Origin of the sequence: Klebsiella terrigena (assembly GCF_006539725.1) — a bacterium.
Taxonomy (GTDB): Bacteria; Pseudomonadota; Gammaproteobacteria; order Enterobacterales; family Enterobacteriaceae; genus Klebsiella; species Klebsiella terrigena.
This window is the reverse complement of the sequence record NZ_BJNO01000024.1, coordinates 1-57,671: the sequence shown is the minus strand read 5'-3', so window position 1 is coordinate 57,671 and position 57,671 is coordinate 1. Positions and strand designations below refer to the sequence as shown.

The 57,671-nt window shown below is 55.5% G+C and carries 52 protein-coding genes (1 of these 52 running past the window's edge); 20 read left to right on the top strand and 32 right to left on the bottom strand.

Annotation, left to right across the window (positions count from 1 at the left end):
- The 5 genes from yidA to dnaA all read right to left on the bottom strand — a co-directional run.
- Window positions 1–277: the 5' end (the start) of a sugar-phosphatase gene (gene yidA / locus RTE01_RS21740; RefSeq protein ID WP_041143331.1), read on the bottom strand. It extends 536 nt beyond the left edge of the window; 277 of the gene's 813 nt are visible here — the first part of the coding sequence; its start codon is at window positions 275–277; the stop codon falls past the left edge of the window.
- Between the two features lie 210 nt (window positions 278–487).
- On the bottom strand, window positions 488–2,902 hold the full coding sequence (gene gyrB, locus RTE01_RS21735; RefSeq protein ID WP_041143332.1) for a DNA topoisomerase (ATP-hydrolyzing) subunit B: 2,415 nt from the start codon (window positions 2,900–2,902) through the stop codon (window positions 488–490).
- A 28-nt stretch (window positions 2,903–2,930) separates the two neighbouring features.
- Entirely contained in the window at window positions 2,931–4,004 is a 1,074-nt protein-coding gene (gene recF, locus RTE01_RS21730) for a DNA replication/repair protein RecF (RefSeq protein WP_041143333.1), read from the bottom strand.
- A gap of 139 nt (window positions 4,005–4,143) precedes the next feature.
- The gene (gene dnaN, locus RTE01_RS21725) at window positions 4,144–5,244 is read right to left on the bottom strand and encodes a DNA polymerase III subunit beta (protein ID WP_076947911.1); all 1,101 of its coding nucleotides are present in this window, start codon (window positions 5,242–5,244) and stop codon (window positions 4,144–4,146) included.
- A 4-nt stretch (window positions 5,245–5,248) separates the two neighbouring features.
- On the bottom strand, window positions 5,249–6,652 hold the full coding sequence (gene dnaA / locus RTE01_RS21720; protein WP_141335353.1) for a chromosomal replication initiator protein DnaA: 1,404 nt from the start codon (window positions 6,650–6,652) through the stop codon (window positions 5,249–5,251).
- A gap of 322 nt (window positions 6,653–6,974) precedes the next feature.
- On the opposite strand from dnaA, the gene RTE01_RS26730 reads away from it, so the two are divergent.
- From RTE01_RS26730 to RTE01_RS21675, 10 genes are all read left to right on the top strand, one after another.
- A complete protein-coding gene (locus RTE01_RS26730; RefSeq protein ID WP_421673008.1) occupies window positions 6,975–7,055 on the top strand; it encodes a hypothetical protein in 81 nt (26 codons plus the stop codon).
- 218 nt (window positions 7,056–7,273) lie between these two features.
- On the top strand, window positions 7,274–7,414 hold the full coding sequence (rpmH, locus tag RTE01_RS21715) for a 50S ribosomal protein L34 (RefSeq protein ID WP_002220736.1): 141 nt from the start codon (window positions 7,274–7,276) through the stop codon (window positions 7,412–7,414).
- 15 nt (window positions 7,415–7,429) lie between these two features.
- Entirely contained in the window at window positions 7,430–7,789 is a 360-nt protein-coding gene (gene rnpA, locus RTE01_RS21710; RefSeq protein ID WP_071844868.1) for a ribonuclease P protein component, read from the top strand.
- Window positions 7,753–8,010, top strand: a complete 258-nt coding sequence (gene yidD / locus RTE01_RS21705; protein WP_071844869.1) for a membrane protein insertion efficiency factor YidD — start codon at window positions 7,753–7,755, stop codon at window positions 8,008–8,010. The genes rnpA and yidD overlap by 37 nt, the downstream gene beginning before the upstream one ends.
- A 2-nt stretch (window positions 8,011–8,012) precedes the next feature.
- Window positions 8,013–9,662: a membrane protein insertase YidC gene (gene yidC / locus RTE01_RS21700; RefSeq protein WP_041143337.1), complete on the top strand. Its 1,650-nt coding sequence runs from the start codon at window positions 8,013–8,015 to the stop codon at window positions 9,660–9,662.
- 194 nt (window positions 9,663–9,856) lie between these two features.
- Window positions 9,857–11,221 (top strand): tRNA uridine-5-carboxymethylaminomethyl(34) synthesis GTPase MnmE, encoded by a 1,365-nt coding sequence (gene mnmE, locus RTE01_RS21695; RefSeq protein ID WP_041143338.1) that lies wholly within the window; start codon window positions 9,857–9,859, stop codon window positions 11,219–11,221.
- Window positions 11,222–11,399: 178 nt separating this feature from the next.
- Window positions 11,400–12,584 (top strand): MFS transporter, encoded by a 1,185-nt coding sequence (locus tag RTE01_RS21690; RefSeq protein WP_115193868.1) that lies wholly within the window; start codon window positions 11,400–11,402, stop codon window positions 12,582–12,584.
- Window positions 12,553–13,512 carry an HTH-type transcriptional regulator YidZ gene (yidZ, locus tag RTE01_RS21685; protein ID WP_134528258.1) on the top strand — a complete coding sequence of 320 codons (960 nt, stop codon included), beginning with the start codon at window positions 12,553–12,555 and terminating at the stop codon, window positions 13,510–13,512. Before RTE01_RS21690 ends, yidZ begins: the two co-directional genes overlap by 32 nt.
- 158 nt (window positions 13,513–13,670) lie before the next feature.
- Window positions 13,671–14,408, top strand: coding sequence for a 4'-phosphopantetheinyl transferase family protein (locus tag RTE01_RS21680; protein ID WP_134528262.1), 738 nt, complete (start codon window positions 13,671–13,673; stop codon window positions 14,406–14,408).
- A 37-nt stretch (window positions 14,409–14,445) separates the two neighbouring features.
- Window positions 14,446–15,012, top strand: coding sequence for an NADPH-dependent FMN reductase (locus RTE01_RS21675; RefSeq protein ID WP_041143341.1), 567 nt, complete (start codon window positions 14,446–14,448; stop codon window positions 15,010–15,012).
- A 44-nt stretch (window positions 15,013–15,056) separates the two neighbouring features.
- On the opposite strand, the gene adeP is transcribed toward RTE01_RS21675, so the two are convergent.
- Window positions 15,057–16,394, bottom strand: coding sequence for an adenine permease AdeP (gene adeP / locus RTE01_RS21670; RefSeq protein WP_041143342.1), 1,338 nt, complete (start codon window positions 16,392–16,394; stop codon window positions 15,057–15,059).
- A gap of 169 nt (window positions 16,395–16,563) precedes the next feature.
- Between adeP and yieH the strand changes: the two genes are divergently transcribed.
- Window positions 16,564–17,229, top strand: coding sequence for a 6-phosphogluconate phosphatase (yieH, locus tag RTE01_RS21660; protein WP_134528265.1), 666 nt, complete (start codon window positions 16,564–16,566; stop codon window positions 17,227–17,229).
- Window positions 17,230–17,315: 86 nt separating this feature from the next.
- On the opposite strand, the gene phoU is transcribed toward yieH, so the two are convergent.
- The 9 genes from phoU to glmU all read right to left on the bottom strand — a co-directional run bounded on the left by phoU (window position 17,316) and on the right by glmU (window position 28,672).
- Entirely contained in the window at window positions 17,316–18,041 is a 726-nt protein-coding gene (phoU, locus tag RTE01_RS21655; RefSeq protein ID WP_004107251.1) for a phosphate signaling complex protein PhoU, read from the bottom strand.
- A gap of 137 nt (window positions 18,042–18,178) precedes the next feature.
- A complete protein-coding gene (gene pstB, locus RTE01_RS21650; protein ID WP_041143344.1) occupies window positions 18,179–18,952 on the bottom strand; it encodes a phosphate ABC transporter ATP-binding protein PstB in 774 nt (257 codons plus the stop codon).
- Between the two features lie 46 nt (window positions 18,953–18,998).
- Window positions 18,999–19,889 carry a phosphate ABC transporter permease PstA gene (gene pstA, locus RTE01_RS21645; protein ID WP_041143345.1) on the bottom strand — a complete coding sequence of 297 codons (891 nt, stop codon included), beginning with the start codon at window positions 19,887–19,889 and terminating at the stop codon, window positions 18,999–19,001.
- Window positions 19,889–20,848: a phosphate ABC transporter permease PstC gene (gene pstC, locus RTE01_RS21640; protein ID WP_041143346.1), complete on the bottom strand. Its 960-nt coding sequence runs from the start codon at window positions 20,846–20,848 to the stop codon at window positions 19,889–19,891. Before pstC ends, pstA begins: the two co-directional genes overlap by 1 nt.
- A gap of 125 nt (window positions 20,849–20,973) precedes the next feature.
- Entirely contained in the window at window positions 20,974–22,014 is a 1,041-nt protein-coding gene (pstS, locus tag RTE01_RS21635) for a phosphate ABC transporter substrate-binding protein PstS (RefSeq protein ID WP_141335351.1), read from the bottom strand.
- A gap of 343 nt (window positions 22,015–22,357) precedes the next feature.
- Entirely contained in the window at window positions 22,358–24,124 is a 1,767-nt protein-coding gene (locus RTE01_RS21630; RefSeq protein WP_134528268.1) for an amidohydrolase, read from the bottom strand.
- Between the two features lie 38 nt (window positions 24,125–24,162).
- Window positions 24,163–25,077, bottom strand: a complete 915-nt coding sequence (locus RTE01_RS21625) for an AraC family transcriptional regulator (protein WP_041143349.1) — start codon at window positions 25,075–25,077, stop codon at window positions 24,163–24,165.
- Between the two features lie 190 nt (window positions 25,078–25,267).
- Window positions 25,268–27,097 (bottom strand): glutamine--fructose-6-phosphate transaminase (isomerizing), encoded by a 1,830-nt coding sequence (gene glmS, locus RTE01_RS21620; protein ID WP_041143350.1) that lies wholly within the window; start codon window positions 27,095–27,097, stop codon window positions 25,268–25,270.
- 204 nt (window positions 27,098–27,301) lie between these two features.
- Entirely contained in the window at window positions 27,302–28,672 is a 1,371-nt protein-coding gene (gene glmU / locus RTE01_RS21615; RefSeq protein ID WP_041143351.1) for a bifunctional UDP-N-acetylglucosamine diphosphorylase/glucosamine-1-phosphate N-acetyltransferase GlmU, read from the bottom strand.
- A gap of 346 nt (window positions 28,673–29,018) precedes the next feature.
- Here glmU and RTE01_RS21610 point away from each other — a divergent pair, with 346 nt between their 5' ends.
- Window positions 29,019–31,202: a right-handed parallel beta-helix repeat-containing protein gene (locus tag RTE01_RS21610; RefSeq protein WP_141335349.1), complete on the top strand. Its 2,184-nt coding sequence runs from the start codon at window positions 29,019–29,021 to the stop codon at window positions 31,200–31,202.
- Window positions 31,203–31,610: 408 nt separating this feature from the next.
- On the opposite strand, the gene RTE01_RS21605 is transcribed toward RTE01_RS21610, so the two are convergent.
- From RTE01_RS21605 to asnC, 13 genes are all read right to left on the bottom strand, one after another.
- Complete coding sequence (locus RTE01_RS21605) at window positions 31,611–32,030, bottom strand: F0F1 ATP synthase subunit epsilon (RefSeq protein ID WP_041143353.1); 420 nt, start codon at window positions 32,028–32,030, stop codon at window positions 31,611–31,613.
- Window positions 32,031–32,050: 20 nt separating this feature from the next.
- Window positions 32,051–33,433 (bottom strand): F0F1 ATP synthase subunit beta, encoded by a 1,383-nt coding sequence (atpD, locus tag RTE01_RS21600; RefSeq protein WP_041143354.1) that lies wholly within the window; start codon window positions 33,431–33,433, stop codon window positions 32,051–32,053.
- Between the two features lie 26 nt (window positions 33,434–33,459).
- Complete coding sequence (gene atpG, locus RTE01_RS21595; RefSeq protein ID WP_041143355.1) at window positions 33,460–34,323, bottom strand: F0F1 ATP synthase subunit gamma; 864 nt, start codon at window positions 34,321–34,323, stop codon at window positions 33,460–33,462.
- A gap of 50 nt (window positions 34,324–34,373) precedes the next feature.
- The gene (atpA, locus tag RTE01_RS21590; protein ID WP_041143356.1) at window positions 34,374–35,915 is read right to left on the bottom strand and encodes a F0F1 ATP synthase subunit alpha; all 1,542 of its coding nucleotides are present in this window, start codon (window positions 35,913–35,915) and stop codon (window positions 34,374–34,376) included.
- Between the two features lie 12 nt (window positions 35,916–35,927).
- On the bottom strand, window positions 35,928–36,461 hold the full coding sequence (atpH, locus tag RTE01_RS21585; protein ID WP_041143357.1) for a F0F1 ATP synthase subunit delta: 534 nt from the start codon (window positions 36,459–36,461) through the stop codon (window positions 35,928–35,930).
- A gap of 14 nt (window positions 36,462–36,475) precedes the next feature.
- Entirely contained in the window at window positions 36,476–36,946 is a 471-nt protein-coding gene (gene atpF, locus RTE01_RS21580) for a F0F1 ATP synthase subunit B (RefSeq protein WP_041143358.1), read from the bottom strand.
- 54 nt (window positions 36,947–37,000) lie between these two features.
- On the bottom strand, window positions 37,001–37,240 hold the full coding sequence (atpE, locus tag RTE01_RS21575; protein ID WP_000429386.1) for a F0F1 ATP synthase subunit C: 240 nt from the start codon (window positions 37,238–37,240) through the stop codon (window positions 37,001–37,003).
- Between the two features lie 47 nt (window positions 37,241–37,287).
- Complete coding sequence (gene atpB / locus RTE01_RS21570; protein WP_041143359.1) at window positions 37,288–38,103, bottom strand: F0F1 ATP synthase subunit A; 816 nt, start codon at window positions 38,101–38,103, stop codon at window positions 37,288–37,290.
- An 8-nt stretch (window positions 38,104–38,111) separates the two neighbouring features.
- Window positions 38,112–38,492: a F0F1 ATP synthase subunit I gene (atpI, locus tag RTE01_RS21565; RefSeq protein WP_041143360.1), complete on the bottom strand. Its 381-nt coding sequence runs from the start codon at window positions 38,490–38,492 to the stop codon at window positions 38,112–38,114.
- 616 nt (window positions 38,493–39,108) lie between these two features.
- On the bottom strand, window positions 39,109–39,732 hold the full coding sequence (gene rsmG / locus RTE01_RS21560; RefSeq protein WP_041147492.1) for a 16S rRNA (guanine(527)-N(7))-methyltransferase RsmG: 624 nt from the start codon (window positions 39,730–39,732) through the stop codon (window positions 39,109–39,111).
- Between the two features lie 109 nt (window positions 39,733–39,841).
- Window positions 39,842–41,731, bottom strand: coding sequence for a tRNA uridine-5-carboxymethylaminomethyl(34) synthesis enzyme MnmG (gene mnmG / locus RTE01_RS21555; protein ID WP_115193862.1), 1,890 nt, complete (start codon window positions 41,729–41,731; stop codon window positions 39,842–39,844).
- Window positions 41,732–42,112: 381 nt separating this feature from the next.
- Window positions 42,113–42,553, bottom strand: coding sequence for an FMN-binding protein MioC (gene mioC, locus RTE01_RS21550; RefSeq protein ID WP_041143362.1), 441 nt, complete (start codon window positions 42,551–42,553; stop codon window positions 42,113–42,115).
- Window positions 42,554–42,644: 91 nt separating this feature from the next.
- Entirely contained in the window at window positions 42,645–43,103 is a 459-nt protein-coding gene (asnC, locus tag RTE01_RS21545; protein ID WP_134528271.1) for a transcriptional regulator AsnC, read from the bottom strand.
- A 151-nt stretch (window positions 43,104–43,254) separates the two neighbouring features.
- On the opposite strand from asnC, the gene asnA reads away from it, so the two are divergent.
- Window positions 43,255–44,247: an aspartate--ammonia ligase gene (gene asnA / locus RTE01_RS21540; RefSeq protein ID WP_041143364.1), complete on the top strand. Its 993-nt coding sequence runs from the start codon at window positions 43,255–43,257 to the stop codon at window positions 44,245–44,247.
- Between the two features lie 8 nt (window positions 44,248–44,255).
- On the opposite strand, the gene viaA is transcribed toward asnA, so the two are convergent.
- Complete coding sequence (gene viaA, locus RTE01_RS21535) at window positions 44,256–45,704, bottom strand: ATPase RavA stimulator ViaA (RefSeq protein ID WP_134528275.1); 1,449 nt, start codon at window positions 45,702–45,704, stop codon at window positions 44,256–44,258.
- On the bottom strand, window positions 45,701–47,200 hold the full coding sequence (ravA, locus tag RTE01_RS21530) for an ATPase RavA (protein WP_076947925.1): 1,500 nt from the start codon (window positions 47,198–47,200) through the stop codon (window positions 45,701–45,703). Before ravA ends, viaA begins: the two co-directional genes overlap by 4 nt.
- A gap of 338 nt (window positions 47,201–47,538) precedes the next feature.
- Here ravA and kup point away from each other — a divergent pair, with 338 nt between their 5' ends.
- The 7 genes from kup to rbsR all read left to right on the top strand — a co-directional run bounded on the left by kup (window position 47,539) and on the right by rbsR (window position 55,445).
- Window positions 47,539–49,407: a low affinity potassium transporter Kup gene (gene kup, locus RTE01_RS21525; RefSeq protein WP_041143367.1), complete on the top strand. Its 1,869-nt coding sequence runs from the start codon at window positions 47,539–47,541 to the stop codon at window positions 49,405–49,407.
- Window positions 49,408–49,592: 185 nt separating this feature from the next.
- The gene (gene rbsD / locus RTE01_RS21520; protein WP_041143368.1) at window positions 49,593–50,012 is read left to right on the top strand and encodes a D-ribose pyranase; all 420 of its coding nucleotides are present in this window, start codon (window positions 49,593–49,595) and stop codon (window positions 50,010–50,012) included.
- Window positions 50,013–50,022: 10 nt separating this feature from the next.
- Window positions 50,023–51,528 carry a ribose ABC transporter ATP-binding protein RbsA gene (rbsA, locus tag RTE01_RS21515; RefSeq protein ID WP_141335347.1) on the top strand — a complete coding sequence of 502 codons (1,506 nt, stop codon included), beginning with the start codon at window positions 50,023–50,025 and terminating at the stop codon, window positions 51,526–51,528.
- Window positions 51,529–51,533: 5 nt separating this feature from the next.
- Complete coding sequence (gene rbsC, locus RTE01_RS21510; protein WP_041143370.1) at window positions 51,534–52,499, top strand: ribose ABC transporter permease; 966 nt, start codon at window positions 51,534–51,536, stop codon at window positions 52,497–52,499.
- A 27-nt stretch (window positions 52,500–52,526) separates the two neighbouring features.
- Window positions 52,527–53,417, top strand: coding sequence for a ribose ABC transporter substrate-binding protein RbsB (gene rbsB / locus RTE01_RS21505; RefSeq protein WP_041143371.1), 891 nt, complete (start codon window positions 52,527–52,529; stop codon window positions 53,415–53,417).
- 99 nt (window positions 53,418–53,516) lie between these two features.
- Complete coding sequence (gene rbsK, locus RTE01_RS21500) at window positions 53,517–54,449, top strand: ribokinase (protein ID WP_166793762.1); 933 nt, start codon at window positions 53,517–53,519, stop codon at window positions 54,447–54,449.
- 3 nt (window positions 54,450–54,452) lie between these two features.
- Window positions 54,453–55,445, top strand: a complete 993-nt coding sequence (rbsR, locus tag RTE01_RS21495; RefSeq protein ID WP_134528278.1) for a ribose operon transcriptional repressor RbsR — start codon at window positions 54,453–54,455, stop codon at window positions 55,443–55,445.
- Here the strand turns inward: rbsR and mdtD are convergent.
- Both mdtD and RTE01_RS21485 read right to left on the bottom strand, forming a co-directional pair.
- Window positions 55,442–56,839: a multidrug transporter subunit MdtD gene (gene mdtD, locus RTE01_RS21490; RefSeq protein WP_041143373.1), complete on the bottom strand. Its 1,398-nt coding sequence runs from the start codon at window positions 56,837–56,839 to the stop codon at window positions 55,442–55,444. The two genes, rbsR and mdtD, sit on opposite strands and share 4 nt — an antisense overlap.
- A 10-nt stretch (window positions 56,840–56,849) precedes the next feature.
- Entirely contained in the window at window positions 56,850–57,551 is a 702-nt protein-coding gene (locus RTE01_RS21485; protein WP_045853717.1) for a FadR/GntR family transcriptional regulator, read from the bottom strand.
- Window positions 57,552–57,671 lie beyond the last annotated feature (120 nt).

Here is a 57,671-nt window from a genome sequence, read left to right as displayed (position 1 = left end):
AGTCATCATAGCTCAGCGCAGTTTGCGCGACGGTGCTGCCGTCGCTTGCCTTCTGCACTAACGCACCGTTGTAGGTGATGCAGTAGTCTCCCGGCTGCTCCATGTGCAGTTCTTTCAGGTAGCTGTGCACGCCGGCATACGGCCGACCGGTGGTCAGCACCACGTTGACGCCGCGTGCGCGGGCCGCGGCAATCGCGGTTTTAACGGCAGGAGAGATGGTATGGTCTGGCAGCAGAAGCGTGCCGTCCATATCAATTGCAATCAGTTTAATAGCCATGAGATCCCCAGGTAAGATGAGTCCTGACTCATGCTAACGCGATTCCGCTCAAAAAACAGCAACAGAAGCCAGGGAAAACGGGGATGGGTTGGCCAGGGGGATTCCCCTTTTCCGGCCAAAAAAAACCCGGATGACGCCGTTGAGCGTGCATTCCGGGTTTATCAAACGCTTACCCCGGTCAGCGAAGCGCTATACCGGGGAATTTGCGGCTTAGATATCGATATTCGCCGCTTTCAGGGCGTTTTCTTCGATAAATGCGCGGCGCGGTTCAACGGCGTCACCCATCAGGGTGGTGAACAGCTGGTCAGCGGCAATCGCATCCTTAACGGTTACGCGCAGCATACGGCGGCTATCCGGGTCCATGGTGGTTTCCCACAGCTGGTCCGGGTTCATTTCACCCAGGCCTTTATAGCGCTGGATAGAGAGCCCGCGGCGGGACTCTTTCACCAGCCACTCCAGCGCCTGCTCAAAGCTGGCAACCGGCTGACGGCGTTCGCCGCGTTCAATAAACGCGTCGTCTTCAATCAGGCCACGCAGCTTCTCGCCGAGGGTGCAGATACGACGATACTCGCCGCCGGTCACAAACTCATGATCCAGCGGATAGTCGGTATCGACGCCGTGGGTACGGACGCGAACAATCGGCTCGAACAGCTGCTGCTCCGTGTTTTCATGAACATCAAACTTCCACTGGCTGCCGTGCTGCTCGTTTTCGTTCAGATCGGTCACCAGCTTATTCACCCAGCGGGTTACGGCCTGTTCGTCCGACAGCTCAGCTTCGCTCAGCGTTGGCTGATAGATAAGCTCTTTCAGCATCGTTTTCGGGAAGCGACGCTCCATGCGGCCAATCATTTTCTGCGTTGCGTTGAACTCGGCAACCAGCTTCTCTAACGCTTCGCCAGCCAGAGCCGGGGCGCTGGCGTTGGTGTGCAGGGTGGCGCCATCCAGGGCGATGGAGATCTGGTACTGATCCATCGCTTCATCGTCTTTGATGTACTGTTCCTGCTTGCCTTTCTTCACTTTGTACAGCGGCGGCTGCGCAATGTAGACGTGGCCACGCTCAACGATTTCCGGCATCTGACGGTAGAAGAAGGTCAGCAGCAGGGTACGAATGTGTGAACCATCGACGTCCGCATCGGTCATGATGATGATGCTGTGGTAGCGCAGCTTATCCGGATTGTACTCGTCGCGGCCGATACCGCAGCCCAGCGCGGTGATAAGCGTAGCGACTTCCTGGGAAGAGAGCATCTTGTCAAAACGGGCCTTCTCGACGTTGAGGATTTTACCCTTCAGCGGCAGGATAGCCTGGTTTTTACGGTTACGGCCCTGCTTGGCAGAACCGCCCGCGGAGTCCCCTTCCACGAGGTACAGTTCGGAGAGCGCCGGGTCGCGTTCCTGACAGTCAGCCAGCTTGCCCGGCAGACCGGCCAGGTCCAGAGCGCCTTTACGACGGGTCATTTCACGGGCACGGCGTGCCGCTTCGCGCGCGCGCGCGGCATCGATAATTTTGCCTACCACGATCTTGGCGTCTGACGGGTTTTCCAGCAGATATTCGTTCAGCAGTTCGTTCATCTGCTGCTCTACCGCGGTTTTCACCTCGGAGGAGACCAGCTTGTCTTTGGTCTGCGAGGAGAACTTAGGATCCGGTACTTTCACGGAAACGACGGCAATCAGGCCTTCGCGGGCATCGTCGCCGGTGGCGCTGACTTTGGCCTTTTTGCTGTAGCCTTCTTTATCCATGTAGGCGTTCAGGGTACGGGTCATCGCCGCACGGAAGCCCGCAAGGTGCGTCCCGCCGTCGCGCTGCGGAATGTTGTTGGTAAAGCAGTAGATATTTTCCTGGAAGCCGTCGTTCCACTGCAGCGCAACTTCAACGCCGATACCGTCTTTTTCGGTGGAGAAATAGAAGATATTCGGGTGAATTGGCGTTTTGTTCTTGTTGAGATACTCAACGAACGCCTTGATGCCGCCTTCGTAGTGGAAGTGGTCTTCTTTACCGTCACGCTTATCGCGCAGGCGAATGGAGACGCCGGAGTTCAGGAACGACAGCTCGCGCAGGCGTTTGGCCAGAATCTCATATTCGAATTCGATCACGTTGGTGAAGGTTTCGTGGCTCGGCCAGAAACGCACCTGAGTACCGGTAGCATCAGTGTCGCCGGTAACCGCCAGCGGTGCCTGCGGCACGCCGTGCACGTAGGTTTGCTGGTGGACTTTGCCTTCACGGCGGATCAACAGTTCCAGCTTCTGCGACAGGGCGTTAACTACAGAAACGCCTACGCCGTGCAGACCGCCGGAGACTTTATAGGAGTTATCATCGAACTTACCGCCCGCGTGCAGGACGGTCATGATGACTTCGGCAGCGGACACGCCCTCTTCCGGGTGAATACCGGTCGGGATGCCACGGCCATCATCGGTAACGGAGACGGAGTTGTCGGCGTGGATCGTCACCACGATATCTTTACAGTGACCCGCGAGCGCTTCGTCGATAGCGTTATCCACAACCTCGAATACCATATGGTGCAGGCCGGTGCCGTCATCCGTATCGCCGATATACATACCCGGGCGCTTACGCACCGCATCCAGCCCTTTCAGGACTTTGATACTGGAGGAGTCATAAGAATTCGACATCAACGTTTCTCGCTCATTTAATCTTGGGTTAATCCGTTATTTTACCCTTTTCCACGGTGAACATCTTCGAATTTTTGTCCGACATGTCCATTACGTGCTCAGCGCTTATTGCGCTGACGAAAACCTGCGACTGCGTGGCTTTTAAGCGGCTGGCAAGCAGCCCGCGCCGCGCGTCATCAAGTTCCGAGGCAAAATCATCTATCAGATACAGACAGCGTCTCCCGCTTTCGCGGGTTAAAAACTCGCCCTGTGCCAGCCGTAGCGCGCACATCAGGAGCTTGAGCTGTCCGCGTGACAAGGTATCTTCGACCGGCGCACCATCGGCACGTATGCGGAAATCCGCTTTGTGCGGGCCGTGGGCGGTATAGGTCAGCATGCGGTCACGCTCGAAGTTTCTCTCCAGTACCTCAGCGTAATCCGTTTCTTTTTCCCAGCCGCGCTGGAAGGAAAAGGTCAGAGAGAATTCAGGTAAAAACTGCTTACAGGTATCCGCCATGTCTTCGACGATAGCGGCGCTGTAGTCGGCACGCCAGCGGCTAATCTGCTCCGCCAGCGGGATCAGCTCCAGATCCCAGGGCCGAATTTGCGCATAGCGGCTAACCTGACGCAGCGCGGCGTTGCGCTGCTTCAGCAGGCGCTTCAGGTTGCTCCAGGCGGTAAAAAACCCGGTTTCATTGTGAAAGCATCCCCAGTCAAGGAAGGCTCTTCTGTATTTGGGGCCGCCGTTGAGCAAAGTAAACCCTTCCGGCGTAATCAGCTGCATCGGCATTAAATGCGCCAGCTCGGCCACTTTGTGACCATCGGTGCCGTCGATCCGCACCTTACTGTCGCCGAGCTTGTCTTTAGTCAGCCCGATGGCGACTTCACGCTCGCCATCCTGTAAGCGCCCGTGCAGGATAAATGACTCCTGCTCATGGCGGATGACGCGACCAATTTGCAAACTGCGAAACGCCCGACCGTGACCAAGCGTATAAATGGCTTCGAGCACGCTGGTTTTGCCGCTGCCGTTGGCGCCAACCAGAAAGTTAAAGCCGGGAGATAAGGCAAGATCCGCATTTTCGATATTGCGGAAGTCTTTGATGAGTAATCGGGATAGCGACATATCAACTCATAGCCAGGGCGTTATCGTCGCAGCCAGTTTCAACGCGGACTGCGCACAGACCCTGGAGCGTACACGAAGTACGTGACAGGGGCGAGCACAGCCCAGGTTGAAAATGGCAAGTAAGATAGCCCGATATTCTTTACAAGCGCATAGGCATGACAACGTAGGCTGCCGATTGCGACGCCGCATCCTCAATCTGCACGCTCGACACCGAATCGGTCAGTAAAATACGCACGTTTTCGCACTTCAGCGCATTCAGCACGTCCAGTACGTAGCTGACGTTAAAGCCAATTTCCATCTCGCTGCCGGAATACGAAACGTCGAGGATCTCTTCCGCTTCTTCCTGTTCCGGGTTATTGGCGGTGATTTTCAGCTGATTTTCGCTCACGTAAAGGCGCACGCCGCGGAACTTCTCGTTTGAGAGAATTGCCGCCCGGGCAAACGCCTGCTTGAGGATATCGCAGCCGGCATCCAGATGCTTATCCGGATTCTTCGGCAGCACGCGGCGGTAGTCAGGGAAACGACCGTCAACCAGCTTCGATGTAAAGATGAAGTCACCGACGTGGGCGCGGATGTTGTTGCTGCCAATCTGCACGCGCAGCGGCGTATCGCCACCGTCGAGCATGCGCATCAGCTCAATCACCCCTTTACGCGGCACGATCACCGAATGGTTAGGCAGCGATTCACCCAGCGGCATAGAGCAGACCGCCAGGCGGTGCCCGTCGGTTGCGACGGTGCGCAGCTCGTCGCCTTCGGTCTCAAACAGCATACCGTTTAAGTAATAGCGGACGTCCTGGTGCGCCATTGAAAACTGGGTGGCTTCAATCAGGCGCTTCATCGTCGCCTGCGGCAGCGTGAATTCAACTTCGCTCTGCCAGTCGTCGAGATTAGGGAAATCAGCGGCAGGAAGCGTCGACAGCGAGAAGCGGCTGCGCCCGGAGCGCACCAGCATCCGATCGCCTTCCAGCTGAACGGCGATCTCCGCCCCTTCAGGGAGGCCACGGCAGATATCAAAGAATTTACGTGCCGGAACCGTCGTTGCGCCCGTTTCATGCGGTTGCATCAGCGCAACGCGCGCCACCATTTCCATTTCCAGGTCCGTACCGGTGAGCGACAGCGCGCCTTCCGAGACCTGAAGCAGCAGGTTACCGAGAATGGGCAGCGTCGGACGACCACCTAACGGGCCGCTTACCTGTTGCAGAGGTTTTAATAAATGTTCACGTTCTACGGTAAATTTCATAGCGTCACGAGGATAATGTTCTGATTAAATTGGAAAAATCTTCTTTGATATCGTGGCTTTCTTCACGCAGCTGCTCAATCTTACGGCAGGCGTGCAGCACGGTGGTATGGTCACGGCCGCCGAACGCGTCGCCAATTTCCGGCAAACTGTGGTTCGTCAGCTCTTTAGCCAGCGCCATCGCCATCTGACGAGGACGCGCCACCGAGCGGGAGCGGCGCTTGGAGAGCAGATCCGCCACCTTAATTTTATAGTACTCCGCCACCGTCTTCTGAATATTGTCGATGGTGACCAGCTTTTCCTGCAGCGCCAGCAGATCGCGCAGCGCTTCGCGCACGAAATCGATGGTGATCGCCCGGCCGGTAAAGTTGGCGTTAGCGATAACGCGGTTCAGCGCCCCTTCCAGCTCACGTACGTTGGAACGTAAACGCTTGGCAATAAAGAAGGCGACTTCACCCGGCAGACGAATGTCGTTTTCGTCCGCTTTTTTCATCAGGATCGCCACGCGGGTTTCCAGCTCAGGCGGCTCGATCGCCACCGTCAGCCCCCAGCCGAAGCGTGATTTCAGACGATCCTCAACGCCGTTGATCTCTTTCGGATAGCGATCCGAAGTGAGAATGATCTGCTGATTACCTTCCAGCAGGGCGTTGAAGGTGTGGAAAAACTCTTCCTGCGAGCGCTCTTTATTAGCAAAGAACTGAATATCATCGATCAGCAGGGCATCTACGGAGCGGTAGTAGCGCTTAAATTCTTCGATCGCGTTGTTCTGCAAGGCTTTAACCATGTCCTGAACAAAGCGCTCGGAGTGCATATAGACCACTTTGGCGTTCGGCTTGCGCGCAACGATGCCGTTACCGACCGCGTGCAAAAGGTGGGTTTTACCCAAACCGGTGCCGCCATAAAGGAATAACGGGTTGTAGGCACCGCCCGGGTTATCCGCAACCTGGCGCGCCGCCGCGCGGGCCAGCTGGTTAGACTTACCTTCGACAAAGTTATCAAAGGTATGCTTGACGTTGACGTTAGAGCGGTAGGTCGGTTCCGCCGGCGCCGGGACGTTATCCCAGCCTGGGCGGACGATCGTCGGCGCCACGCGCGCCATCTGAACCTGCGCGGCCGGTGCGGCTGTCGCGACGTTATTTACCGCGCCGCGCTGCGGCTGTACCGCCGGTTTAGTGCCGACTTCAAAGCGCAGCTGTGGGGCATCAGCACCGCAAAAATCATTGAGGAGTCCATTGATATTATTGAGGTATTTATCCCTTACCCAATCGAGCACAAAACGGTTTGGCGCATACAGTGCCAGCGTGTTATCGCTCAGTTCCGCCTGCAACGGGCGTATCCACATACTAAATTCTGTGGCTGGTAACTCATCCTGCAATCGGGCAAGACACTGCTGCCAAAGCGAAAGTGACACGGCGGACTCCACTCGAACATAAAATCGATATAAAGAAAAAAAGAAACAATCGTGATTGTTGGCACACGTCGACCAGACCCTGCATAAGCCGAAAAGCCCCTGCACAAAAGGGGTGACGTGCGAACCGCTATCTGCGGTTTTTGTCCGATGCGGATCCGGGGATCGCGATCGGGACCGGGGATCATAGCCTAAACTGAAAAAGATATCTTGTGTTTCTCAACAGATTCTTCCCGTTTTATCCACAGGAAGGATCGAAGCCGGGTAAGTGTAATCGATCCTGGGAAGGGTGGGACACGATTTCGCCCGCATATTGGAAAAATTAATGAGCTATGCCGGTTTTGGGCCTAAACGATCTAACAAAGATCCCCTGCGATCCTTGCGCTTTACCCGTCAGGCCGTATAATCCTCCACCCGGTGCGTAATGCCCGTTTTCCGCAGCCTGTCTCAGCTCATTTTTTGTGCGACAAGGTGTGAGAAATAAGGAAAGAGAATTGACTCCGGAGTGTACAATTATTACAATCCGGCCTCTTTAATCACCATCGCTGAGGCGTTAGTCGTTCGAAGTTCGTTCGGGTATACGCAAAAGTCAGTGAAATAATTCAAGTTTAGGTAGAAACCGCCATGAAACGCACTTTTCAACCGTCTGTACTGAAGCGCAACCGTTCTCACGGCTTCCGTGCACGTATGGCTACTAAAAATGGTCGTCAGGTTCTGGCACGTCGTCGTGCTAAAAGCCGTTCCCGTCTGACCGTTTCCAAGTAATAAAGCTAACCCTGCGTGGTTAAGCTAGCATTTCCCAGGGAGTTACGTTTGTTAACTCCCAGTCATTTCACTTTCGTCTTCCAGCAGCCACAACGGGCTGGCACGCCGCAAATCACCATCCTCGGCCGCCTGAATTCGCTGGGGCATCCCCGCATCGGTCTTACTGTCGCCAAGAAAAACGTTAAACGCGCGCATGAACGCAATCGGATTAAACGTCTGACGCGTGAAAGCTTCCGTTTACGTCAGCATGAACTCCCGCCAATGGATTTCGTGGTGGTGGCAAAGAAAGGGGTTGCCGAACTCGATAACCGTGCTCTCTCGGAAGCGTTGGAAAAATTATGGCGCCGCCATTGTCGCCTGGCTCCCGGGTCCTGATAGGCCTTATACGGGTCTATCAGCGCCTGATTAGTCCGCTACTCGGGCCGCATTGTCGTTTCACTCCAACCTGCTCAAGCTACGGAATTGAGGCATTGCGCAGGTTTGGGGTGGTAAAAGGCAGTTGGTTGACAGTGAAACGCGTATTAAAATGCCACCCTTTACACCCTGGTGGTGACGATCCCGTCCCGCCTGGACCATTTGATACCAGAGAACACTAACGATGGATTCGCAACGCAATCTTCTTATCATCGCTTTGTTGTTCGTGTCTTTCATGATCTGGCAAGCCTGGGAGCAGGATAACAATCCGCAAGCCCAGCAGCAGCAGACCACGCAGACAACGACCACAGCAGCGGGTAGCGCCGCCGACCAGGGCGTACCGGCCAGTGGCCAGGGGAAACTGATTACGGTTAAAACAGACGTGCTTGATCTGACCATCAACACCCGCGGTGGTGATGTTGAGCAGGCGCTGCTTCCGGCTTACCCGAAAGCACTTAAGTCTACCGAACCGTTCCAGCTACTGGAGACCACTCCGCAGTTTATCTATCAGGCTCAGAGCGGTTTAACCGGTCGTGATGGCCCGGATAACCCGGCGAATGGCTCTCGTCCGCTGTATAACGTCGATAAAGATGCGTTTGTGCTGGCCGATGGCCAGAACGAAATCGTCATTCCGCTGACGTACACCGACAAAGCCGGCAACGTATTCACCAAAACGTTCACCCTGAAACGTGGTGAGTATGCGGTGAACGTAGGCTACAACGTACAGAACGTCGGCGAAAAACCGTTGGAGATCTCCACCTTCGGTCAGTTGAAACAGTCTGCTAACCTGCCAACCGCACGCGATACGCAAACCGGTGGCCTGTCTACGATGCACACCTTCCGCGGTGCCGCGTATTCAACCGCAGATACGAAGTACGAAAAATACAAATTCGATACCATCGTCGATAACGAAAACCTGAACGTCAGCACCAAAGACGGTTGGGTTGCCATGCTGCAGCAGTACTTTACTACCGCATGGGTTCCGCAGAATAGCGGCACCAACAGCTTCTACACCGCTAACCTCGGTAACGGTATCGTCGCTATTGGCTACAAATCTCAGCCGGTTCTGGTACAGCCAGGTCAGGTTGATAAGCTGGAAAGCGTGCTGTGGGTCGGCCCGGCAATTCAGGACAAAATGGCTGCCGTTGCGCCGCACCTGGATCTGACCGTTGACTACGGCTGGCTGTGGTTTATTTCTCAGCCGCTGTTCAAGCTGCTGAAATGGATCCATAGCTTCCTCGGCAACTGGGGCTTCTCGATCATCGTTATTACCTTTATCGTTCGTGGCATCATGTACCCGCTGACCAAAGCGCAGTACACCTCCATGGCGAAGATGCGTATGCTGCAGCCGAAAATTCAGGCAATGCGTGAGCGTCTGGGCGATGATAAACAGCGTCAAAGCCAGGAAATGATGGCCCTGTATAAAGCGGAGAAGGTTAACCCGCTGGGCGGCTGCTTCCCGCTGATTATCCAGATGCCAATCTTCCTTGCGCTGTACTACATGCTGAGCGCCTCGGTTGAACTGCGTCATGCGCCGTTTATCCTGTGGATCCACGACCTGTCTGCACAAGACCCGTACTACATCCTGCCGATCATCATGGGCGCAACGATGTTCTTCATTCAGAAGATGTCGCCGACGACCGTGACCGACCCGATGCAGCAGAAGATCATGACCTTTATGCCGGTCATCTTCACGGTGTTCTTCCTGTGGTTCCCGTCTGGTCTGGTGGTTTACTACATCGTCAGCAACCTGGTCACCATTATCCAGCAGCAGCTGATTTACCGTGGTCTGGAGAAACGTGGCCTGCATAGCCGCGAGAAGAAAAAATCCTGATTATTTTCACTCTTCAAGCCGCAGATGCGTTGGCTTCGTTAGTTCGCCCCGGTCGCTGACATCAGTCAGCTTTCGGGGCCTCGCTAGCCAGCCGTCTTTCTGTAACTTGAATGAGTGAGAGTATCTACGGTAGAGTTAATGCCAGAGAAGGCGGTCAATAGACCGCCTTTTTTACATTTACATAGAGAGTCATCATGAGCCATAACGACACTATCGTCGCCCAGGCAACCCCACCGGGACGCGGTGGTGTGGGCATTCTGCGCATCTCTGGCCTGAAGGCGCGCGAGGTTGCAGAGGCGGTCCTCGGCAAGCTGCCAAAGCCGCGCTATGCCGACTACCTGCCGTTCAAGGACGTTAACGGAACGGCGCTGGATCAGGGCATCGCCCTGTGGTTCCCGGGGCCAAACTCCTTTACCGGCGAAGACGTCCTCGAGCTGCAGGGGCACGGCGGCCCGGTCATTCTCGATCTGCTGCTCAAACGCATTCTGACGCTTCCGGGCCTGCGCATTGCTAACCCGGGAGAGTTCTCCGAACGCGCGTTTCTCAACGATAAGCTCGACCTGGCTCAGGCCGAGGCGATTGCTGACCTGATTGACGCCAGCTCCGAGCAGGCGGCGCGTTCGGCGCTGAACTCGCTGCAGGGCGCCTTCTCCGCGCGCGTTAACCACCTGGTGGAAGCGCTGACGCACCTGCGTATCTACGTCGAAGCGGCCATCGACTTCCCGGATGAGGAAATTGATTTTCTCTCCGACGGCAAAATAGAGGCCCAGCTTAACGACGTGATGGCCGATCTCGACGCGGTTCGCGCCGAGGCCCGTCAGGGCAGCCTGCTGCGTGAAGGAATGAAGGTGGTGATTGCCGGGCGCCCTAACGCCGGGAAATCGAGCCTGCTGAACGCGCTGGCCGGGCGTGAAGCCGCTATTGTGACGGATATTGCCGGCACCACCCGCGACGTGCTCCGCGAGCATATCCACATCGACGGCATGCCGCTGCACATCATCGATACGGCCGGTCTGCGCGACGCCAACGATGAGGTTGAACGCATCGGTATCGAGCGCGCGTGGCAGGAAATCGCCCAGGCCGACCGGGTGCTGTTTATGGTGGATGGCACCACTACCGACGCCGTCGACCCCGCGGAGATCTGGCCGGACTTTATCGAACGCCTGCCGGCAAAGCTGCCGATTACCGTGGTGCGCAATAAAGCCGACGTCACCGGCGAAACGCTGGGCCTGAGTGAAGTAAATGGTCACTCGCTTATTCGCCTGTCGGCGCGTACCGGTGAGGGCGTTGAGGCGCTGCGCAATCATCTTAAGCAGAGCATGGGCTTCGAGACTAACATGGAGGGCGGCTTCCTCGCCCGCCGTCGCCACCTGCAGGCGCTGGAAGCAGCGGCTAACCATCTGCAGCAGGGTAAGGCCCAGCTGCTTGGCGCATGGGCCGGCGAGCTGCTGGCTGAAGAGCTGCGGCTCTCACAGCAGGCCTTAAGCGAAATTACCGGCGAATTTACCTCTGACGATCTGCTGGGGCGCATTTTCTCCAGCTTCTGTATTGGTAAGTAACCGCGACTCGCGTAGTCCGTAAACGTTCACTAACCCGCATTAACCGGCTGTTGATGCGGGTTTTTACTTTTTAAGCCCCCCGTTTTTCCTCCCAGGAAATCATTGTTGTCCAAATGGCAACTCGTACTGGCAGGCATTCACCATTACTCTGTACGGCACTATTATCGCGAGGGGTTCTATGGCACGCTTTCTGATCTGTGGTTTTGCGCTGGTTTTGCTCTATCCATCCGGCATTGATATGTATTTGGTTGGTCTGCCGAAAATTGCGCAGGATCTGGGGGCCAGCGAGGCGCAGCTGCATATTGCCTTCTCGGTCTACCTGGCGGGTATGGCCACCGCGATGCTCTTTGCCGGACGCATTGCCGACAGGTCCGGACGCAAGCCGGTCGCTATATTTGGCGCCTTTATCTTTATTCTGGCCTCCCTGCTGTGCTCGCTGGCGCATACCAGCACCCTTTTCCTGATCGGACGCTTTATTCAGGGCATCGGCGCCGGCAGCTGCTACGTGGTGGCTTTTGCGGTGCTGCGCGATACCCTCGACGACCGGCGGCGAGCCAAGGTGCTGTCGCTCCTCAACGGCATTACCTGCATTATCCCGGTGCTGGCACCGGTGCTGGGCCATCTGATTATGCTTAAGTATCCGTGGCAAAGCCTGTTTTACACCATGACCGGCATGGGCGTGATGGTCGGCCTGCTGTCGATCTTCGTGCTGCGGGAAACGCGTCCAACCGCGCTGCCAAACGAGGCGGATCGGCAACCCGCCGGCTCCGAATCGCTGCTGAACCGCTTTTTCCTCAGCCGGGTGATCATCACCACCCTTAGCGTCACCGCCATCCTCACCTATGTGAACGTTTCGCCGGTGCTGATGATGGAGGAGATGGGCTTCGACCGCGGAAAATACTCGATGGCGATGGCGCTGATGGCGCTGATCAGCATGGCCGTCTCGTTCTCCACGCCCTTTGCGCTCACCCTGTTTAAGCCGCGCACCCTGATGTTGACCTCGCAGGTGATGTTCTTTATTGCCGGGGTGCTGCTCAGCCTCGCCACCAGCCAAACGGTGACCATGCTGGGGCTGGCGCTGATTTGCGCGGGCTTCTCCGTTGGCTTCGGCGTGGCAATGAGCCAGGCGCTGGGGCCGTTTACCCTGCGCGCCGGCGTCGCCAGCTCCGCGCTGGGTATCGCTCAGGTCTGCGGCTCTTCGCTGTGGATTTGGCTGGCCGCCGTCGTAGGCTTAAGCGCAATGAATATGCTGATCGGGATCCTCATTGGCTGTAGCATAGTCAGCATTGTGCTGATTGTGGCCGCTGCCCCCGCACGGGCCGCGCAAAATTATGAAGAAACCCCTGTCGAGTCTCGATCTTAATTTATTACTCTGCCTGCAGCTCTTAACTCAGGAGCTCAGCGTCACCCGCACGGCGAAACGGATGAACGTTTCGCCGTCGGCGGTGAGCAAGTCGCTGGCCAAACTCCGCGCCTGGTTCGACGATCCGCTATTCGTTAAGACGCCTCTCGGCCTGACGCCAACTCCGCTGATGACCAGCATGGAGCAGGATCTGGCGGACTGGATGCAGATGGGCAACCAGATCCTCGATAAGCCGCATCACGCCACGCCCAGCGGCCTGAAGTTCGAGCTGGCGGCGGAAATGCCGCTGATGATGATCCTCTTTGATACCCTTGCCCGGCAGATCTACCAGCGCTATCCCCAGGCGCTGATCCGCCTACGCGGCTGGGACTATGACTCGCTGGACGCCATTATTCGCGGCGAGGTTGATATTGGATTTTGCGGGCGGGAAACGCACCCGCGCTCACGGGAGCAGCTGAGCCAGCTGCCGTGGTATATCGATTTCGAGGTGCTGTTTACCGACCTGCCGCAGGTGTGGCTGCGCGCGGATCATCCGGCCCTCAGCGAAGAGTGGAATCTGGAGACATTTTTACGCTATCCGCATATCAATATCAGCTGGGAGCAAATCGATACCTGGGCGCTGGACGACGTTTTGCAGGATTTGGGTCACAAGCGCACCGTCGCCCTGACCCTGCCGGGCTTTGAGCAATCGCTGTTTATGGCCGCCCAGCCGGATCACCACATGCTGGCGACGGCGCCGCGCTACTGCCACCACTATAACCGACAGCACCAGCTGCCGCTGGTGTCGCGCCCCCTCCCTCTGGAGCCCCAGCTGCTGGAAAAAATCCGGGTGCCGTTCGTCCTGCTGTGGCATAAGCGCAACAGCTACAACCCCAAAATCGTCTGGCTCAGGGAAGCCCTGAAACGACTCTATACGGACCCGCTATAGCGGCGTTAAACGTATCACCCTCTCTTTGTTACGCAAGAATTTGTAAAATTCACATAATCCCCCTTTTCAAGGGATGATTTCCGCATTAAAACCTATCAATTCCAGGCGATAATGTAATTCTCAATTTTTATCTCTGACCATTAATCACGGAGCGACGAATGGCAACGCATTTTGCAAGAGGGATACTGAGCGCAAGGGAGCCGCTATCAACGCGCCTGTCGGCGGCCTGTCATCAAACCGCACGACGTTTGCCGGAGTACCGACAAACCCGCTACTGCGCGTCGCGGTCGCTGCTCGCAGAGCTGCTGTTTATGCTGTACGGCATTAGCGAGCTTCCCGAAATCATCAGAGAAGCCGACGGCAGGCCGGTCTTTCGCGACCGCCACCTTCCCCGCTTTTCCATTTCATATGCCGGAAATATCGTTGGCGTCACGCTGACAACGGAAGGCGACTGCGGCCTGGACATGGAACTGCAGCACGCTTCTCGCGGCGTGCATCCGCTGCACGACGCCAATCGGTATGTTTTCAACAGCAACGAAAATCTCTGGATTAACAACCAGCACGATCCTGATGAAGCTCGCGCCCAGCTGGTCGCGCTGCGCCGCAGCGTCCTCAAGCTCACCGGCGAAGCGCCCGTGCGCCTGCAGCTGCTGCCAGGCGCAGGTCGGCTGCGTACCGCCAACATGCAGCCCATAGAGGCGCTCTGCGACGCCGAGTCGGTGCTGGTCTGGTCCATTGCCGCTACGCCGGGTATCGGCCAGCTTAAAGTCTGGGAATACGCGGGTAGCGACGGCTGGCGAACCCTGCCGGATGCCCAGACGCGCGCGAAAGAGCCCTCAGCCCGCCTGATGCGCTTCACCAGCCTGCCGGTGGAAAAAGCACTCTCCCTCAACTGACCGGTTTGGCCGGCCATCATGATGCAAAGGAGCAATCATGTCTGATACGTTGAAAGTTGTTACGTTACTCGGAAGTCTGCGCAAAGAGTCGTTTAATGGCATGGTTGCACGCACCCTGCCGGGCATCGCGCCTGCGGGGATGGCGATCTCCGCGCTGCCGTCGATTGGCGACATTCCGCTATACGATGCGGATGTTCAGCAGGAAGAGGGATTCCCGCAAAGCGTGCAGGAGATTGCGCGCCAGATTCGCGAAGCGGATGGGGTGGTCATCGTGACGCCGGAGTATAACTACTCGGTTCCCGGCGGCCTGAAAAATGCGATTGACTGGCTGTCTCGCCTGCCTGAACAGCCGCTCTCAGGGAAGCCGGTACTGATCCAAACCAGCTCGATGGGCGCTATCGGCGGCGCGCGCTGCCAGTATCACCTGCGGCAGATTCTGGTGTTCCTCGACGCGATGGTGATGAACAAGCCTGAGTTTATGGGTGGGGTTATTCAGAACAAGGTCGATCCGCAGTCGGGAGAAGTGGTCGATCAGAGCACGCTCGATCATCTCAGCGGACAGCTGAGCGCCTTTGGCGACTATATTCAGCGCGTTAAAGCCTAGGTGATAACCCTCTCCCTGTTGGGAGAGGGTTGAGTGCGGGCAAATCAGTGGGCGTCGATAAACACAATTTTCAGCACGAACAGCAGTGATACGATAATCACGCACGGGCTGAGGTCGCGCAGGCGGCCGGTGCCAATCTTCATCACGCAGTAGGAGATAAAGCCCAGGGCGATACCTTCGGTGATGGAGAAGCTAAACGGCATCATCACCGCGGTAATGAACGCCGGTACCGCTTCCGTCAGATCGTCCCACTTCACGCGCGACAGGCTGGAGGTCATCAGCACGCCAACGTAGATTAACGCACCGGCGGCAGCGTAGGCTGGCACCATTCCCGCCAGCGGCGACAGGAAAATCACCAGCAGGAACAGAATACCGACAACTACCGCCGTCAGGCCGGTACGTCCGCCGACGGAGACGCCGGAGGAGGATTCGATATAGGCCGTGACCGACGAGGTGCCGATAAAGGAGCCCGCTACGGAAGAGACGCTGTCCACGAACAGCGCCTGCTTCATGCGCGGGAATTTACCTTTCTCATCGGCAAGACCGGCTTTATCCGTCACCCCAATCAGGGTACCGGAGGAGTCAAACAGGTTGACCAGCATAAAGGAGAAGATAACGCCGGCCAGGCCAAGATTAAACGAACCGGCTAAATCAACATGACCGACAACCGTCATCACGCTCGGCGGCGCAGAAACAATGCCGGTGTAGTGAACATCGCCCAGCATCCAACCCAGCAGCGTTGTCACCACGATAGAAACCAGGACCGCCGCGTGGATGTTACGCGACGCCAGAATGGCGATGATGAAGAAGCCAAGGATCCCCAGCAGCACGCTGTGGGAGGTCAGGTTACCGATGCTGACCAGCGTGTCTTTGTTGGCAACGATCACTCCCGCATTTTTCAGCCCCATCATACCGATGAACAGGCCGATACCGCTGGTGATGCCCACCCGCAGACTCATCGGAATATTGGCGATCATCCAGTAGCGTACGCGGAAAATCGTCAGCAGCAGCAGGCCGACGGCGCCCCAGAAAATGGCCCCCATCCCCACCTGCCACGGCAGGCCCATTGCCTGAACCACCACAAAGGCAAAGAAGGCGTTAAGGCCCATTGCCGGCGCCAGGGCGACGGGCAGGTTAGCAAACAGCCCCATCATAATACTGCCGAATGCCGCGATCAGGCAGGTCGTCACAAACACAGCGCTGGTATCCATACCCGCCACGCCGAGAATCTGTGGGTTAACGAAAACAATGTAGACCATCGTCAGGAAGGTGGTGAAACCTGCGATCGCTTCGGTGCGTGCCGTCGTGCCATGTTCACGCAGCTTGAACACGCGCTCCAGCAGACCCTGGCCAGAAGACTGGCTGGTTTGTTGTTGACTCATTATCGGTTTCCGAACAAAGGAGGGAAAATTCGAGGCTATCCTATACCAAAATGCGACACCTGGTGCAGTTGTGTGTTAATTTTTTTTCATTGCTTTTGCTTATACGGCAACGATTGCGTCCCGCAAATCTGCATTACGAAAACGTTAAACTTGTTAAAATGGAAACAGCATGTCCCCAATAGAAGCCCTGTTTTTCGACTGTGACGGCACGCTGGTCGACAGCGAAGTGATCTGTTCCCGCGCCTATGTTCACATGTTCAAAGAGTTCGGCATTACGCTGGATTTAGAAGAGATCTTTAAGCGCTTCAAAGGCGTAAAGCTCTACGAAATCATCGATACCATCAACGAGGAGTACGGCGTTAGCCTGCAAAAGGCGACGCTTGAACCGGTCTATCGTGACGAGGTGGCGCGCCTGTTTGACTCAGAGCTGGAGGCTATCGCCGGCGCTGAAGCGCTGCTGGACGCGGTGACCGTTCCCCAGTGTGTGGTCTCGAACGGCCCGGTCAGCAAAATGCAGCACTCGCTCGGCAGAACCGGCATGCTGCACCATTTCCCCGACAGGCTGTACAGCGGCTACGATATTCAGCGCTGGAAGCCCGATCCGGCGCTAATGTTCCACGCGGCGAAGGCGATGAACGTTAACGTCGAAAACTGCATTCTGGTGGATGACTCCAGCGCCGGGGCCCGGTCGGGAATTGCTGCCGGAATGGAGGTGTTCTACTTCTGCGCCGATCCGCACAATCCGCCGATCGAGCATCCGAAAGTGACGATGTTTACCGATTTAGCGCAGCTTCCGGCGCTGTGGAAAGCGCGGGGCTGGGAAGTTACCCGTTAAGCTCCCGGCGTCGCTGCGCTCGGCCGGGCCAGGGTTTCGCGAGATCCCGTTACCCCGGCCAGCGTCGCGCGGCCGGGGAGCGGTGGTTACTCTTTCGGATCTTTACCCGCCAGCAGCTTATCCAGCTCATCGCCACCAACGTGGCGGAAGTCCTGGCCTTTGACGAAGTAGAAGATATATTCGCAGATGTTCTGGCAGCGGTCGCCGATGCGCTCAATCGAGCGGGCGCAGAACAGGGCGGTCAGCACGCTCGGAATCGTACGTGAATCTTCCATCATATAGGTCATCAGCTGACGCACGATGCCTTCATACTCCTGATCCACTTTCTTATCTTCACGATAGATACGCACGGCTTCGTCCAGATCCATTCGCGCAAAGGCGTCGAGCACATCGTGCAGCATCTGCACGGTGTGGCGGCCGAGCGACTCCAGGCTCACCAGCAGCGGCTGATGCTGCTGGGAGAACTTCTCCAGCGCCGTGCGGCAAATTTTATCCGCCACGTCGCCGATACGTTCCAGCTCGGCGATGGTTTTGATAATCGCCATGACTAGGCGCAGGTCGCTGGCGGTAGGCTGACGTTTGGCGATGATGCGCACGCAGGCTTCATCAATGGCCACTTCCATCATATTGACCTGCTTATCACCATCGATAACGCGCTTTGCCAGCTCGCTGTCCTGGTTATGCATCGCGGTGATCGCATCAGAAAGCTGCTGCTCCACCAGCCCGCCCATCGTCATGACCTGGGTGCGGATATACTCCAGTTCAGCGTTGAACTGGCCGGAAATATGTTTATTAAGATTTAGGTTATCCATCGTTCCTCCAGATGCCCAAAAGATTTCTGGCCATAGCGAGGCGGCAAGAGCGCAAATCCCCGGTCGCGTAGAGCGCTACGTAACCGGGATGAGCAAAGGCAGCCAGCGCGGGTACAGCCTGAAAGCTGAGGAGCATATCAACCGTAGCGGCCGGTAATGTAATCTTCAGTTTGCTTCTTAGCGGGCTTAGTAAACAGATCGTCCGTGTTGCTGAATTCAATCAGCTCGCCAAGATACATAAATGCCGTATGGTCAGAACAACGCGCAGCCTGCTGCATGTTGTGAGTAACGATAACGACGGTGTAATCCTGCTTCAGCTCGGTGATCAGCTCTTCAATGCGCCCGGTGGAAATCGGATCCAGCGCGGAGCACGGTTCGTCGAGCAACAGCACTTCCGGGCGAATAGCGATACCGCGCGCAATGCACAAACGCTGCTGCTGACCGCCGGAGAGAGAGTAGCCGCTCTGATGCAGCTTATCTTTGGTTTCGTTCCACAATGCGGCCTTGGTCAGCGCCCACTGCACGCGCTCGTCCATATCGGTGCGCGACAGCTTTTCAAACAGGCGAACGCCAAAGGCGATATTGTCATAAATCGACATCGGGAACGGCGTCGGTTTCTGGAAGACCATCCCGACCTTGGCACGCAGCAGGGCGATATCCTGAGTGTTGGTCAGAATATTATCGCCATCCAGCAAAATTTCGCCTTCCGCGCGCTGCTCCGGATAGAGTTCAAACATTTTGTTGAACGTCCGCAGCAGGGTCGACTTACCGCAGCCTGACGGACCGATAAACGCCGTAACCTGGTTTTTGGAAATATCCAGGTTGATGTTTTTCAGGGCATGGAATTTTCCGTAGTAGAAGTTCAGGTTACGAACTGAAAGCTTACCCGGGATAGTATTCACCATACTCATCAATCTCTTCCTCATTCAGCGCCGCGTTTCGCCGCGCTGCAAAAAATTAACCGTGTTTATTCTTCGCGAAAACCACGCGCGCCAGAACGTTCAGCAGCAGTACGCACAGGGTGATAATCAATACCCCGGCCCATGCCAGTTGCTGCCACTCCGCAAACGGACTCATGGCAAATTTGAAAATCGTTACCGGCAGGTTGGCGATCGGCTGCATCATGTCGGTACTCCAGAACTGGTTGGAGAGCGCGGTAAACAGCAGCGGCGCCGTTTCCCCGGCGATACGCGCGATAGCCAGCAGGATGCCCGTCATAATGCCGGAAACCGAGGCTTTCAGGGTGATCGCGGAAATCATTCGCCATTTCGGCGTACCCAGGGCGTAGGCCGCTTCACGCAGGCTGTCCGGCACCAGCTTCAGCATATTCTCGGTGGTACGAATCACGATAGGCACCTGCAGCAGCGCCAGCGCAATAACGCCCGCCCAGCCGGAGAAGTGCTGCATCTGTGCGACCACGATGGTGTAAACAAACAGACCCACCACGATAGACGGGGCGGAGAGCAGGATATCGTTAATAAAACGAATCACTTCCGCCAGCGCGGATTTACGACCATATTCCGCCAGATAAATCCCCGCCATGATGCCCAGCGGCGTGCCGAAGATCGTTGACCACAGGATCAGCAGGCCGCTGCCCGCGAGGGCGTTAGCCAGGCCGCCGCCAGCGGTGTTCGGTGGCGGGGTCATTTCGGTGAACAGCGCCAGGCTCATACCATCAATACCGCGGGTCACCGTGGCCATGAGGATCCAGATAAGCCAGAACAGACCGAATACCATCGTCCCCATTGAGAGAGCCAGCGCGATCCGGTTTTTCAGGCGCCGCTTAGCCTGCATTTTACGCCGGGACTCCGCCAGCTCGGCGGTGGTTTGTAGCTCAATCGTCGCCATTAGCGTGCTCCCTCATTCTTCGCCAGACGCATCACCATGAACTTAGATGCGGCCAGAACAATAAAGGTAATAACGAACAGAATCAGACCCAGCTCCATCAGCGCGGCAACGTGCAGGCCGGACTCGGCTTCGGCAAACTCATTCGCCAGCGCGGAGGTGATACTGTTGCCCGGCATATACAGCGAAACGCTATCCAGCTGGTAGGTGTTACCGATGATAAAGGTGACCGCCATGGTTTCCCCCAGCGCGCGCCCCAGACCGAGCATCACCCCGCCTATCACCCCGTTGCGGGTAAAGGGCAGCACAATGCGCCAGATAACCTCCCAGGTGGTGCAGCCGATACCGTAGGCCGACTCTTTCATCATCACCGGCGTCTGCTCGAACACATCACGCATAACGGCGGCGATATAGGGGATGATCATGATGGCCAGAATGACGCCGGCCGCCAGAATACCGATACCAAACGCCGGTCCCGCAAACAGGGCGCCGACGAAAGGAATAGTCGACATGATGTTGCCAACCGGCTCCTGGAAGTAGGTGGCAAACAGCGGAGCAAAGATAAACAGGCCCCACATGCCGTAAACGATACTCGGAATAGCCGCCAGCAGTTCGATCGCAATACCAAGAGGGCGCTTAAGCCAGGCGGGAGAGAGTTCGGTCAGGAACAGCGCAATGCCGAAGCTCACCGGAACGGCAATCAGCAGCGCGATAAATGAGGTAACCAGCGTACCGTAGATCGGAACCAGCGCCCCGAAGACTTCGTTCGGCGCATCCCACTCTTTAGTCCACAAAAAGGAAAAACCAAACTTTTGAATGCTTGGCCACGAAGAGATAATCAGGGAAACGATGATGCCGCCCAGCATCAATAGCACAATCAGCGCCGCCAGTTTGACCAGCACGCCGAAAATTATGTCACCCTTTTTCCCCGGAGGGTTGAATGCCGGCTTGGTTGCAGCCATAGGTTACTCTTTAAGTTCGGGTCCGAAAGGCCGCTATATTACTGACCTGTTAGACAAAGGTAATGCTATACCCAAAATAATTCGCGCCGCAGCAACGGAGCCTGCAGCGCGAAGTATAGCGAGTATTAGTACAGCGCTTTACCGCTGCTGTCCTTCACGTTGGTTTTCCATGCAGCGCGAACCTGCTCAACCACGTTTTCTGGCAGCGTTGCGTAATCCAGTGCGTTAGCTTCTTTACCGCCGTTTTTATACGCCCAGTCGAAGAACTTCAGCACTTCAGCCGTATGCTCAGGCTTGTTGGAAGCCTTGTGCACCAGAATAAAGGTGGTTGAGGTGATCGGCCATGCATTTTCACCTTTCTGGTTAGTCAGGTCCTGAGCAAAGGACTTGCTCCAGTCAATACCTTTCGCGGCGTTCGCGAAGTTATCTTCCGTTGGGCTAACCGGCTTGCCGTCGGCAGACACCAGCTTGGTGTAGGCGAGGTTGTTTTGTTTCGCATAGGCGTACTCAACGTAGCCAATAGAACCCGGCAGACGCTGAACGAAAGCGGCGATACCGTCGTTACCTTTACCGCCCAGACCGGTCGGCCAGTTAACGGTAGAGCCCGCGCCGATTTTAGATTTCCACTCTTCGTTCACTTTCGCCAGGTAGCTGGTGAAGACGAAGGAGGTACCGGAGCCATCAGCACGACGAACCACGGCAATATTCTGTGCCGGCAGCTTCTTGCCTGGGTTGAGTTTGGCAATCGCTTCGTCATCCCACTTCTTAATTTTGCCCAGGTAGATGTCACCCAGCGTTTTACCATCCAGCACCAGCTCGCCGGACTTCACGCCTGGCAGGTTAACGGCCAGCACCACGCCGCCGATAACGGTTGGGAACTGGAACAAACCTTCCTGAGCCAGCTTGTCGTCAGCCAGAGGAGCATCAGAAGCACCGAAATCAACGGTGTTGGCAATAATTTGTTTTACACCACCGGAAGAGCCGATGCCCTGGTAGTTCACTTTATTGCCGGTTTCTTTCTGATAAGTATCAGCCCATTTGGCATACACCGGCGCAGGGAAAGTTGCGCCTGCGCCCGTCAGACTTGCTGCTGCAAATGCAGAAAAAGCGCTCATAGATAAGGTCGCGGCGACAACTGTTGCGACGGTGGTACGCATAACGTTCATAATGTCTCCTGCTGGATTCGTAAATCGTTGTTTCGAGGCTATGGTGAGCAAAATAGGACAAAGAGGTGACAGTAAAATGTACGATTTATTACAGTTTTATGACAGACGGTTATACGCAGAATAATGGTAAATAAAATCATTTTTAATCAATCTGTTAAGCATAATAATGACGATAAGTTTACGGAAAAATTTTCTTTTTATGACAGCCTGATTTCGCGCTAAAGCGCGGCTGTTGTCATAAAAGAGTGCCGATGCGTTTTTTGATTTCGTGCGCAAAAAGCGGCCAGCGGAGCGACAAAAAAGGCCGCCATCCGGCAGCCCTTTGTGCTGATTTAACCGCCGCTCAAAGCGGGTCCGCGCGATACACCTGCCGGCCTTCGAACATCGTCCATAAAACGTTGGCATCCCGCAGTTCCTCAATGCTGACCTTCTCAAGGTTGCGGTCGAACAGCACCAGATCCGCGCTTTTTCCAACGCTAACAGACCCTATCTCCCGCTCGCGGCCAATCACTTTCGCCGCGTTTATGGTGTAGGCCTGCAGCATCGCCGCCCGGCTTATTTTTTCGCTGTCCGGTGGCAGCACGCCTGACTCAGCGGTGCGCGTAACCGCGGTGTAAATTGCCAGCAGCGGATTGGGGCTGGAGACCGGCCAGTCGCTGGCCCCGGCAATCAGCGCATGATGACGGTACAAATCTCCAGCCGGGTAAAGATGTTGCAATAACGACGGCGCCACTTTGCCCTCAAGCAGCGTGGTCGTTGCGCCATCGCTATCTTTCCCGGCCCACAGCAGCTGCATGGAGGCCGCGACGTTAAGCTGCTGAAAACGAGGAAGGCTTTGCGGGCTCACCACTTCAAGATGGGTGATGCTGTGCAGAACATTCATATTGCCATTCGCTTTGCGGGCGCAGGCCACCGCATCCAGCGACTCCTGCACCGCCCGGTCGCCTATAGCATGAAAATGCGCGATCAGGTTTTCAGCATCGGCTTTGCTAATAAGCTGGCAAAACTTCTCTTTATCCAGCGTTTCGCTGCCGCGATAGCCGGGACGATTAAGATACGGCTGGCTTAGCTTTGCACTCTGAGAGGGATACTCAATCACGCCATCCTGGAAGATTTTAATTCCCACCAGCTTAATGTCCGCAGCCTGCGAGAACTGCTCTCTGAGCGCGATGACATCATCAACGATCGCCGGCGAGGAGTTGATATTCACCAGCGCCAGCCCGCTGACATGCGCGGTTAATTTACCGGCTTTCGCCAGCGCGACGTACGCCGGGAGCAGCCCCAGGTTGCGGCGATCGGGGCTGGCGTTGAACGAAGGAGAGAGCGGGCGAATATTACTGAGCGGCTCCATCCACGCCGTGAGGCCAAAGCGGTTCATCACGTCCGCACCCGCCGTGATGGCGCGGGCGATTTTCTCGTCGTCGACGGGGGGAATGGCGCTCAGGACATGATCCCAGGCCCCTTCGGTAACGAAGCCGGATATTTTGCCGTCAGGCGTCAACACGGTACCTGCTTTAATGCCGGGAGCCGCTTTTTCAAGCGTCAGATCGTTTATTCCCGCCTTGCGCAACATGGCCTGATTAACCCAGCCGGTATGCGCGTCAGCGCCGCCAAGGGCGACCGGTGTATTTTTATACGCCGCTGAGTTAAATACGCTATCCAGCAGGCCGATATTATCCCAGTAGCTCAGAGGAACGTTGCTATAAAACTGCACCCCGTGAATATCGCGACGTGGATTATTCGCATTTTTCTCAACAAACGCCCTAATCGCAGCGGCATCTTTCATGCCGTCGGGAAACGCCACGGTGAGGGTCTGAAAACCGGCATCCGCCACGTGCGCATGGCTATCGATAAGCCCCGGCATCAGGTATTTTCCCTGCAAATCCATCCGCCTGGCGTTCTTTCCCAGCTGGTTAAGCACATCCGCATAGCGGCCTACAGCAACGATCTCTTTGCCGGCAATCCCAATGGCTTCCGGATGGGGATTGTGGGGATCGGCGCTATATATTTCACCGCCATAGATAATCGTTTTATCACTATCCTGAGCGGCGTAAGCCGGAAGCGCAGATATAGCCAGGGCGCACACCAGATAAAGCATCGAGCGTTTCATTATTAACTCCGTTGCGTTGCGAATAAACACGATAATAATTATTGTGAGGCGTTATTCTTGTGGTGTTTTTTTACAGGAATGAAAATATCAAAAACATAATAATCGAGAGCAACATCGGTTTCGTTATAATATTTTTCATAGCACGGAAGGTCACCCTTCATTAATCCTCGGGCCTTTATCCAGGCAAAAGCGATCTCCCATGCTGCATCCAGGCGCTCGCCGAAAACGGCGAACTTACATACCGCGTAGCTGCCGCCGGCAATCGTCTGTACGGCAACGCCTCTGCCCGGCCTCTCTCCTTCGCTGAGCTCAATACAGACGTCGGTGCGGCAGCGCGATCCAAGCGTGACTTCAGGCGCATCCCAGTAGATGCAGACCATACCGGCCGGCTGTCGCGGCGTCCCGCAAGGGAATGAGGCCGCCAGATCGTGATGCGTCAGCCAGCAGGTCTCTTTCCCATAGGGGCCAAATCGTCGCATATAGGCGACCCGCCGCGCCGGTAGCGAAAGCACGCCCGCCGCTAAGAAGTCAGGATCGGCCCGTACGACCTTCATCGCTTCGGTTTGAGAATAGGCGCTTTTTTCGCCCGTAACGTTTCCTGGCTTGCTTTTCACGCTGGCAGCATGCAGACGTCGGTACTCGCCGGGCGATACGGAAAAATGCTGGCGGAACGCCTTAGCAAAGTTTTGTGAGCTGGAGAATCCGACCCGCAGCGCTAAGCCGGTAATATCGCGTCGCGGAGATTCGATCAGCCACATCGCCGCCTTCTCCATCCGCAGACGGCGGGTGAACCCGGCGATAGTTTCACCCACTTCGGCCTTGAAAATACGATGGAAATGAAAGCTGGATAGCGCAACGGCGCTGGCGATTTCCTCGAGCGTCGGGTTAAAGCACAGATTCTGGCTGATGTAGTCTATCGCTTTAAATACCTGCGCGCGGTAATCCTGAGGCATGGTTCAATTATCTTCTGCATCGCGTTAATTCGTTGCTGTAATTTACGGACTGAGTCGCAGCCGGGGAATATATAAAAAGAGAAGGTGTGAAGCGGGTAAAAAAAATCCGGGGAGCTGAGTTCTCAGCACCACCGGATTTTTAATTGACTCACGAGCGGCTGAAGCACATCGCTTCAGCAAGGTGGCCTTATTATTCTACGGTCACCGATTTTGCGAGGTTACGCGGCTGGTCAACGTCGGTGCCTTTAATCAGCGCCACGTGATAGGCCAGCAGCTGCAGCGGCACGGTGTAGAAGATTGGCGCGATCGCCTCTTCAACATGCGGCATCTGGATGATGTGCATATTGTCGCTGCTGCTAAAGCCAGCATCACCGTCGGCAAAGACGTACAGCTGACCACCGCGGGCGCGAACTTCTTCAATGTTGGATTTGAGCTTCTCCAGCAGTTCGTTGTTCGGTGCGACCACAATAACCGGCATCTCGGCGTCAATCAGGGCCAGAGGACCGTGCTTCAGCTCGCCGGCCGCGTAGGCTTCCGCGTGGATATAAGAGATCTCTTTCAGCTTCAGCGCCCCTTCAAGGGCAATAGGGTACTGATCGCCACGGCCGAGGAACAGCGCGTGGTGCTTATCAGAGAAGCTTTCCGCCAGCGCTTCAATACGCTTGTCCTGCGACAGCATCTGTTCGATTCGGCTCGGTAACGCCTGCAGACCGTGCACGATATCGTGCTCAATCGCCGCATCCTGGCCCTTCAGACGCGCCAGCTTCGCCACCAGCATCAGCAGCACGGTCAGCTGAGTGGTGAAGGCTTTGGTGGAAGCCACGCCGATTTCGGTGCCCGCTTTGGTCATCAGCGACAGATCGGACTCGCGAACCAGCGACGAGCCCGGGACGTTGCAAATCGCCAGGGAGCCAAGATATCCCAGCTCTTTCGACAGGCGCAGCGCGGCCAGCGTATCCGCCGTCTCGCCGGACTGGGAGAGCGTGATCATCAGGCTGTTGCGGCGTACTGCCGATTTGCGATAGCGGAATTCAGAGGCGATTTCGACATCGCACGGCACGCCGGCCAGCGCTTCAAACCAGTAGCGAGAAACCATCCCGGAGTTATACGAAGTCCCGCAGGCGACAATCTGAATATGCTCAACCTGAGACAGCATCTCGTTGGCGTTAACGCCCAGTTCGCTCAGATCGACTTCTCCGTGGCTAATGCGCCCGGAGAGAGTGTTCTTGATGGCGTTCGGCTGCTCGTAGATCTCTTTTTGCATGTAGTGGCGGTAGATCCCCTTATCGCCCGCGTCGTACTGCAGGTTGGATTCGATATCCGGGCGTTTAACCTCCGCGCCTGACTTATCAAACACCACCACCGAGCGGCGGGAAACTTCCGCGATATCACCCTCTTCGAGGAAGATAAAGCGGCGGGTCACCGGCAGCAGCGCCAGCTGATCGGAGGCGATGAAGTTCTCCCCCATACCCAGACCGATAACCAGCGGGCTGCCTGAACGAGCGGCCAGCAGGGTGCCCGGATCGCGGGTATCCATGATCACGGTACCGTAAGCGCCGCGCAGCTGTGGGATAGTGCGCAGAACGGCTTCCCGCAGGGTGCCGCCTTGCTCCAGCTCCCAGTGCACCAGGTGTGCAATCACTTCCGTATCAGTCTCTGATACAAAAATATAGCCGCGCGACTGCAGCAGCTCGCGCAGCGGTTCATGGTTTTCGATGATTCCGTTGTGGACCACCACAATATGTTCAGAAACATGCGGATGCGCATTGCTCTCGGACGGCTCGCCGTGGGTCGCCCAGCGGGTATGGGCAATCCCCGTACCGCCGTGCAACGGCTGCTCTTCTACCGCCTGAGCCAGCATCTGTACCTTACCGAGCCGACGAACGCGGGACATATGTCCTTCGTTATCAACCACTGCCAGACCGGCAGAGTCATAGCCACGGTATTCCAGACGACGTAAACCTTCGATAAGGATTTCAGCAATATCACGCTGCGCGACTGCGCCAACAATTCCACACATAGTTAAATTTCCTGATAATGGCGTTATGCCATGCGTTGTCGCTGACCTGTATTTTACCCAACGCATTTGCCGTTGGGTAATGCCCTTTTCGGGCGCCCCGAGCCTTGTAGAGAGTGGGGCTATTTTTATGGTTACTGCCGTGGGGGGAGGATTATTTTATCCTCTCACCCCGGCCTCATCCCAAAAGGACGAGGGATAAATGACCTACTTTTTCTTCACCGGACGCTGCCAGCCCTGCTTATGGACCTGCGGCACGCGGCTTAATACTAATTCATTATCAGCGATATCGCGGGTTACCGTCGTACCGGCGGCAATCGTCACGCCGTTGCCTACGGTTACGGGCGCCACCAGCTGGCTGTCCGAGCCGACAAACACGTCGTTGCCGATGATGGTTTTAAATTTATTGGCGCCGTCATAGTTACAGGTGATGGTCCCTGCACCGATATTGACGTTATCGCCGATTTCCGCATCGCCAAGGTAGGAGAGGTGCCCCGCCTTCGAGCCTTTACCCAGCCGCGCTTTCTTCATTTCGACAAAGTTGCCGACGTGCGCGCCTTCCAGCAGCTCCGCACCCGGACGCAGACGAGCAAAAGGTCCGATAGTGCAGGCAGCCTGCAGGTGGGCATCTTCCACCACCGAGTACGGGCTGATTTCGCAGTCATCGCCGATGGTGCTGTTTTTAATCACGCAGCCGGTGCCAATTTTCACCCGTTCGCCCAGCACCACGTTGCCCTCAAGGATAACGTTAGTATCAATCTCAACGTCGCGCCCGTGCGTCAGGGTGCCGCGCAGATCAAAACGAGCCGGATCGCGCAGCATCACGCCCGCCAGCAGCAGTTTTTCTGCCTGTTCAGACTGATAGACGCGCTCGAGGCGGGAGAGCTGCAGGCGGTTGTTGACGCCTTCAACTTCGCTTAAACGCTGCGGATGGACGGCAACGATTTCCCGGCCTTCCTGATACGCCATGGCGATGATATCGGTAATGTAGTATTCGCCCTGGACGTTGTTATTCGTCAGCTTCGCCAGCCAGCGTTTTAAATCCGCGCCGCCGGCGATCAGGATCCCGGTGTTGATTTCCTGAATTTGACGCTGCGCTTCGCTGGCATCTTTATGCTCAACGATACCGCTTACCCGGCCGTTATCACGGGTGATGCGTCCATAGCCGCTCGGATCGTCCAGCTTCACCGTCAGCAGGCCAATTCCGCCCTGCGGTTTGGCGGCGCGCAGGCGCTGCAGGGTATCGACGGAGATCAGCGGGACGTCGCCGTACAGCATCATGATGTCTTCATCATCGGCAAAGAAAGGTGCCGCCTGCTGCATCGCATGGCCGGTTCCCAGCTGTTCTGCCTGCAGAACCCAGTTAAGGTTGTCTTCATGCAGCGTTTGACGCAGCAGATCGCCGCCGTGCCCATACACAAGGTGTACGGAAGAGGCGCCTAAATCTTTAGTAGCATCAATGACATGCTGAACCATTGGCTTCCCAGCCAGGGCGTGCAGCACCTTGGGAAGATCGGAATACATGCGGGTCCCTTTGCCTGCGGCAAGGACAACCACGCTCATCGCACTGTTTGACATACGCATCCTGACAGCTGTTAGAACGAAAAGTAAAAGCCTTTCACGTTGAAATTACTACATATTTTTCATCATGAAACGAGACGAGGATAAAACGCTCAGGCTCAACGCTATACACCATTTTATGGCGCTATTTTTAGTCACTGCAAATCAGTTTATCTCCGAAAAAACCCGATAAGAGAGATGAATATTTGCTATCCCTCTGCTTTTGCTGTTTTTTCGACGCCTGAATAAAGCGAAAACATAAAATTAAAACATGGTTTTATTATTCATTTATTGTGACACGACAAATAGAAACGCCGTTTCATTCCCCCGATAATGCTGCTCATTATTTACTCTGGAGGAAAAAATGAATAAAAAAATCCCTTTGGCATTAGCCCTTTGTAGCTCAATTATCGCATTGCCGCTGCACGCTGGCGAGGCTCATGTCTGGCGAGGTATCGCTTTTGGTCAATCAACCGACGTTAATTTCTCCTCCAACGTACTGCCGGAAAAAATCGGGGTGAATGACGTTACGATAGCAGGTAAAAAGCTGACGCCCCAGGATACAGCCGATCTCAGCGCTCCCGTCACCATTGAGAGCCGGGGAGGCAAGATCGCGAATTCGCATGACGGCCTGACCTTCTTTTATACCATGCTGCCGGTTAGCCAAAACTTTATCCTGCAGGCGACGGTCACGGTGGATCAGTTTGGCCCGGAGAACGGCGCCCGTCCGGCAGCGCAGGAAGGCGCCGGGCTGCTGGTGCGTGATGTTATCGGTCTGCCGCGCCAGCAGCCTTTAAAGGTGGGCTATGAAGAGTTTCCGGCAGCATCGAATATGCTCATGAACGCGATCGTGACCCAGGATAAGAAAGATCATACGCATATAAAACTGCAGGCGATCGGCCGGGAAGGGATTTCCCAGCCCTGGGGCAATGCCGGTTCTTCTATTACCAGGCAGAGCTACAAAGAGAATATCGATCTCCAGCAAACACCTACCTTTCAGCTCAAGCTGGAACGCACTAACGACGGTTTCATCACCTCATGGGCACCGACGGGCAGCAGCGAATGGGTAAGCAAGAAGGTTCCCCGCAGCGACACGATCGCCCAGCAGGATAAAGACCATTACTACGTCGGCTTTTTCGCCTCGCGTAATGCCAAAATCACCATCAGCAACGCCTCGCTGACGACTTCAGCAGCCAGGACGCAGGCTTCTGCGCCCTATATCGCGAAAGCCTGGCCGGTTGTGATGCAGATTGCCTCTGGCACCCAAAGCCAGAGCGCGGAGTATATTCTGCAGGCGCGGGCTAACTATGACGGGCGCTTCACCGTCCGCCAGGACGAAGTCATCATCGGCAAGGACATCGCCGTCAAAGCCGGGGAGATGTTTACGCAACCCGCCACGCTCAAAGACAAGAACATCTTCGAGGTGCTGTTTACGCCGGCCACCAGCGGCAAGCCGGTGACGCAAACGCTGACGGTTGAACGCAGCGTCGGCGTCGAAGGGCATACCCTCTACGTTTCTGCGCAAGGGCAGGCGAACGCCAGCGGAACGGCTGACGATCCGCTCACTCTCTCCCGCGGCGTGGAACTACTGCCGGCTGGCGGCACGCTTATCTTAGCCGCCGGAGACTATCCGCAAACGCCGATCCCGCTCAGCGCCAGCGGGCTCAAAGGGCAACCTAAGACGCTGCGGGCCGACGGAAAGGCGGTTATTCACGGCCTGCAGCTCGACGCCAGCTACTGGCATATCAAGGGGATCTCCGTCACCGATAAAAGCCTGCGCGTGCAGGGCAGCCATAATCTGATTGAGAACGTCACCGCTTATCGCAACGACGATACCGGGATTCAAATTTCCTCTCCACCGGACGTGGGACGCCCGCTGTGGGCCAGCTACAACCGGGTGGTCAACTCCGAATCGTTCAGCAATGAAGATCCGGGCAAGATCAACGCCGATGGGTTTGCGGTAAAAATGCGGGTCGGTGAGGGAAACCGGCTCGAAGGCTGCTACTCCTACGATAATATCGACGACGGATTTGACCTGTTCAACAAGATTGAAGATGGTGCCAACGGCGTTGTGACGATTGAGAACTCAATTGCCCGTAATAACACCAGCAATGGTTTTAAGCTGGGCGGGGAAGGGCAGCCGGTGGCGCATGAGGTGCGCAACAGCATTGCGATAGGTAATCACCTGGACGGTTTTACGGATAACTTCAACCCCGGCAGGCTGGTGGTGGTCAACAACGTGGCGGTGGATAATCAGCGCTTTAACTACATCTTCCGCGCCAGCCCGTACGGTAAACCCGAGACTCAGGGCTCGTTTAGCGACAATATCTCCCTGCGCAGCCGGCCGGGAAAATACGATGATGCCGTGGTCGGTAATATCGACGACAGCAACTATTTTATCCACGACGGTAAGAGCATCAACGCCGAGGGAAAGAGCATTAAGAGCGACGACTATCAAACGCTGGCGCTGCCGGATCCGCTGCTGCGTCATGCGGATGGCCGTTTCAATATCGGTAATTTCCTCAGCCGCAGCCAGCCTCGTTCCTGATACTGGCCCTAAAATACAAAGGTCGCCCGCGGGCGACCTTTTACTTTCTTTCCTGCTTCACACCGCATGTGTTGTCGTTTTAGTTAGCGGTACAGCGCAAATGCAGGCCGGAGAGTGGCTTCTTAGTTATTGAAGGTCCCGAAGGTCACGTTCATAGTGCTGAAGAAGGCGATGATTTTATTGAGCAGTTTCATGATGACTTCCTGAATAGAGAGACGTTTTGATAAATTATTTTTTGTGATGCACATCACAAAAAGAAGTCTACACCTCATTTTTTGAGCGATCAACAAAAACGCGATCATCATCACAAAATTTTTAAAATGTCTTTTTAGTTTTGAAATTACTGAAACGAAACCATAAAAAAGCCAGCCTGGAAACCAGACTGGCCTTTTAACTTTCAAGCCGGTGTTACATCGCTTTTTTGGTCAATTCGATAACGCGCAGTTTGGCGATCGCTTTGGCCAGTTCCGCAGACGCCTGAGCGTAATCTACGTCGCCGTGAGAGCTGTTAATGTGCTCTTCCGCTTTACGCTTCGATTCCAGGGCTCGTGCTTCGTCGAGATCCTGGCCACGAATTGCCGTATCAGCCAGTACGGTCACGCTGCCAGGCTGCACTTCAAGAATGCCGCCGGACAGATAGATAAACTCTTCATGACCGTGCTGTTTAACGATGCGAATCATACCAGGCTTAATGGCGGTGAGCAGCGGTGCGTGACCCGGGAAAATACCCAGCTCACCTTCACTACCCGTTACCTGGATTTTCTCGACCAGACCAGAGAACATTTGCTTCTCTGCGCTGACGACGTCCAGGTGGTAAGTCATTGCCATATCACCCTCCGATTAAGGCGTTAAAGTTTTTTGGCTTTTTCCACGGCTTCGTCGATGGAACCAACCATGTAGAACGCCTGCTCCGGCAGGTGATCGTATTCGCCTTCCATGATGCCTTTAAAGCCACGGATGGTGTCTTTCAGGGAGACGTATTTGCCCGGAGAACCGGTAAATACTTCTGCCACGAAGAACGGCTGGGACAGGAAGCGCTGGATCTTACGCGCGCGAGCTACCACCAGTTTATCTTCTTCAGACAGCTCATCCATACCGAGGATGGCGATGATGTCTTTCAGTTCCTGATAACGTTGCAGCAGAGACTGTACGCCACGCGCGGTGTCGTAGTGTTCCTGACCAACAACCAGCGGATCCAGCTGACGGCTGGTGGAGTCCAGCGGGTCAACGGCCGGGTAGATACCCAGAGACGCGATCTGACGGCTCAGTACCACGGTTGCATCTAAGTGAGCAAAGGTGGTTGCTGGGGATGGGTCAGTCAAGTCATCCGCAGGGACGTATACCGCCTGCACGGAAGTGATAGAACCGGTTTTGGTGGAGGTGATACGTTCCTGCAGAACGCCCATCTCTTCCGCCAGAGTCGGCTGATAACCTACCGCTGAAGGCATACGACCCAGCAGCGCGGATACTTCTGTACCGGCCAGGGTATAACGATAGATGTTATCGACGAACAGCAGTACGTCACGACCTTCGTCACGGAATTTCTCAGCCATGGTCAGACCGGTCAGCGCAACGCGCAGACGGTTTCCCGGCGGCTCGTTCATCTGGCCGTAAACCAGGGATACTTTATCCAGAACGTTGGAGTCAGTCATCTCGTGGTAGAAGTCGTTACCCTCACGAGTACGTTCACCTACGCCCGCAAACACAGAGTAACCGGAGTGCTCGATCGCGATGTTACGGATCAGCTCCATCATGTTTACGGTTTTACCAACGCCCGCACCACCGAACAGACCGACTTTACCGCCCTTAGCGAACGGACACATCAGGTCGATTACTTTGATACCGGTTTCCAGCAGTTCCTGAGAGCTTGACAGCTCTTCGTAGGAAGGTGCTGCGCGGTGGATAGCCCAACGGTCTTCTTCACCGATGTCGCCTTTCATATCGATCGGCTGACCCAGCACGTTCATGATACGACCCAGCGTTGCTTTACCAACCGGGACTTCGATCGGGTGCTCGAGGTCTTTAACTTCCAGACCACGACGCAGACCGTCAGAAGAACCCATGGCGATAGCACGTACGATACCACCGCCGAGCTGCTGCTGAACTTCCAGCACCAGACTCTCGTTACCATTTTGTACCTCAAGAGCATCGTACACGCGCGGTACGGCATCCTGAGGGAATTCGACGTCAACCACGGCGCCGATTACCTGGACAATTTTTCCAGTAGCCATCTTGAATCCTCTACGAATTAACCTGGTTATACCGCGGATGCACCACCGACGATTTCGGTGAGTTCCTGAGTAATGCTGGCCTGACGAGCTTTGTTGTATACCAACTGCAGCTCTTTAATCAGGCTGCCGCCATTATCGGTAGCGGCTTTCATCGCCACCATACGTGCGGCCTGCTCGCTGGCCAGGTTTTCTACCACGCCCTGATAAACCTGAGACTCAACGTAGCGACGCAGGAGGGTATCCAGCAGCGCTTTTGGGTCTGGCTCATACAGGTAATCCCAGGATTTACGCTTCAGATCAGCATCGTCTGACGCCGGTAACGGCAGCAGCTGAGTAATGGTCGGAGCCTGAGACATGGTATTAATAAATTTGTTGCTGACAACGTACAGCTTGTCCAGACGGCCTTCATCATAGGCCTGCAACATCACTTTTACCGGACCGATCAGTTCGGACAGGGACGGGTTATCACCCATGCCGGTCACCTGAGCGACAATATTGCCGCCCACGGAATTAAAGAAAGAAACGCCTTTAGAGCCGATCATTGCGATATCGCACTGAACGCCTTTATCGGACCAGACTTTCATATCCGCCAGCAGTTTTTTGAACAGGTTAATGTTCAAGCCACCGCACAGACCACGGTCGGTCGACACCACCAGGTAGCCTACGCGCTTAACGTCGCGTTCTTCCAGGTAAGGGTGCTTATATTCCAGATTACCGTTCGCAAGGTGACCAATCACTTTGCGCATGGTCTCTGCATAAGGACGGCTGGCCGCCATGCGATCCTGCGATTTACGCATTTTGGAAGCGGCGACCATTTCCATCGCTTTAGTGATCTTCTGCGTGTTCTGGACGCTTGCGATCTTACTACGTATCTCTTTTGCGCCGGCCATGAACTTCTCCTCAATGCCGTGCGGCTTGCCCTAAGACAAGCCGCCAGACTTTACCAGGACTGGGTTGCTTTGAAGGAGTCGAGGATGCCTTTCAGCTTGCCTTCGATCTCGTCGTTATAGCCACCGGTCTGGTTAATCTCTTGCATCAGCGGAGCGTGGTCACGGTCAACGTAAGCCAGCAGAGCGGCTTCGAAGCTACCGATTTTCGCCAGTTCCACATCTTCGAGGTAACCGCGTTCCGCAGCAAACAGAACCAGGCCCTGCTGTGCTACAGACATCGGAGCATACTGTTTCTGTTTCAGCAGCTCGGTTACTTTCTGACCATGGCTCAGCTGTTTACGGGTTGCTTCATCCAGATCGGATGCGAACTGAGAGAACGCAGCCAGTTCACGATACTGTGCCAGAGCGGTACGAATACCACCGGACAGTTTCTTGATGATCTTGGTCTGAGCAGCACCACCAACACGGGATACGGAGATACCCGGGTTGACCGCCGGACGAATACCGGAGTTAAACAGGTTGGTTTCCAGGAAGATCTGACCATCGGTAATGGAAATTACGTTAGTCGGAACGAATGCGGAAACGTCACCAGCCTGAGTTTCGATAATCGGCAGCGCGGTCAGGGAACCTGTTTTACCTTTCACTTCACCTTTGGTGAAGTTCTCAACGTATTCAGCGTTAACGCGGGATGCGCGCTCCAGCAGACGGGAGTGGAGGTAGAACACGTCGCCTGGGAATGCTTCACGTCCTGGCGGACGGCGGAGCAGCAGGGACACCTGACGGTAAGCAACGGCCTGTTTAGACAGGTCATCGTATACGATCAGCGCATCTTCGCCGCGGTCGCGGAAGTATTCGCCCATTGCGCAACCGGCATACGGAGCCAGGTACTGCAGCGCAGCGGATTCAGAAGCGGTCGCCACAACAACGATGGTGTTGGACAGCGCGCCGTGTTCTTCCAGTTTACGTACCACGTTAGAGATGGTGGACGCTTTCTGGCCGATAGCCACGTAGACGCACTTAATGCCGGAATCACGCTGGTTGATGATCGCATCGATTGCCATCGCGGTTTTACCGGTCTGACGGTCACCGATGATCAGCTCACGCTGGCCACGGCCGATTGGGATCATTGCATCGACGGATTTATAACCGGTCTGTACCGGCTGGTCGACGGACTGACGTTCGATTACGCCCGGTGCGATAACTTCGATTGGCGAGAAGCCATCGTGTTCAACCGGACCTTTACCGTCAATTGGTGCACCCAGGGTGTTCACCACGCGGCCCAGCAGGCCACGACCGACAGGAACTTCCAGGATACGGCCAGTACACTTAACCTTCATGCCTTCGGCAAGGTCAGCATACGGACCCATCACTACCGCACCTACGGAGTCGCGCTCCAGGTTCAGGGCGATAGCGAAACGGTTACCCGGCAGAGAGATCATCTCACCCTGCATACAATCGGCCAGGCCGTGGATGCGGATAACACCGTCACTGACGGAAACGATAGTACCTTCGTTGTGAGCCTCGCTCACAACATTGAACTGAGCAATGCGCTGCTTGATCAGTTCGCTGATTTCGGTGGAATTCAGTTGCATGCTCCAGTCCCCTTAAGACTGCAAGACGTCTGCAAGGCGATCAAGACGGCCGCGTACGCTGCCATCAATGACCATATCACCCGCACGGATGATAACACCTGCCAGTACAGACTTATCGATTTTGCAATTCAGCTTAACTTTGCGTGACAAACGTTTTTCCATCGCGTCGGCAATCTTCGCGAGCTGTTCTTCACTCAGTTGGGTGGCAGAAATAACATCTACCTCTGCGGTTGCCTCACTGGCAGCGCGCAGGTGAATGAACTGCTCAAGAACATCCGGGAGCACCTTCAGACGACCGTTTTCAGCCATAACCCGAATCAGGTTCTGGCCGCTGTCGTCCAGCTGCTCGCCGCAGATCGCGATGAACGCTTCAGAGAGCGTTTCCGGCGCCAGAGCACCGGACAGAAGCTCTGCCATTTGTTCGTTTTTAGTCACTTCAGCGGCAAACGCCAGCATATCCTGCCAGCGCTCAACACCTTTGTGTTCAACGGCAAAGTCAAAAGCTGCTTTGGCGTAGGGGCGAGCTACCGTTACAAATTCAGACATCAGCCCCTCCCTCCTTACAGTTCAGCGACAAGTTTATCCACGATGTCGCTGTTAGCAGCTTCATCCACGGAACGTTCGATGATCTTCTCGGCGCCAGCAACAGCCAGGATTGCGACCTGCTTACGCAGCTCCTCACGCGCACGTTTACGTTCGGCATCAATTTCAGCCTGCGCCTGTGCGACGATTTTGGTGCGTTCCTGTTCTGCTTCAGCTTTAGTTTCATCCAGAATCTGAGCGCGACGCTTGTTTGCCTGCTCGATGATTACCTGGGCTTCCGCTTTCGCTTTTTTCAGCTGGTCGGTCGCGTTGGCCTGTGCAAGGTCCAAATCCTTCTTAGCGCGTTCTGCAGAAGCTAAGCCGTCAGAAATCTCTTTCTGCCGCTTTTCGATGGCAGCCATTAAAGGCGGCCATACGTACTTCATGCAGAACCATACGAAAAGAACAAACGCGATGGCCTGGCCGAGGATTGTTGCGTTCATGTTCACAGCACAATACCTCTTAAATTAACTCTGTGGCTTAGGTTTCTTACGTACAACTTACTACGCGACAGCAAACATCACGTACAGACCCAGACCTACAGCGATCATCGGGATAGCATCCACCAGACCCATAACGATAAAGAACTGAGTACGCAGCAGAGGAATCAGATCCGGTTGACGCGCTGCGCCTTCCAGGAATTTGCCCCCGAGGATGCCGATACCGATCGCAGCACCGATCGCCGCCAGACCCATCATCACAGCGGCAGCCATGTACAGCAGATCCATATTCAGGTTTTCCATGACAGTCTCCAGTTTATTTCAATAAAAACGTAGTATGTTGGTAAAAATCAATGCTCTTCGGATGCCATCGACAGATAGACGATCGTCAGAACCATGAAGATGAAGGCTTGCAGCGTAATAATCAGGATGTGGAAAATGGCCCATGGCACATTCAGAATCCACTGTGACCACCACGGCAACAGACCAGCAATCAGAATGAAAATCAGCTCACCGGCATACATGTTGCCGAACAGTCGCAGACCCAGTGATACAGGTTTGGACAGCAGGCTTACCCCTTCAAGGATTAAGTTGACAGGAATGAACGCCCAGTGATTGAACGGCTGCAGCGTCAGTTCTTTAACGAACCCACCCACGCCTTTCATTTTGATGCTGTAGAAAAGAATCAGGATAAACACGCCAAGCGCCATCGACAGGGTGATGTTAACGTCCGCAGACGGAACCACGCGCAGTGCAGGCAGGCCGAAAATGTGTTCACCGATATAAGGAATCAGGTCGATTGGCAGCAGGTCCATCAGGTTCATCAGGAATACCCAGACGAACACGGTGAGGGCCAGCGGAGCAATCAGCTTGCTCTTGCCATGATACATATCTTTAACGCTGCCATGGACGAAGCCAATGGTCATCTCGATAGCCGTCTGGAGTTTACCCGGTACTCCGCTGGTCGCTTTCTTCGCAACGCTACGGAAAATGGTAAGGAACAACAGACCGAGCACCACTGAGAAGAACATGGAGTCAATGTTGAGCGTCCAGAAGGTGGCCGGGGGGTTGTGCGGATCCACCAGCGAGAAAGTACGCAGGTCCAGCTGAAGGTTATTCAGATGGTGTCCTATGTATTCCTGCGGCGTCATATTTTCTGCAGCCATGATGCCTTTTACCCTTTGTTGTTAATTACAGCTGGTGCCAGAATTTGTACCACCAGCACCAAAACCCACGTCACGATCAGCGGTAAAAATACCACTTTGAAAACGGCCAGCGCCATCACGAGGAGCGCGAAGGTCAGCAACACCTTGGAAGCTTCACCGATAGCGAAGGTCCAGGCCATTCGGCCTTTAGCTGGTGTATGCGCCTGATGACGCCAGGCAAAAATCATAAACATTATGTTTGGCACAACGACCGCCAAACCTCCGCATATTGCGGAGATGCCCCAGAAGGGGTCTTTGAGGCTGAACAGCAGTCCACTTGCTATTACTGCCAGTAACTGAATAAACAGAAGCTTACGAGCAACGTTTCGACTCAAGAGCGACACAGACATCACGTTTTTACTCCTGCTCCCTTCGAGGTATGTCGCGTGTCGTATAAAACGTCCTTTGAGGCGAAGAGTCAAGCATCAAAAAGCGGACAAATTATACGGTGACAACCCGTGAATTCAAACAATAAGTAGCAAAATAGTGAATAAATGTTTAATTATTTTCTGACAGGCAACTTTTCCTGCATTTTGCCAATCTGTGAGCGATCATGCAAAACTGCAAATACCGAGAAAACACAGCCTATAAAGCGTGCATTAGATCACATTATAAACATTTAGGGTTCGGTTGAATTAATTCTGTTCATAAATCATGACTTTTCATCCTTTTGATATTCAACATAAAAATCAGGGACTTTTTCTAAAACAACCCTACATACATTAAAAACGTTTTATTGACATTTATAATAAATATTTAACAACTATATGCCTGTTCAGCGCCTTGATTTGTAGCGGGCTGATATTTTCAAAGTTGACTATTGTTCTGGTAAATGAATCAGCAAACGTTAACCGCCAGAAAAACCATAGTGAAAATATGGTTAAATGCCCCCCGATAATACCCCGGCGTTACCTTCATTTTTGTAACATCCGCAGGTGACATTTTTTCCACATTTTTTGGTAAAAATTAAATCTTTTTTGATTTAATAACCACCAGGTGACGCTCCCCTTCCAGCTGGGGGACACGCAGTTTAATCACCTCGCTCACCGCGTATCCGGCAGGCAAATCGGTGAGCTCCTCTTCCTGAGCCACGCCCTTAAGCGCGTAAAAACGCCCCTCTTCTGCCGGCAAATGGTGGCACCAGCTCACCATATCGTTCAGCGAGGCGAACGCGCGGCTAATCACGCCATCAAACGGCGGCTCGGCCGGGAACGCTTCTACCCTACTCTGCACCGGCGTCACGTTCTCAAGCTTTAGCTCATGCTGAACCTGACGGAGAAAGCGCACGCGCTTGCCAAGGCTATCCAGCAGGGTGAAATGAGATTCAGGACGTACGATGGCCAGCGGAATACCAGGCAGCCCTGGACCGGTGCCGACATCGATAAAACGGCTTCCTTGAAGATAGGGTGCAACGACAATGCTGTCGAGAATATGCCGCACCAGCATCTCATTCGGGTCGCGAACGGAGGTCAGGTTGTAGGCTTTGTTCCACTTATCCAGCAGTCCAACATACGCTACCAGCTGATTTTTCTGATGATCGGTGAGCGTAATAGCCGCTTCATCCAGTAGACGAGAAAGTTTGTTGAGCACGGTCGGTACCTGTCTAAAAATAATGAGCCCGGAGGCGAAAACGCTTACCGGGCTGATGAACAACGAGGCGGAAAACGGGACGCTATCCGCCAAAAAACCTGTCTGAGGATCAGGCGCTGCGGCGCAGCATCCCCTGCTTTTTCAGCCAGACCAGCAGAATGGAGATCGCCGCAGGCGTCACGCCAGAAATGCGCGATGCCTGACCGATTGAAGACGGCTTATGATCGTTCAGCTTGGCAATCACCTCATTGGAGAGCCCAATGACCTGGCGATAATCAAGCGTAGCAGGCAGCAAGGTGTTTTCATTGCGCTGGTGTCTTTCGATCTCATCCTGCTGACGAGCGATATAGCCTTCATACTTAACCTGGATCTCAACCTGCTCAGCCGCCTGCGGGTCCTGCAGACCTGGCGCGAAAGGCGACAGCTGCACCAGCTGTTGATAGGTCATCTCCGGACGACGGAGCAGATCCTCGCCGCTGGCTTCGCGTGAGAGCGGCGCGGTGAGGTGAGCATTCACTTCTTCGACGCTTGCGGCCTGCGGGTTGACCCAGCTCGTTTTCAGCCGCTGACGCTCAAGTTCGATGCTTTCCAGCTTCTGATTGAAGCGCGCCCAGCGCTCGTCATCCACCAGACCCAGCTCGCGACCCTGTTCGGTCAGGCGCAGATCGGCGTTATCTTCGCGCAGCATCAGGCGATACTCCGCGCGGGAGGTAAACATGCGGTACGGTTCTTTGGTACCGAGGGTGCACAGATCGTCCACCAGTACGCCAAGGTAGGCCTGAGAGCGACCTGGCGCCCAGCCCTCTTTTTCTGCAGAGAAGCGACCGGCGTTCAGACCGGCAAGCAGGCCCTGGGCCGCGGCTTCTTCGTAGCCGGTGGTGCCGTTAATCTGGCCGGCGAAGAACAGGCCCTGGATATATTTGCTTTCCAGCGTCGGCTTCAGGTCGCGCGGATCGAAGAAATCATACTCAATGGCGTAGCCCGGGCGGACGATTTTGGCGTTTTCCATACCCTGCATTGAGCGAACAATTTGCATCTGGACATCGAACGGCAGGCTGGTGGAGATACCGTTCGGATAAATTTCGTTGGAGGTCAGTCCTTCCGGCTCGAGGAAGATCTGATGCTGGTTGCGATCGGCAAAGCGCATCACCTTATCTTCGATCGACGGGCAGTAACGCGGGCCGATCCCTTCAATCACCCCGGCGTACATCGGGCTGCGATCGAGGTTATTGCGGATAACGTCGTGCGTTTTCTCGTTGGTGTGCGTGATGTAGCACGGAACCTGACGCGGATGCTGATCCGCGGATCCCATGAACGAGAATACCGGCATCGGGTCATCGCCATGCTGCTGTGCCAGGACGCTGAAATCGATGGTGCGCGCGTCAATACGCGGCGGAGTACCGGTTTTCAAACGGCTGACGCGCAGCGGCAGTTCGCGTAAGCGGCGGGAGAGCGAGATCGCCGGCGGATCGCCTGCACGACCGCCGCTGTAGTTATCCAGCCCGATGTGGATCTTGCCGTCGAGGAAGGTTCCGACGGTCAGGACAACCGCTTTGGCGCGGAACTTCAGCCCCATCTGGGTCACTGCGCCGACAACGCGATCGTTTTCGACAATCAGATCCTCAACCGCCTGCTGGAAGATCATCAGATTGGGCTGGTTCTCCAGCGCCGTCCGTACCGCCTGGCGGTAGAGCACGCGGTCTGCCTGAGCGCGAGTGGCGCGCACCGCCGGGCCTTTGCTGGCGTTTAGTATCCTAAACTGAATGCCCGCATGGTCGATCGCTTTCGCCATCAGGCCGCCAAGAGCATCCACTTCTTTTACCAGGTGTCCTTTCCCAATGCCGCCAATCGCCGGGTTGCAGCTCATCTGCCCCAGAGTGTCGATATTGTGTGTCAAAAGCAGGGTCTGCTGACCCATACGCGCTGCGGCCATTGCGGCCTCAGTGCCTGCATGACCCCCGCCAATGATGATGACGTCAAAAGGATCCTGATAAAACATGGTGGTATGCCTCGCATAAAGCGGTTTGAAAATGGATTGAAGCCCGGGCCGTGGATTCTACTCAACTTTCGACTTCCGAGAAAGCTCCGGGATCTTGAGTATTTAAAAGAAGATCTTTTATTTAGAGATCTGTTTTATTGTGATCTCTTATTAGGATCGGACCTTTCTGTGGATAAGCCGGATCCGCGTTTTAAGATCAATCGGTTAAGGAGGATCACTTTCTGTGAATGATCGGTGATCCTGTTCCGTATAAGCTGGGATCAAAATGAAGGGTTATGCACAGCTCAAAAAGCAGGCAACGCTTATGCCTTGGATAACTACCGGTTGATCAGTGGTTTTAAGCATAGTTATCCACAGATGATCGGGCGATCTTTACAAAAATTAGATCAAATTTTTCCAGGATCCCAGCCAAATCTCGGCCGGATCTTCCGGAATCTCATGATCGAGGACATTAATCTTCAGCGTTTCGCCGATCTGTTTGGCTCCGCATGCCTTTAAGGCATCGTCAATCTTGTCGATTGCGCCGCAGAAGGTGTCATATTCACGACTGCCGATCCCGACTGAGCCAAAGCGTACGCCTGAAAGGTCCGCCTTCTGCTCCTGCAGCGCCTCATAGAAAGGCAGCAGGTTGTCAGGAATATCGCCGGCACCGTGCGTTGAGGAGATAACCAGCCAGATCCCGTCCGTCGGCAGATCCTCAATCAGCGGCCCGTGCTGGATTTCGCTGCTGTAGCCCGCTTCTTCCAGCTTTTCCGCCAGATGCTCTGCTACATATTCCGCACTGCCTAAGGTGCTGCCGCTGATAAGAGTAATGTCTGCCATGATCGTCCGCTCATTTATTCAGTGTGGCACATTGTACGCTGTGTGTGAGCTGGGATCTACCTGTGGAAAATGTGGGATTAAAAAAGCCCGATCACGGGCGGATGGTACGCATAATCGGGTTTTGCAGGGAGATCAGCGTCTCGGTGGACTGAATTTCATCGATTGTTTGGATCTTGTTGATAAGTACCTGCTGAAGGGCGTCGATCGAGCGGCACATCACTTTAATAAAGATGCTGTAGTGGCCGGTGGTGTAGTAGGCCTCGGTCACCTCATCCAGGCTCTTGAGCCGGGCCAGCGCCGAAGGGTAGTCTTTAGCGCTTTTCAGGATAATGCCGATAAAGCAGCACACGTCGTAGCCGAGCTGCTTCGGATTCACGTCGATCCGCGCGCCGGTAATAATGCCCGCCTGCTTCATCTTCTCCACGCGCACGTGGATAGTCCCCGGGCTGACGCCGAACTGTTTGGCCAGTTCGGCGTAGGCGGTGCGCGCATTGGCCATTAACGCTTCAAGGATGCCGCGGTCCAGATTGTCGATCTGATAATTTTCCATTGGTTTTTCTTATGATGTTTGATGATTCTTTCTATATTAGCCATATATTTTAATGAATCAAAAGTGTATTGGCCTTTTTGTTGTTTGATTATTGAATTGATGCCCTGGTTTGTTGCTTAATCAATAGCAACAGGACGCAGGAGTCATAAAAATGAAAACCGCATACATCGCAAAACAACGCCAGATCAGCTTCGTTAAGTCTCACTTTTCCCGCCAGCTGGAAGACAAACTGGGCCTGATCGAAGTCCAGGCTCCCATTTTAAGCCGCGTAGGGGACGGGACTCAGGACAACCTGTCTGGCTGCGAGAAGGCGGTTCAGGTAAAAGTGAAAACGCTGCCGGATGCCCAGTTTGAAGTCGTTCACTCACTGGCTAAATGGAAGCGTCAAACGCTGGGGCAACACGACTTCAGCGCGGGCGAAGGGCTGTACACGCACATGAAGGCCCTTCGCCCCGATGAAGACCGTCTGACCGCCATCCACTCCGTTTACGTTGACCAGTGGGACTGGGAGCGCGTGATGGGCGATGATGAGCGCCACGACGGGACGCTGAAATCCACCGTAGAAGCCATCTATGCCGGGATCAAAGCGACCGAAGCGGCCGTCAGCAAAGAGTTTGGCCTGACGCCGTTCCTGCCGGAACGGATCCAGTTTGTTCATAGCCAGGATCTGCTGAGCCGCTACCCGGATCTCGACGCTAAAGGGCGCGAGCGGGCGATTGCCAAAGAGCTGGGCGCCGTATTTCTTATCGGGATTGGCGGCAAGCTGACCGATGGCCAGCGCCACGACGTGCGTGCACCGGATTATGATGACTGGAGCACAGAGGTTGCCGAAGGCTTTGCCGGCCTGAACGGCGATATTCTGGTGTGGAACCCGGTTCTGGAAGATGCCTTCGAGCTCTCTTCTATGGGGATCCGCGTCGATGCCGAGGCCCTGAAGCGTCAGCTGGCGATCACCGGTGATGAAGATCGCCTGAAGCTGGAGTGGCACCAGGCGCTGCTGCGCGGCGAAATGCCGCAGACCATCGGCGGCGGTATTGGTCAGTCGCGCTTGACGATGCTGCTGCTGCAGCTCGACCACATCGGACAGGTCCAGTGCGGCGTATGGCCTGCACAGGTCCGTGAAAGCGTCGCTGCCCTGCTTTAATCCGCGCCTTAACGCCGCCAGCGCCTCAGCAGGCGGCTACGCAGCCCGGTATCAAAGCGCCAGATATGATCGAAGATGCGCATGATCCCGGGTTTGCCATGCACCGACATCGCCACCGCGTGAAAACGATGCTGGTGCCTGCGCTGAAGTTCCCCCACCTTATTGATCACCTCATCCGGCAGGCGCTGGGCGATAAAATCAGAAATCACCACCGCATCGGCATCCACCCATTGCGGGTTTTGCATGCGCTCAAAAATGGCCCGAAAACAGCTGGCCAGATCGGTACCGCCGCGAAAACGTTGGCTGAGGAAACGAATCGCCTGCTCCAGCCCCTGCGGGCCGGTGAGCTCGTAATGCACCACCTCGCTGGAAAAAAGCATGATAAAGCAGCGCCGGTTGTCCGCCAGCGCGACCCGCATCAATGCCAGGCAGAACGCCTTGGCGCACTGCTCGTTAAACCCACCCATTGAGCCTGAGGTATCGACACAGACGATAAATGGCCCGCGCGGCTGCTCGTCAAAATCCTGCCGGGTAACCGGTCGTTCGGTGATTTTTTCCCGCCACGCGTCGCCGTGCAGCCGGTAGGTCAGCAGCTGCTTTTCCACCAGCTTGCGGTAGAACTCGAACTCCAGCTCGGTGATCCCAAGGGTGGCCAGCTCCGGCGGGAGCAGGCGCAGAATATCGTCGCTTTGCTGCAGGCCATCAACCTGTTCCGGTACCGTGGCCGGTTCACGCACGAGGCTGCGAAAGGCCTCCATCGGCGCATCCTTTTTGGGGACCGATTTTGCTTCCCGCGAGCGCCCGAGCTGTTCAGCCAGCTGCATCAGCTCCGGCTGCTGCGTCAGAAAATCACCGTAGCGAACGATCAGCTGATAATCGCCGCGCTTCAGCTCGCCTGCGCTCATATCCCACAGGCGCCCTGCGGAGTTATCGTTTTCCACCAGCACCGGCTCGAGCTGGCCGCTGAGGGTCATTCGCTCCTGCATCGTGTTGAGCAGCCGATCGCGTTCCTCATCCAGCAGCTGCTGATTGAGGGTGGTAGCCTGCACCACCAGGCTCAGGCGCCAGCGCTGCAGGAAAAGGGTGTGCAACGCGGGCGTAAACTGCGGGTTATCATCCGCCAGCTGCTGGGCCTGGGCGGCAAAAGGGGATTCGAGCCTGTGCAGCTGCGTAAGAATTTGCGGCAGCTGAACGATGAACTGGGAGGTCGAAAGAAGCTGCGACCGCTGATAGTTCTGCACTTCAGCATCGAGCTCTGGCGGGATATGCGTCTCTTTTAGCCTGGCCCTGACGGCTTCGCGCCAGCGCGGGATGTCGGCGGCGATAATGTTTTTCAGCCGCGGGAATTTCTCAAAGAAAACGGCAAGCTGCGGGGAGGCCAGCAGCGCCAGCAGCATCTCTTCGATCATCCCCTCTTCGCTGACTGCCAGCATGACATTCAGCATATCCAGCGTCATGGCTGACGGGCCTGTTTGATCTGCGCCCCGACGTCCTGCAGGCTGGCTTCGATACGTCCCAGCCAGTCACCGGGAATGAACAGACATTTTTGCTGTTCGCTAAAGCGGTTGTGCTGCTGATGCCACTCGTCATCGAGAGCTTCCAGCTGCTGGCGAATTTCTGCAGGCATATTTTCCTGCGATTCGCTGCCGGGAAGGGCCAGCCGGGAGCCCTGCAGGCTGACGTCGCGCACCACCAGATGCTGGCTGGTATCGACGTCCATATCTAGCGGCTGTGCAAAACCAATGCCGTTGAGCTTGCCGCGGATCTCGCCGCCCTTCTCCAGCCAGTGGGAGAGCTCCTCACGGGTAAACGTAATATGGATGACCTGCATATCGTGTAGCTTAAGCGGCTGCTGAAGCAGCAGAAGGAGCGTTGTCCCTTCTACGTCGGCGGGAAGCTCATAGTGCGCTTTCCGGCTGAACATGCCGCCGAGACGCGTAACCTTCAGCGCGGTTTTGTCGCTGTGCTGCTGTTGGATCTGAATACGCCTTTGGGTGATCGCCCCGAGGCGCGTCAGCATCGCCTGCTGCTGCCAGGCGTGGTTGGTCATCAGGGTTTCCAGCAGCTGTGACATCAGGTTCATGCTTTCGATATCGTGCCACAGGCAGTCTTTCAGCAGAATCAGGTCGATGGGTGCGATGGTATCGCGGCCGCTGAAGAAGGCGCTGGCCTGCAGCAGGCGAACGGCCTTTTTCCAGCGGCGGTCCGAAACGTAGGGCGCCTTGGGCTGCGTCTCCAGCTGCTGGCGCAGCTGATAGACAAGCTCGAATACGCTATCCGTCAGCTTCACGCCGCTGATATCCTGCTGCCACTGCGCAAACTCTTCGCTACTGACCTGCAGGGCAACCGGCACCGGATTGCTGTTTTCATCCTGCTGGCTGAGCAGCATGGAGCGGAAGTTGGTTTTATCCTGTACCTTATCGAGCCACAGGCGGATCAGCATTCGGTCATACAGCGCTTCCAGGCTGCTATCCGCTTCCGGGAGTTCGTTGGACGCCGCCACCAGCAGGCGCATCGGGATTTTCTCTTCGGTGGCGCCGTTGCGGAAGTGGCGTTCGTTAATGGCGGTCAGCAGGGTGTTAAGGATAGCCGGGCCGGCTTTCCAGATCTCATCGAGGAAGACGATCTCCGCTTCCGGCAGGTAGCCTGCGGTTAAGCGCTCGTAACGGCCTTCATCCTTCAGGGCCTGGATTGATAGCGGACCAAAAACCTCTTCCGGGGTTGAGAAGCGGGTCATCAGGTATTCAAAGGCGCGAGCCTGCTGGAAGGCGAATTTGAGACGGCGGGCGATCAGGCTCTTGGCAATGCCCGGCGGACCGAGCAAAAACACGCTCTCGCCGCTGAGTGCGGCAAGCAGACAGAGCCGTATCGCATGACTGCGTTCAAACAAACCTTTTTCCAGCGCTGCGCTGAGCCGGGAAATTCTTTCTGCCAGTAAATGTGATTGAGCCATAATTGAGTTGCGTGCTTTTTCATGTGTCGTTATTGAGTCGAGTATAGATGTTTGATTAGGTGTGGTAATAGCCTGAAGATTCGATTTATTTTCTTTGAGCCAGGTTAATATGGTGTCTGTTAGGGGTACGATTCAGCAAAGAATCGTGCATACTGTGCGCTTTTTGTGAGCCTGAGGACCGGGAACACATTTGTTTTATATACACAAAAACATTCAGGATGCGGCAAGGCAGCAAGGGATGAAATCCCCTGGCGCACGGCTATGTGACCGGGATTTCTGGACGCCACCTGCGCAGAAGCAGCTTGAAAAATGATATGTATAAACGAAAAGACTAGTCTATGAGCTCTGATAATAAGCAATCGCTTCCGGCAGTAACGCTGGCGGCAATCGGCGTGGTGTACGGCGATATTGGTACCAGTCCGCTGTATACACTGCGTGAATGTCTGTCAGGTCAGTTTGGGTTTGGCGTTGAACGTGATGCCGTTTTTGGCTTTCTGTCGCTAATTTTCTGGCTGTTAATTTTTACCGTATCACTCAAATATATCACCTTCGTAATGCGGGCGGACAACGCCGGAGAGGGGGGGATTCTGACGCTAATGTCGCTGGCGGGACGCAATACGTCCGCGCGAATGACGTCGGTGCTGGTTATCCTTGGGCTGATTGGTGGCAGCTTCTTCTATGGCGAGGTGGTCATAACCCCGGCGATCTCGGTGATGTCGGCGATTGAGGGGCTGGAAATTATTGCGCCCAATCTGGATACCTGGGTTGTCCCGATATCCATCATTGTACTGACGCTGCTGTTTGCCATCCAGAAGCACGGCACCAGCATGGTGGGTAAGCTGTTTGCGCCAATTATGCTGATTTGGTTTCTGCTGCTGGCGGTGCTTGGTGCGCGCAGCATCATTGATAATCCGGAAGTATTGCAGGCGCTCAATCCCTATTGGGCGGTGCACTTCTTCCTCGAATATAAGACCGTCTCTTTTGTCGCCCTCGGGGCGGTAGTGCTCTCCATTACCGGCGTTGAGGCGCTGTATGCCGATATGGGCCACTTCGGTAAATTGCCTATCCGCTTAGCGTGGTTCTCCGTGGTGCTGCCTTCGCTGGTGCTGAACTACTTCGGCCAGGGGGCGCTGCTGCTCAAACATCCTGAGGCGATCAAAAACCCGTTCTTCCTGCTGGCGCCTGAATGGGCGCTGATCCCGATGCTGATTATCGCCGCTCTGGCGACGGTAATTGCCTCCCAGGCGGTTATTTCCGGGGTTTTCTCGTTGACCCGCCAGGCGGTGCGCCTGGGATATCTGTCGCCAATGCGCATCATCCATACCTCCGAGATGGAATCCGGGCAGATTTATATCCCGTTCATCAACTGGCTGCTGTACGTTTCGGTGGTCATTGTGATTATCAGCTTCGAGCACTCCTCCAACCTGGCGGCGGCGTACGGTATCGCGGTGACCGGCACCATGGTGCTGACCACTATCCTGTTCACCACAGTGGCGCGTCAAAACTGGCGCTGGAATAAATTCTTCGTGGCGCTGCTGTTTATCGCCTTTATGTGCATCGACCTGCCGCTGTTCTCGGCCAACCTGGATAAGATAGTCTCCGGCGGCTGGCTGCCGCTGACCCTTGGCCTGGTGATGTTCACCGTGATGACCACCTGGAAGAGCGAGCGTTTCCGCCTGCTGCGCCGGATGCACGAACACGGCAACTCGCTGGAAGCCATGATCTCTTCGCTGGAGAAATCGCCGCCGGTCCGCGTGCCCGGCACTGCGGTCTATATGTCCCGCGCCCTGAACGTTATCCCGTTTGCCCTGCTGCACAACCTCAAGCACAACAAGGTGCTGCATGAGCGGGTGATCCTGCTGACGCTGCGGACCGAAGATGCGCCTTACGTGCACAACGTTCGCCGGGTGCAGATCGAGCAAATCTCACCGTCGTTCTGGCGGGTGGTGGCGAGCTACGGCTGGCGCGAAACGCCGAATGTGGAAGAAGTTTTCCACCGCTGCGGGCTGGAAGGGCTGAGCTGTCGGATGATGGAAACCTCGTTCTTCATGTCGCATGAATCGCTGATTATCGGCAAACGGCCGTGGTATCTGCGGTTGCGCGGTAAGCTCTATCTCCTGCTGCAGCGCAACGCCCTGCGGGCGCCGGATCAGTTTGAGATCCCGCCTAACCGGGTGATTGAGCTGGGCACCCAGGTCGAAATTTGATGTTCCGAAGCCCTTCCTTGTGAAGGGCTTTTTATTGTTTTTTGCCTGCGTTCACTTTTCTCTCCCCACGCTTGCGAAACGTTTCGATGGCGATCACATTTCTCTCTTTTGGCGGTGGTTTTCTGCGCGTATTTTGACAATACTTCCTTCAGCGAAACGTTTCGCTACTGGAGCAGAAGAGAAAAATGAAAAAGGGCACCGTACTTAACGCTGATATTTCCTCGGTTATCTCCCGCCTGGGTCATACCGATACGCTGGTGGTCTGCGATGCCGGGTTACCGGTTCCCCGCAGCAGCGCGCGTATTGATATGGCGTTAACCCAGGGCGTTCCCTCCTTTATGCAGGTTCTGGAGGTGGTAACGGCGGAAATGCAGGTTGAAGCGGCGATCCTTGCGGAAGAGATTAAAACTCATAATCCGCAGCTCCATGCGACGTTGCTCACTCACCTTGAGCGGCTGCAGCAATACCAGGGAAACACCATTGAAATTCGTTACACCAGTCATGAGCAGTTTAAAAAACAGACCGCGGATAGTCAGGCGGTGATTCGCAGCGGGGAGTGTTCCCCGTTTGCGAACGTTATTCTCTGTGCCGGCGTGACGTTCTGAGGTCGCCGATATGGAAGCCTTATTGCAATTACAAGGGATCGATAAAGCGTTCCCAGGCGTCAAAGCGCTCTCCGGCGCCGCGCTCAACGTTTATGCCGGCCGGGTGATGGCGCTGGTTGGTGAAAACGGTGCCGGTAAGTCCACCATGATGAAGGTGCTGACCGGGATCTACGCCCGCGACGCCGGCTCCTTAACGTGGTTAGGAAAAGAGACTATCTTCAACGGACCGAAATCCTCTCAGGAAGCCGGGATCGGTATTATCCACCAGGAACTTAACCTCATTCCCCAACTGACGATCGCGGAAAATATTTTCCTCGGCCGTGAGTTCGTTAACCGGTTTGGCAAAATAGACTGGAAAACGATGTATGCCGAAGCGGACAAGCTGCTGGCGAAGCTGAATTTACGTTTTAACAGCCAAAAGCTGGTGGGCGATCTGTCGATCGGCGACCAGCAGATGGTTGAAATTGCCAAGGTGCTGAGCTTTGAGTCGAAGGTCATCATTATGGATGAGCCTACGGACGCCCTGACCGACACCGAAACGGCCTCCCTGTTCCGCGTTATCCGCGAGCTGAAATCTCAGGGCCGCGGGATCGTCTATATCTCCCACCGCATGAAAGAGATCTTCGAGATTTGCGACGATGTTACCGTCTTTCGCGACGGGCAGTTTATCGCCGAGCGCGAGGTGGCGAGCCTGGATGAAGACCTGCTGATTGAGATGATGGTCGGCCGCAAGCTGGAAGACCAGTATCCACGCCTGGATAAAGCGCCGGGCGCCGTGCGCCTCAAGGTGGACAACCTGTGCGGGCCGGGCGTGGAAAGTGTCTCCTTTACTCTGCGTCAGGGAGAGATTCTGGGCGTCGCCGGGCTGATGGGCGCCGGTCGGACGGAGCTGATGAAGGTTCTGTACGGCGCGCTGCCGCGCAGCAGCGGTTCCGTCACCCTCGACGGGCGTGAAGTGGTCGCCCGCTCCCCGCAGGATGGCCTGGCAAACGGCATCGTTTATATCTCCGAAGACCGCAAGCGCGATGGCTTAGTCCTCGGCATGTCGGTGAAGGAAAACATGTCGCTGACCGCGCTGCGCTACTTCAGCCACGCCGGCGGCCGGCTGAAGCATAAAGATGAACAGCAGGCGGTAAGCGATTTTATCCGCCTGTTCAATGTCAAAACGCCATCGATGGAGCAAGCGATCGGCCTGCTCTCCGGCGGTAACCAGCAGAAGGTGGCCATTGCCCGCGGGCTGATGACCCGCCCGAAGGTCCTGATCCTTGATGAGCCTACCCGCGGCGTTGACGTTGGGGCGAAGAAAGAGATCTACCAGCTGATTAACCAGTTTAAGGCCGATGGTCTGAGCATCATTCTGGTCTCTTCGGAGATGCCGGAAGTGTTAGGCATGAGCGATCGCATCATTGTGATGCATGAAGGGCATCTCGGCGGTGAATTTACACGCGAGCAGGCCACCCAGGAAGTATTGATGGCTGCCGCTGTGGGCAAGCTTAACCGTGTGAATCAGGAGTAAAAAAGATGACAACCCAGGCTGCTGCTGGTCGCCGCTATTTCACTAAAGCATGGCTGATGGAGCAAAAATCGCTGATTGCCCTGCTGGTGCTGATAGCGATTGTCTCGACCATGAGCCCCAACTTTTTTACCGTCAATAACCTGTTCAATATCCTGCAGCAGACTTCGGTTAACGCCATTATGGCGGTCGGCATGACGCTGGTTATTCTCACTTCGGGGATCGACCTGTCGGTGGGCTCCCTGCTGGCGCTGACCGGCGCGGTTGCGGCGTCGATTGTCGGCCTTGAGGTTAATGCGCTGGTGGCGATTGCCGGCGCGCTGGCGCTGGGTGCGGCCATCGGTGCGGTGACCGGGGTGATTGTAGCGAAAGGGCGCGTGCAGGCCTTTATTGCCACGCTGGTGATGATGCTGCTGCTGCGCGGCGTGACGATGGTCTACACCAACGGCAGTCCGGTGAATACCGGGTTTACGGATAATGCCGATCTGTTTGGCTGGTTTGGTATCGGCCGTCCGCTGGGGATACCGACGCCGGTGTGGATTATGGCGATCGTCTTCCTTGCCGCCTGGTACATGCTGCACCACACCCGCCTGGGCCGCTATATCTACGCGCTGGGTGGCAACGAAGCGGCCACGCGCCTGTCCGGCATCAGCGTGAATAAAGTTAAAATCATCGTCTATTCTCTGTGTGGCCTGCTGGCTTCGCTGGCGGGCATTATCGAAGTGGCGCGCCTCTCCTCCGCGCAGCCGACGGCGGGGACCGGCTATGAGCTGGATGCCATTGCGGCAGTGGTGCTGGGCGGTACCAGCCTGGCCGGCGGTAAGGGGCGCATCGTCGGTACCCTGATTGGGGCACTGATCCTCGGCTTCCTGAATAACGGATTGAACCTATTAGGCGTTTCTTCCTATTACCAGATGATCGTTAAAGCGGTGGTCATTTTGCTGGCGGTGCTGGTAGATAACAAAAAGCAGTAACTAAGAACTCTACAGGACATCTTAACTATGAATATGAAAAAACTGGCGACCCTGGTATCTGCTGTTGCTTTAAGCGCGACCGTGAGCGCAAACGCGATGGCGAAAGATACCATTGCCCTGGTTATCTCGACCCTTAACAACCCGTTCTTTGTCTCCCTGAAAGAGGGGGCGCAGAAAGAAGCCGACAAGCTGGGCTACAACCTGGTGGTGCTGGATTCACAAAATAACCCGGCGAAAGAGCTGGCCAACGTGCAGGATTTGACGGTACGCGGCGCTAAGCTCCTGCTGATCAACCCGACGGACTCTGATGCGGTAGGTAACGCCGTGAAGATGGCTAATCAGGCGAAGATCCCGGTTATTACTCTTGACCGTCAGGCGGCGAAAGGCGACGTGGTTAGCCATATTGCTTCTGATAACGTGCTCGGCGGCAAAATGGCCGGCGACTATATCGCGAAGAAAGCGGGTGAGAACGCTAAGGTTATTGAGCTGCAGGGTATCGCAGGGACATCCGCGGCGCGCGAGCGTGGCGAAGGCTTCAAGCAGGCCGTCGCGGCTCACAAATTTAACGTGCTGGCGAGCCAGCCGGCAGATTTCGACCGTACCAAGGGCCTGAACGTCATGCAGAACCTGCTGACGGCGCATCCGGACGTACAGGCGGTATTTGCTCAGAACGACGAAATGGCGCTGGGCGCGCTGCGCGCTTTACAAACGGCGGGTAAATCCGATGTGATGGTGGTTGGATTTGACGGTACTCCGGATGGCGAAAAAGCGGTAAATAGTGGCAAACTGGCTGCGACTATCGCCCAGCTGCCTGAGCAGATCGGCGTGAAAGGCGTCGAGACTGCCGATAAAGTGCTGAAGGGTGAAAAAGTGGACGCCAGCTATCCGGTTGAGCTGAAACTGGTCATTAAGCAGTAATATGCGATTCGGACCGGCAACGGTCCGAGGGACAACATAAAAAAGAAAAGCAGGGCATGCGCCACCGGAGTCCGGTGGCGCGCTTTCCCGGGAACTGAGATGATGAAAACCGCAGGCAAACTTATCGTCCTTGGCAGCATCAATGCCGATCACATTCTTAACCTTCAATCTTTCCCGACGCCGGGCGAAACCGTCACCGGTAACCACTATCAGGTGGCTTTCGGTGGCAAAGGTGCCAACCAGGCCGTAGCCGCCGGGCGCAGCGGAGCTAACATTGCGTTTATCGCCTGTACCGGCGATGACGATACCGGCGAGCGCGTTCGCCGCCAGCTGGCGAGCGATAACATCGACATCGCGCCGGTTCGCGCGGTAAAAGGTGAATCGACCGGCGTGGCGCTGATCTTTGTTAACGGCGAAGGTGAGAATGTTATCGGTATTCATGCCGGCGCCAATGCCGCCCTTTCGGTCGCTCAGGTTGAGGCAGAGAAGGCGCGTATTGCCGACGCCGATGCGCTGCTGATGCAGCTGGAGTCGCCGCTGGAGAGCGTGCTGGCGGCGGCCAAAATCGCCCATCAGCATCAAACAAGCGTGGTGCTGAATCCGGCCCCGGCGCGCGAGCTGTCGGATGAACTGCTGGCGCTGGTGGATATCATCACCCCTAACGAAACGGAAGCGGAAAAGCTGACCGGTATTCGCGTCGAAAACGATGACGATGCCGCCAAAGCGGCAAACGCGCTCCATAAAAAAGGTATCGGTACCGTTATTATTACGCTGGGTAGCCGCGGCGTCTGGGTGAGCCACGATGGCGAAGGCCGCCGGGTCCCGGGCTTTAAGGTTCAGGCCATCGATACCATTGCCGCGGGTGATACCTTTAACGGCGCCCTGGTCACCGCATTACTGGAAGGGACCGCGCTGGCAGAGGCCATCCGCTTTGCCCATGCCGCCGCCGCTATTGCCGTTACCCGCAAAGGCGCGCAGCCTTCAGTGCCATGGCGAAAAGAAATCGACGAATTTTTACGTCAACAGGGGTAACGCTTGGCTACCATGAAGGATGTGGCCCGCGTGGCGGGCGTTTCCACCTCGACGGTTTCCCACGTCATTAATAAAGATCGTTTCGTCAGCGAGGCGATTACCGCCAAAGTGGACGCGGCGATCAAAAATCTTAACTACGCGCCGTCCGCGCTGGCGCGTAGCCTCAAGCTCAATCAAACTCGCACCATCGGTATGCTGATCACCGCCAGTACCAACCCGTTTTATTCTGAGCTGGTGCGCGGCGTAGAGCGTAGCTGTTTTGAACGCGGCTATAGCCTGGTGCTATGCAATACGGAAGGCGACGAGCAGCGCATGAACAGTAATCTCGAAACGCTGATGCAAAAGCGCGTCGATGGCTTACTGCTGCTCTGTACCGAAACGCATCAGCCTTCGCCAGAAATAATGCAGCGCTATCCTTCGGTGCCAACGGTGATGATGGACTGGGCGCCGTTTGATGGCGACAGCGATCTGATTCAGGATAACTCGCTGCTGGGGGGCGATATGGCGACCCAGTACCTGATAGACCAGGGTCACACCCGGATTGCCTGTATTGCCGGTCCGCTGGATAAAACGCCGTCGCGGCTGCGCCTGGAGGGCTATCACGCCGCGATGTCCCGCGCCGGGCTGGAAGTGGCTGAGGGATACGTGATTACCAGCGACTTTGAGTTTGGCGGTGGATTTAGCGCGATGCAGGAGCTGCTGACCTTATCGGAACGCCCGCAGGCGGTATTCGTCGGCAACGACGCCATGGCGTTTGGGGCATATCAGTCGCTTTACCTGGCCGGGCTGCGTATTCCGCAGGATATGGCGCTGGTGGGCTATGACGATATCGAGCTGGCCCGCTATATGACGCCGCCGCTGACGACTATCCATCAGCCAAAGGATGAGCTGGGTGAGCTGGCGATTGATGTGCTCATTCACCGGATGGCCGATCCCGGACAGCAGCAGCAGCGCGTGCAGCTCACCCCTGAGCTTATCGTTCGCGGTTCAGCCTAGCGTTTGTGCCGTTCCTTTATCAAGTTACGGCCATCCTTCGCCTTTAACAGCATAAACACCAGCGCGGACACGACGGTGATCGCTCCCATCGTAATAAAGGTATTGTGGAACTGCTCTACGGTACTGGAGTTGTCAAAGCCTTCATAAAAGCGCAGTACCGCTGCGCTAATCGCCACCCCGAGACTGATTGATAGCTGCTGCGTGACCGCCAGCAGGCTGTTGCCACCGCTGGCATTATCATCGGTGAGGTCGGCAAGCGTAATGGTGTTCATTGAGGTGAACTGAGTGGACATCGCCATCCCCAGAACGAAGAGCGGCAGCAGCAGCATCCAGACGGGCATCGCGGGCGACTGGAACGAGAACTGGGCGATCATCAGGCCGATAAATATCGTTACCCCTACCAGCGTTTTCCGGTAGCCGAGCCAGCGCAGGATCTGCGTAACGGTAGACTTCGCGATAATAGAGCCGACGGCGGTCGGCGCAATCATGCAGCCGGCGATGATTGCTGAATAGCCAAAACCGACCTGCAGCATCAGCGGCATCAGGAACGGCACGCAGCCCGTACCCAGACGCGTTGCCAGATTACCGGCGATCCCGACGGAAAAGGTTCGGGTCTTAAATAAAGAAAGCGAGATCAGCGGGGCGGGATGGCGGCGGGCATGGCGAATATAGGCCAGCAGTAAAAGAACGCTAAGGGCGATAACCGTCAGCGCGATCCAGCTGGCGACGATTTTCTCGCCAAACAGTTCGATACCGCTGGAGAACAGCACCAGGCTTAGCCCAAAGAGCAAAAATCCGCGGGTATCGAAAGGTCGGCGTGGCGTAGTGAAGTCCGGCATGCATTTACGCGCATAAAGGATGCCAATAATGCCAATAGGAATATTGATCAGGAAAATCCAGTGCCAGCTGGCCCAGGTCACCAGCACGCCGCCGAGAACCGGGCCAAGAATCGGACCGACAAGCCCCGGCATCGTCACGAAGTTCAGCACCGGCAGCAGCTCGCTGCGCGGATAGGCCCGCAATAATGCCAGCCGCGCGACCGGCATCATCATCGCGCCGCCAACCCCCTGAATGACGCGAAAGATGACCAGCTCCATCAGCGAGCCGGAAAGCGCGCAGGCGAGGGAGCCGAGCGTAAACAGGCCTACGGCAATAATAAACACTTTGCGCGTGCCGAAGCGGTCGGCCAGCCACCCGCTGACCGGAATGAGCATCGCTACCGTTAGCGTATAGCTGATGATCGCGGACTGCATTGCCAGCGGCGAACGGTTGAGGCTATGGGCTATTGCCGGAAGGGCGGTGTTCAGAATGGTGGCGTCCAGCGCTTGCATAAAAAAGGCCATTGCCGCAATCCACGGCAGTCCGGCCATACTACGCCCTTTCTTCTCGGTCATGCGGAACCCTTTATTTACCTGAATGGTTTGGTGCGCTCAGCAGGGCCTGGCAGGCGCTGAGCGCTCGCGGGCCGTCGCTGTTCAGAATCGCGTCAACAATTGCCTGATGGAGATCCAGCTTCACCACCTCATTCTGAGTAATAGAAGTGAAGTAAGTGTGATAGACCGAATGGAATAGCGAAGCGAAAGAGATAAGGAAGGGATTACCGCTCATTTCATAGATGTGCTCATGCCAGGCCATATCGACTTCAATCCAGCGCTCGCGCTGGAAGCGTCTTTTCAGCTCGCCCATCTCTTCCATTAAGCTATTGAGCTGCGCCTTCTGCTCCGCGCAGCCCAGGGTGGCAGCCAGAAAGCAGGCCTGCGGCTCGAGGCTGCTGCGCATGACGAGGAAGTGGGTCACCACCTCTTCGAAGTTATCTTCCGTTAACCACCAGGAGAGCAGCTCCTTGTCGAGAAAGTTCCAGCTACTGCGTGGCATAACACGGGTACCGATGCGCGGGCGCGGTAAGAGCATACCTTTCGCTGTCAGCGTCTTGACCGCCTCTCGTACCGCCGTTCGGCTCACGCCGAACTGCTCGCCCAGCTCCATTTCACCGGGGAGAATGCTTTCCGGCTGATATTCGCCGGTCAGAATTTTTTGGGCCAGTTTCTCCGCCAGTACCCAGGAGATGTTTTTCTGTGCCGCCAGTTGCTGTGCGCTTAAAGACATAAATGCCGTTCCTTTCTCTTTTCTACTCTATCAGTATGCCACCAGGCGGGGCGTTTCGTTGTTTAAAACGGCAAAACGCCGGTTTTTTGCCACTCTGCGGCCCGGTTTGCTGAAAAAAGA

Bases quoted from the DNA above. Each gene is read 5' to 3' on its own strand.
- pstS (WP_141335351.1), bottom strand. From the start codon at position 22,014: ATGAACGTTATGCGTACCACCGTCGCAACAGTTGTCGCCGCGACCTTA.
- adeP (WP_041143342.1), bottom strand. From the start codon at position 16,394: ATGAGTCAACAACAAACCAGCCAGTCTTCTGGCCAGGGTCTGCTGGAG.
- pstC (WP_041143346.1), bottom strand. From the start codon at position 20,848: ATGGCTGCAACCAAGCCGGCATTCAACCCTCCGGGGAAAAAGGGTGAC.
- yidD (WP_071844869.1), top strand. From the start codon at position 7,753: ATGGCGCCGCCATTGTCGCCTGGCTCCCGGGTCCTGATAGGCCTTATA.
- yidZ (WP_134528258.1), top strand. From the start codon at position 12,553: ATGAAGAAACCCCTGTCGAGTCTCGATCTTAATTTATTACTCTGCCTG.
- viaA (WP_134528275.1), bottom strand. From the start codon at position 45,704: ATGACGCTGGATATGCTGAATGTCATGCTGGCAGTCAGCGAAGAGGGG.
- mnmE (WP_041143338.1), top strand. From the start codon at position 9,857: ATGAGCCATAACGACACTATCGTCGCCCAGGCAACCCCACCGGGACGC.
- atpE (WP_000429386.1), bottom strand. From the start codon at position 37,240: ATGGAAAACCTGAATATGGATCTGCTGTACATGGCTGCCGCTGTGATG.
- atpI (WP_041143360.1), bottom strand. From the start codon at position 38,492: ATGTCTGTGTCGCTCTTGAGTCGAAACGTTGCTCGTAAGCTTCTGTTT.
- pstA (WP_041143345.1), bottom strand. From the start codon at position 19,889: ATGGCGACGATTGAGCTACAAACCACCGCCGAGCTGGCGGAGTCCCGG.
- rpmH (WP_002220736.1), top strand. From the start codon at position 7,274: ATGAAACGCACTTTTCAACCGTCTGTACTGAAGCGCAACCGTTCTCAC.
- mnmG (WP_115193862.1), bottom strand. From the start codon at position 41,731: ATGTTTTATCAGGATCCTTTTGACGTCATCATCATTGGCGGGGGTCAT.
- mioC (WP_041143362.1), bottom strand. From the start codon at position 42,553: ATGGCAGACATTACTCTTATCAGCGGCAGCACCTTAGGCAGTGCGGAA.
- RTE01_RS21630 (WP_134528268.1), bottom strand. From the start codon at position 24,124: ATGAAACGCTCGATGCTTTATCTGGTGTGCGCCCTGGCTATATCTGCG.
- atpH (WP_041143357.1), bottom strand. From the start codon at position 36,461: ATGTCTGAATTTGTAACGGTAGCTCGCCCCTACGCCAAAGCAGCTTTT.
- RTE01_RS26730 (WP_421673008.1), top strand. From the start codon at position 6,975: ATGAGCTATGCCGGTTTTGGGCCTAAACGATCTAACAAAGATCCCCTG.
- phoU (WP_004107251.1), bottom strand. From the start codon at position 18,041: ATGGATAACCTAAATCTTAATAAACATATTTCCGGCCAGTTCAACGCT.
- gyrB (WP_041143332.1), bottom strand. From the start codon at position 2,902: ATGTCGAATTCTTATGACTCCTCCAGTATCAAAGTCCTGAAAGGGCTG.
- atpG (WP_041143355.1), bottom strand. From the start codon at position 34,323: ATGGCCGGCGCAAAAGAGATACGTAGTAAGATCGCAAGCGTCCAGAAC.
- atpA (WP_041143356.1), bottom strand. From the start codon at position 35,915: ATGCAACTGAATTCCACCGAAATCAGCGAACTGATCAAGCAGCGCATT.
- RTE01_RS21605 (WP_041143353.1), bottom strand. From the start codon at position 32,030: ATGGCAATGACTTACCACCTGGACGTCGTCAGCGCAGAGAAGCAAATG.
- asnA (WP_041143364.1), top strand. From the start codon at position 43,255: ATGAAAACCGCATACATCGCAAAACAACGCCAGATCAGCTTCGTTAAG.
- rbsA (WP_141335347.1), top strand. From the start codon at position 50,023: ATGGAAGCCTTATTGCAATTACAAGGGATCGATAAAGCGTTCCCAGGC.
- RTE01_RS21675 (WP_041143341.1), top strand. From the start codon at position 14,446: ATGTCTGATACGTTGAAAGTTGTTACGTTACTCGGAAGTCTGCGCAAA.
- yieH (WP_134528265.1), top strand. From the start codon at position 16,564: ATGTCCCCAATAGAAGCCCTGTTTTTCGACTGTGACGGCACGCTGGTC.
- RTE01_RS21485 (WP_045853717.1), bottom strand. From the start codon at position 57,551: ATGTCTTTAAGCGCACAGCAACTGGCGGCACAGAAAAACATCTCCTGG.
- ravA (WP_076947925.1), bottom strand. From the start codon at position 47,200: ATGGCTCAATCACATTTACTGGCAGAAAGAATTTCCCGGCTCAGCGCA.
- rbsK (WP_166793762.1), top strand. From the start codon at position 53,517: ATGATGAAAACCGCAGGCAAACTTATCGTCCTTGGCAGCATCAATGCC.
- mdtD (WP_041143373.1), bottom strand. From the start codon at position 56,839: ATGACCGAGAAGAAAGGGCGTAGTATGGCCGGACTGCCGTGGATTGCG.
- recF (WP_041143333.1), bottom strand. From the start codon at position 4,004: ATGTCGCTATCCCGATTACTCATCAAAGACTTCCGCAATATCGAAAAT.
- rbsD (WP_041143368.1), top strand. From the start codon at position 49,593: ATGAAAAAGGGCACCGTACTTAACGCTGATATTTCCTCGGTTATCTCC.
- RTE01_RS21690 (WP_115193868.1), top strand. From the start codon at position 11,400: ATGGCACGCTTTCTGATCTGTGGTTTTGCGCTGGTTTTGCTCTATCCA.
- RTE01_RS21625 (WP_041143349.1), bottom strand. From the start codon at position 25,077: ATGCCTCAGGATTACCGCGCGCAGGTATTTAAAGCGATAGACTACATC.
- atpD (WP_041143354.1), bottom strand. From the start codon at position 33,433: ATGGCTACTGGAAAAATTGTCCAGGTAATCGGCGCCGTGGTTGACGTC.
- dnaN (WP_076947911.1), bottom strand. From the start codon at position 5,244: ATGAAATTTACCGTAGAACGTGAACATTTATTAAAACCTCTGCAACAG.
- asnC (WP_134528271.1), bottom strand. From the start codon at position 43,103: ATGGAAAATTATCAGATCGACAATCTGGACCGCGGCATCCTTGAAGCG.
- rbsC (WP_041143370.1), top strand. From the start codon at position 51,534: ATGACAACCCAGGCTGCTGCTGGTCGCCGCTATTTCACTAAAGCATGG.
- glmS (WP_041143350.1), bottom strand. From the start codon at position 27,097: ATGTGTGGAATTGTTGGCGCAGTCGCGCAGCGTGATATTGCTGAAATC.
- rbsB (WP_041143371.1), top strand. From the start codon at position 52,527: ATGAATATGAAAAAACTGGCGACCCTGGTATCTGCTGTTGCTTTAAGC.
- RTE01_RS21680 (WP_134528262.1), top strand. From the start codon at position 13,671: ATGGCAACGCATTTTGCAAGAGGGATACTGAGCGCAAGGGAGCCGCTA.
- atpB (WP_041143359.1), bottom strand. From the start codon at position 38,103: ATGGCTGCAGAAAATATGACGCCGCAGGAATACATAGGACACCATCTG.
- RTE01_RS21610 (WP_141335349.1), top strand. From the start codon at position 29,019: ATGAATAAAAAAATCCCTTTGGCATTAGCCCTTTGTAGCTCAATTATC.
- kup (WP_041143367.1), top strand. From the start codon at position 47,539: ATGAGCTCTGATAATAAGCAATCGCTTCCGGCAGTAACGCTGGCGGCA.
- pstB (WP_041143344.1), bottom strand. From the start codon at position 18,952: ATGAGTATGGTGAATACTATCCCGGGTAAGCTTTCAGTTCGTAACCTG.
- glmU (WP_041143351.1), bottom strand. From the start codon at position 28,672: ATGTCAAACAGTGCGATGAGCGTGGTTGTCCTTGCCGCAGGCAAAGGG.
- yidC (WP_041143337.1), top strand. From the start codon at position 8,013: ATGGATTCGCAACGCAATCTTCTTATCATCGCTTTGTTGTTCGTGTCT.